This is a genomic window from Isoptericola jiangsuensis (assembly GCF_002563715.1).
GTDB classification, from domain to species: Bacteria; Actinomycetota; Actinomycetes; order Actinomycetales; family Cellulomonadaceae; genus Isoptericola; species Isoptericola jiangsuensis.
In genome coordinates, this window is record NZ_PDJJ01000001.1 from 2,669,117 (window position 1) to 2,726,787 (window position 57,671).

Below are 57,671 nucleotides of genomic sequence, written 5' to 3' on the forward strand. Positions count from 1 at the left end.
GCGCGGGCTGTCTTGACTCGGCGGGCGACGAGATTGCGGGCGATACCGAATGTCCAGCGCCGCTGGTCCTCGGCGCACTGGCCCGTCCAGCGGTCGCGTTGGGTCCACAGGATCTCGACGACGTCGCCCGCAATCTCTCCGGCCGCGCTGGCGAGGTCTCCGAGCTCGTCACGCAGGACCGTCGACGTCCCCGCGGTGCTCAGACGGCGTCGCGCGTATCCCTCGACGTGCGCGCAGAGTTCGAGGATGCGGGTGCCGACGTCGTCCTCACGGATCGCGGTGACGGTGAGGGACGCTTGGACTTCGGCAACGGCAGTCACGGTCGGACCTCCTCGGACTTGGTGGTCCGCGCGCGCAGGTCGCGTAGCCAGCGGCGGCCCGTGGCCTCTGAGCCGGCGAAGCCTGCCTCGACGACCATCCGCCCCGTCGGGCGCACCCCGGCCCGCTGCTGGGCCTCCACCCAAGCGTCGAAGCCGTCGGACGCCTTCGGGTCTGCGTTCGCCTCGCCCTCGGTTAGAGCTTCGATGGCCGCGTAGTCGTCCGTCGAGGCGCCGGAGTCTGTCGTGGTGATCTGAGCCCTCGGGCTTGGCGCGTCGTTGAGCGTGACCGCGGCGAGAGATACCCGTTCAGCTGCACTCGCCCGTTCACGTTCCTCGCCGCGGCGTACCGCGATGAGGACGAGCATGTGGGTGGTCAGCAGCAGCGACAACGACGGGACCGAACTGAACAGTGAGGCGATCGGCCGCGACAACACCATCTGTCCGACGGGGACGGGTTCGGCGTGCAGGAAGTTGCCCGACCACGAGGCAGCAGCGAACACGACGAGCAGCACCCAGGCGTACCAAGTGCCGACAGCCCCACGTGCCCGGAACCGGAACGCCGCCCACGTGCCGAACAGGATGACCGTGTCGATCGTCAGCGGGAACATCCACGCCAGCCGCGGTGTGATCCCCGAGGCGATGCCGACGGCCCGCAGCGCATTGAACGACAGCGTGAACGCCATCACCGCCGCGATCATGCACAACAGCACCCCTGGCCACAACGCCCCTGCCAGGGGGCGGCCGCGGCTCACCGCATTCCCCTCGCCACAGCGCTGACCGACAGCACCTCAGGCTCGGGCACTCCGACGTCGACGGCGATCCGCTTTAGGTCGTCGAGCGCCTGCCCGACAGCTTCGCCGGCGACGGAGCGCACCTGCTCGCGAAAGCAGAGATCGGTGACCCACTCGTCCGCGCCGACGATGTGCTCGACGAAGGTTCGCGCGGCCATGCTCAGAGTCGAGGCCTTGAGCTCGGCGTGCTCGACGAGGATCTCGGCTCGAGTCCGCACATGCTGCGGGGGTCCCGATGCCGGATCGACACCGCGGCAGTCGGGTGGCACCGGCGCCGTCGAGGACCGGCCAACCGGCAGCCGCCCGGCCGCGACCAATGCGCGCTTGTGATCCGAGACGGTCGCCTGACCGATCCCGAGGTGCAGGGCAATCTGCCGCTGCTTGAGCCCGGCGGCGAGCATCGTGCAGACCTGCTCGCGCAGTTCGGTCGAGTCCATCGAGGTCTCCCTGGCGTCGGTGATTGCGTACACCAGGGGAATGCTCAGTAGGTCGACGGGGAGTAACAGGCAGCCGTCGCCTCACGCTCGGACTGCCACGATCAGGCCCTGGCCCGCGACACTTCAGCTGTTCCACGGACAAGCCGATGTCGACGCGTGCCGAGAGTGCGCGGGAGTCAGGAGCGCGCGACGCAGGACTTGCAGGCCTCATTCGCGACGAGCCCGACTCGCGCACCAGAGTCCGCCGCGACCGTCCGTCCGTTGCGCAGGTCCTGCCAGGCCCCAGGACGGGTGACCTCGCCCCACCTGCAGAAGTCCTCGTCGTCACCCTTGTGGAAGCACCCCGCCAGGTGGCCGACATGTGAAGGCGAGACGTAGACGACCGCGGTGTCGGCCAGCGTCGTCGCGCTCGCGTTGCCGGCCCTCGGCGAGCACAGAGCACAGGTCCCCGGCGCCATCTCGTGGATGCACAGGTCTTCGGTCATCTCGTCCCTTGTCTCGACCGGCGCCACAGGGAAGTCGTTCAAGTCCTTCCGGTTCACGTTGGCGACGGCTTGGATCGCCTCGGCGAGGTCGTGCCAGGCGATGGGTTCCCCACCGAGACGGATCACTCTCGAGAGCACCATTGACTTCTGCCCCGTTCCAGCCACCACCCCACCCGAGAGGACGTAGAAGTCCCAGGCGCCGATGTCGAGACCGTCGTAGGGCCGGTCTGCGGTCGTCGTCTGGACGCAGAAGACGTACACGTCGGCGACAAACGCGTCGATCATTTCTCCGGTGGCTGCGCTCCAGGAGCGCTTCACCTTCGATCCTTCGCGGCTACCGGGAAGTCCGCCGAATTTCAGCACGACCGGCCCGCTTCGCTGCCACGTCTGGGCGTGGCCGCTGGTCTTGACCTCGATCGTGGTGCCGTCCGGGGCGAGCACGTCGTAGGCGTCCCATTCGATGCGCGGCCCCGTGGCGCCGACCGCCTTGGCGACCAGGAACTCGGCGAGGTAGCCGCGGGCGGCGTTCTCCTTCAGGTTCGACAGCGCGTAGGCCCAAAAGTCACGTACGGTCGCGTCAATGTCGGTGAAGGTCTCGTTACCGGTGAGACGGACGAAGTCGGTCATGAGCGGAAACCTAGTCCGTGACCACGACATCGACGGGCCACCCTCCCGCTCGAACGACACGCAAGCTCCTCTTCAACGGCGATGCTGACGTCGAAGACCGCCGACACCGAAATTCGTGACGCACCTCTTGCACCCGTGTAGATCGGCGGCCTGACACGCTGACCGATATCGCCAGTCCGGCTGGGCGGACAGGCTCGATGTGCTGGGCATGGAGACGACATCGAGCCTGGGCAGATTGTGCGGCAACCCGACCTGCAGGTCGCCGATCCCCACCGCTCGCCGGCCGAATGCGAAGTACTGCTCGTCGGCCTGCGCGAGCCTGGTATCGACACGAAACTACGCGGCCCGACGGCGCGGGCAGGCCGAGTGGACCCCGACCGTCCCGGCCGAGCACATGTGCAGGCGCCCCGACTGCCGTCACACGGTGAGTGTTGAGCGTGCCCGTCACGGGGGCCGGTACTGCTCCGATCAGTGCGCGCGGGCTGCTCGCCGCGAACGGTCAGCCGTGCACACCAAGCGGTCGCGGGCGCTCACTCGCCAGCGTGCTGCCGCCCGCCGTGACCGCGCGCTCGCCGCCACGCTGGAGATGCTCAGCCAGGACGCGACGATGCGCATCCGCGAGCTTGAGGCAGGCGAGGCCGCGATCGCTCGCCAGCTCGGCGAGCTGGAGGAGATCACGGTCGGGCACGAGCAGAACGCTCAGCAGCTGTCCCGCTGGCTGTGGCATCTGGCCGCCGTCTATGGCGATCGCCTCGTCTTCGACGAGTCCGTCCAGACCCTGTTGCGCTACTACCTGCCCGAGCTCGCAGGCCCAACCAGCGACCACCATCCCACCGAGGACACATCCACCGATGCGGAGCCGCGCACCGAGGGCTGGTGATGACGGTGACGATGAACCTGACGAAGATCACGACCGTCGCGGGTGTCGCCTACCTGCTGAAGTCCGTCGTCAAAGGCGACGGCACCGGACCTGCTACTTCCGGCGCCATCGGGTATTACACGCATCCGGGCACGCCCGCGGGTGTCTGGGTTGGCTCGGCTGTGCCAGATCTCGGGCTGGCTATCGGCGACGGCGCGACCCGTGAACAGGCCGAGCGACAATTCTCCCGGTTCGCCCATCCAGTGGCCGGGACACCGCTGGGCGCCCCACCCCGTCAGCTCCACACCGCCCGCGCGCAGGAGTCGCCCGACCAGGTATCGGGGTTCGACCTGACGTTCAGCATCCCCAAGTCGGTGAGCGTCATCTGGGGCGTCGCCGATCGCGACACACAGGCAGCGATCATGACCGCTCACCGTGACGCGATCACGCGGACGCTCGACTGGTTCGAGACCGAGGTCGCGTCGACCCGGCAAGGCCGGGCAGGGGTCGCCTCCGCGAGCATGCGCGGGGTGATCGCGATCGCCTACGACCACTTCGAGACCCGTGACGGCGACCCCCACCTGCACACGCACGTCGCGCTCGCCAACCGCGTACGCCGCACGTTCGACGGCAAGTGGCTCACGCTTGACGGGCGCACCGTGTACCGGTCGGCGGTCGCGATGAGCGAGCTCCACCAGAACGCGCTGCTCGACCTGCTCCATGAGCGCTTGGGCATGGTGTTCGTCGAGCGTTCCAGGCCTGATGCGCGCTCAACCCGCTCGGTCGTGGCCGACGTCGCCGGGTTTCCGCCCGACCTCGTCGAACGGTTCTCCACTCGCCGATTCGCCCTGCGGCAACGCCGCGAGACACTCGAACGCCAGTGGCTGTCCGATCACACCGACCTCGACGCCCTCCCACCGACCGTGCAGGCAGCCCTCGACGCGCAAGCCTGGCGCGAGACCCGCAAGCCGAAGGACGCCGTCGCCGCGCCTCTCTCCGCGCTCACTCGCCGCTGGCGCGACCAGCTCCGTCACCTCGGCCACGACGCCCGTGGCCTGATCGCCCGCGTGCTCGACCACGAGCCGGCACCGGCCGCCGCCCTGCAGATGCGCGGCGACGTCGTCACGCAGCTTGCCCGCCTGGCGATCGCGCACCATCTCACCGACGGTGCGGGGGTCGACCGCGAGCACCTGGCCAGCATCACCGACGCCGACGTCGAGACATGGCTCGACCATCACGACGACGGCAAGACCCGAGATGTGCTCGCCCGCTCCGTCCACGACACTCTCGCGCGCAGGCGGGCGACGTGGTCGCGGTTCAACGCCCGCGCCGAGGTCGAGCGCCTCACCCGTCTTGTCCGCTTTCGCCCCTACGAACGTCAGGGAGTCATCGATCGGATCACCGACGCCGCGATCGCCCTGTGCGTCCCGATCACGCCGCACCGCTACGAGCTTCCCGCGGGCGCAGCTGCCGACCCGCGTCTGGCCTACGGCGGCCATGCGGTGTTCGACAACCCCAACCTGCGGCTGTTCACCGCGCAGGAGGTCCTCGACGCCGAAGCCTTCTTGGACTCCCTCACCGACCGCGACGGTGCCCGTGTGGCGCCCGAGGATGTCGAGACCGCGCTCGCCGCATGGCAGGGGCAAGCCTTGGCCGTCGATCAGATCGACGCCGTCCGACACCTGGCAGGTAGTCCGCACGCGCTGACGGCGCTGGTCGGCCCGGCAGGTTCGGGCAAAACCACGACGATGCGCGCACTCCACGACGTCTGGACTACCGCCCACGGCCCCGGAACCGTGCTGGGTGTCGCCCCGTCCGCGCGGGCCGCCAACGAACTCGCGGCGTCGGTCGGGATCGATGCCCACACCCTGGCCATGTTGCTCGCCCGCCACTCCCCCGACGCGCGAGCGGGCCGTGCAGCACGCCGCCGCGACTACACGGCCGCGCTCAACTCGACGCACCCGCGCCGTCGTGCGGCGGCGGCTCGCGGTCTTGCCGCCCTGGACGCCGAGGAAGCCTCGTACACGCTGCGGCACGGCACCCTCGTCGTCGTCGACGAAGCATCGATGTGCTCGACCCGCGACCTCGCCGCCCTCGGCCGACTGGCCGTCGCGGCGGGAGCGAAGATCGCCTTGGTCGGCGACCCCGCCCAGCTCGACGCCATCGACGCCGGAGGGATCCTCGGCTGGCTCGACCGCCAAGGCAAGACCGCCCACCTGTCCCGCCTGTTCCGGTTCGACGCCCCCTGGGAGGCCGCCGCCTCGCTGCGCCTGCGCGACGGCGACGCCACCGTCCTCTACCCCGACGACGACGGTCCGCCCACCTACGCCGACGCGGGCCGCATCCACGACGGTGACAGCGACGCCATGCTCGACGCCGCCTACGACGCCGTCCGCACCGCCCAGCGTGTTGGTCGCACCGCCGTCCTGGTCGCCGCCACCAACGACCACGTCGCCGACCTGAACCTGCGCACCACCCTGGACCGTCGCGAGGCCGGGGAAGTCGACACCACCCGCCTCGTCACGCTCCGCGCCGGGCAGGACGCAGGCGTCGGCGACCTGCTCTACGCCCGTCTCAACGACTACCGCAACCTGCGCGACGACTCAGGCGTGGCCATCCACAACGGTGACCTGCTGCGCATCACCGCCATCGACGACCACGGCTCCGCGACCTGCCGACGCGTCGACACCGGCGCGAACATCACGCTCCCGCGAGGCTACCTCGCACAGCATTGCGACCTCGGGTACGCCCTCACCGCACACCGCGCCCAGGGCATCACCGTCGACGAAGCCCACCTGTTCGTCCCCTATGGCGCACGGATGACCCGCGAGCTGCTCTACGTCGCCATGACCCGCGGCCGGATCAACAACACCGCGTGGGTCGGACTGCCCGACGCCGCCGACCTCGCCCACGAGAACCGCTCGGCCTTCGAGACCGACGACGACGGCGCCCGCCATCTCGCGATGCCGACCGGCGCGTCGATCCTCGCCCGCGCACTGGCCGCCGTCGGCGCCGAGCAAACCGCCCACGAACAACGCGACACCGACGTCGCCGCGCACACCAACCTGGGACGGCTCGTCGCCGAGCACGAGACCCTCGCCTCCCACGCCGTCGCACCCCGCCTGGCCGCCCACCTCGCCTGGCTCCACCCCGAGATCGACTTCACCGCCTCCCCCGCTTGGGACGCCCTCGTCTCCACCTTCCGGCACGCCTACGCCGTCAACCCCGACCGCGCCCTGCGCCTGCTCCGCATCTCCCCCGGCCCCTGCGCACGCACGACGTCCCGGGGAGTCCTTGACCTGCGGGACACAGACAGCGAGGACACCCCGGTCCAGACGGGCGGCGACCCCGCCAGCGAACCAGGCCGCGTCGACCCGACGGCGATCACGCAGTGGCGCCTCGCCGGAGCCCTCGTCGACCCTGCACCAGTCGCCGCCGACGACCCCGCCTACATCGCAGGGCTCGTCGTGAGAATCCAGACCGACGACGCGCCGCTCGCGGACCTCGCCCGCCAGTGCGAAGCATTGATCACAGCGCGGGTCGCCGACCTCGCCCGCCAACTCGACGACGACCCACCGCCCTGGCTGTCCGACGCCCCGCCAGCGCCCGACCCCGACGCCGCACCCGAACTGCGTGACAAATGGCGCCAAGCGATCCTCGCCGTCACGATTTACCGCGACACCTGGCAGGTCACCGCTCCCACACCGCTCGGCCCCGTACCCGTGGGCGACCGGCGCCGACTCCGACACTTCGAGCAGACCCACGACCTGCTCGCCCACTGGCACGACGGCAACCCGAAGCCGGGCCCGGACCTGTCCCGACCCGTCGCGACCGACCCACACGCTGACATCGACTGGGAAGCGCTCGACCCCGGCGACCACGACCTCGACGTTCCCCCAGGAGCGCAGTTCATCGACAACGCCTGTGAACCTCTGTCGGACCCTGCGCCCTACGCGCACGACGACTCCTCGCCGACCTCTCGGACGGAATCGTCATGGTGCGATCACACCCCCGAGCCCTACACGCCGGACCCTGGCACGCTCGACCGCATTGCCGCAGTCAACACCGCCGCCTGGGACTACTGGCAGTCCTGCGCAGCCGCTCCGTCATCCTGGGTTCGCGCCTACCTCACCGACAGGGGCCTCCGCGACGTCGTCCCCCACGCACACGCCCCCGCAGGATGGACCACGACGATCGAACACCTCCGTCGCAGTGGCTTCACCGACGACGAGCTCCTCGACGCCGGCCTCGCGACCCGCACACGCACCGGCCGCCTCATCGACCGGTTCCGCGACCGCCTCCCCCTGCCCATCTACGACGACACCGGGAGCATCGCCGGATTCACCGCCCGAGCCAACCCCGCCGAGACAACCGCACGCCCGGACACCCCGAAGTACCTCAACACCCCCACCACCGCGGCCTACGACAAGAGCCGCCTGCTCTACGGGCTCACCCCCGAAGCGCGGCAGCGCCTCGCCGGCGGAGCCGCCCCCGTCCTCGTCGAAGGCCCCATGGACGCCGCGGCCATCGACACCCTCACCCGCAACGACCTCGTCCCGATCGCCGTCTGCGGCACAGCCGTCACCCCAACACACCTCTCGGCGATCGCACGCGACGCGGGGAGTCTCAATGGACTGGTTGTCGCGTTCGACGCCGACGCCGCCGGCCAAGCCGCAGCCGCTCGCCTCTGGTCACTGCTCGGCCCCGGCGATGCGGGCCCCACACGCCAAGCGACCTGGTCAGGAGCGAAGGACCCCGGCGAACTCATCCAATCGGGCAAGACCAAGAGCCTTGACCAAAGTCTTGCCCACCCACGACTCCTCGCCGTTGCCCTGGTGGAACGCCTCGCGGCGACGGCGATCGCCCCCGAGACCATCGAGGGGCAAGTGCTGCTGCTGCGTGCCGTCGCGGCCGAGGTCGCCCCCACGCGCAACACCGAGGCAATCACGGCAGCAACGAACGCCCTCGTCGACAGCTTCGGCCCGGACAGTGCCATCGACCACACGATAGTCACCGAGGAGTTCGCTGACGCGCGGCCGAAGGTCGGCCATACCGAGGAGTTCGGCGGAGGCGAACCTTATCCGGGCGAAGATCTCACGGACCAGACGGCAACGATGACATAGGTCACGGCTGAGCGGCGGCCGTCTGAGGTGAGCACGACGACGGGCTGACCTGCGGTTTGTCTTGTAGGCGGTCTGGCAGAGGCAGGAATCGACCTTCCGGCGGGTTATGTGATGGCTCAACCGCGCTGGCGGCCCACCCGGACCTGCATAGAGTGCGAAGCCTCGCTGCCGCCATCGACCAAGACCTGCTCTACGTCTTTCTCGACCGCGACCGTGTACTCGTGGCCGCAGGCCTCGCACCTCGGCCTCGCCGAGGTGTTCCAGTTCGATCGAGGCTCCTGCGGACGGCAGTCTGGGTCCGTCCCGTCAGTTCGCCGATCTCTCGCAACGACAGGCCTTGCTCGTACTGCGCTGCAACGAACTGGTCCAGCCGCCGGAGTTCTTCGCTCGCGTACCGCGTCTTCTCGTCGTGACGGAACTGAGGCAGCACTGTAAGTACCGGGCGCCCAGGGTAGGGCATCAGGCCTCAGGGTCCTCAGTGCCGACATCGCCGGCCTCGACGGCAGCGCGCGTCGCCCCGTACTGACGCTCGATGTACTCCTCCAACTTGCTTCGCTCGATCCTCCAGACCTTCTTCGGACCGATCTGGATACCGGGCAGCTCTCCAGTCCGCAGGATGGTGTACACCTGAGCGCTCGTCACGGCGAGTTCGTCAGCGACGGCCTTGACGGCCAGGAAGCGGGGTGAAGTGTTCACGGCCCGATCCTGACACGGAGCAGCCGCCGTATGCGCGGACCGCTCGTCCGATGATCAGAGGGAACCGGCTGGCGGGTAGTCCTCCTTAAGGATTCGCTCCATGGCCTCCGCCGTGCGCTGACCGTTGACTACGTGCTGCTCGAACAAGTCGACAATCCGTAACACCGCGAGGACGTTGAAGACACCGCCGGCGACAAGAAGCAGAATTCCGACGACACCAGCGCCCCCGCCTCCACTGCCACCTGCTAGACCGATTGCAAGGCAGATACCGCCGACGAGCCACAGCGCCAATCCGACAGTCAGGTAGATGGAAGTTCGCGACTCCGTTGGTCGAGGTGATCGCACCGTGGCTCCTAACGCAGATGATCAGGCTGCGCGCCAGGCTATGAGGGAGTTCGGGGTAGCGCGCGACCAGCCGAGTTCCGAAGCCGAGCTTCACCCGCTGCATAGCTGGACCCGCGCTCAACCCTTTCCTGGACCCGCGACCACGCGTGCCGCCGCCAGTCGGCAAGTGCGACACCGGCGCCGCCCGTCGGAGAACATGTAGGTATTCGCCTCGGTGTACTCGTGCCCGTGCGGGCAATGTGTCTTGGCGCGCTGGTGCTCGGCTCCGTCACGAGCATCGAGGCTGCCGTGCCGCTGCTGCCGCTTGAAGTGCATCCGGCAATATCCATGGCTCCCGCCGCCGGAGCGGGTGCACCCTGGGGCCCTGCAATCCACGGCAGGCCGCAGGGTGTAGTACTCCACTATCTGGGTCGCGACGTCAGGATCGATGACCCATCGACCACCTTCCGTCTGATGACCCGAACGTCGTAGCCATCCTCGGATCGCAGCAGCGCTCACCGAGAGATGCCGCGCAAGTAAGCTCGGCGATGTTGGTAATCGGTCCATGTGCGGACGCTATCCCGCGACCTCTCCCGCCAACACACCGTCTCGCGTCGTTAGAACCTGTTCCGTCGGGCTATCGCTCTATTGCGCGGCGACGCGCCCGAGCGGCCATCACGCTACCCAGCGGCGTGAACGCCGCCAGGAACGCACCGACGCCAAGAGCCAGGAGCGCGAGTCCCGCGAGGTTGACGACCGTGCCACCGATGGAGCCGCCGATCGTCATGCCAGCCAGGAGGAGCACGCCAGCCAGGCCCGCGGCCAGCACGAGAGTGCGTGGTGCTTGCGCGAAAGGTCGGCCGTCGTCGCGCCACCGCCAGTGCAGGTGAACGGCCCGCGCGACGGCCCAGGGCGCCCCGACGACGAGGAACACCCACGCAGCACCGACGGCCACGATGTCGCCTGACGCCTCGTCCGCACCCATGCCGAGCAGCCAGGCCACTCCGCAAGCCGCGAGCGCGAGGTCGGCGGCTGTGGTCCAGTGTCGTCTCTCGCTCATAGTCCTGGTCCTTCCGTGTTGGCAGGGCCGCCACCCACGGAGGCGGGCACACCTGGCTGGTCGTCCCATCCGGTCCCGATGTCGAACTCAAGGTCCATCGCCGTTCCTTCAAGGTCACGGACCCGGTCACCACCAGTTTGCTCCGCGCCAGCGACGCTGCCGTCGAACGCGAGTTCGCCGTCATCGCGCTCGGGAGTCGCAGCGGCGAGCTTTTCGGCCGAGACCGCGCGGGCGGGTTCGATGAGCCAGGCGACCTCCGCGGGGTCCAGTCCGCACCGGTGGCCGAGTTCGGCGAGGGTGCCGTTCGTCGCGGTGAGGACTCCTGTGAGGCGTGCTCGGGCGTCGTTGAACGCGGTCCCGGCCGCGTCGAGCGTGTCGATGCCCGCGATCATCTCGGCCGAGGCGTGATCGGCGAGCGCGCGGTGGCCGTCGTCAGCCGCATAGAGGACGCGGTTGCGTGCTTGAGCGGTGGCCAGGGAGTCCGTCGCAAGGGCCTGCACGCGGGTGGAGAAAGACTCTCGCTCGGGTGAGCTGGCGATCACGCGTGGAGCCGTCAGCCGTTCGAGCTCGAGCCAGGCGGGACCGTACCGGGGGTTGTTCTCGGGGGTAATGGGCTCGTAGACGGTGACGGCACGCCGCACCATCGAGCCGGCGGGGCGTTCGAGGGACAGGTGTTCGGCGCGCTGGAAGTAGTAGCCGGCCGTCCCGGCTCGGAGCATGCGAGAGATCGTGGCGTCAAGGGCTTGGCTCGCGAGGGTCAGATCACTTAGGTCGGGTTCGGTTGGGCGGCGTGCGTGCTTGAGGATGCGGACGGCGTCGGCGATCTCGACGACGGCGATGGACTCGGTCCCTGCAGTGCCGGCGACTTCGGTCAGGGCGGCGTCGATGTCGACGTAGCGTCGGTATCGCTCGGCGTGGATCTCGGCGACCTCATTCAGACCGAGAGTGAGCGCGTGGTGGCGGGCGAAGCCGGCGATGCGACGTTGAGCGTCGACGAGCCAGCGCATCACCCTGGCCTTGACCGGTTCGGGCTCGCCTGCGAGATGGTCGGCGGCCTGGCTGAGCGCGCCTGCGACGGCCCCCAGGGTTGCCGGATGCGGACCCGGCTGCAGCTCGGGCGTCTGGGATCCCCCGAGTCGATCGATGGAGAAATCCGCCGCAGGATTGCCCTTCGCCCACGTGGTTGCGTCGAGCACCACGGCGTGAAGTGCCCACTTGTCGCCCTTCGGGCCGACGGCCGTGGGGAGGCGGTGCCAGCCGCGAGCAGCGGCGTACCTCTCGTCGAGGGCGACCAGGGCGCGCAGCGCCGCGACGGTGTCCGTCAGTGCCGCGACGCGCTGATCGCGGGTCAGGTGCGTCGGCAGGTCACGTTCGCTGCCCGCCATCGCGGCTGTGGCTGCCTGCCGCCACAGTTCGACGGCGCGGATCGGCTGCGGGGTACCGAGGTCCGCGGCCGTGGCGCGGGCGCCGTCGGAGTCGCGCAACTCCAGGAGTGCAACTCGCAGCCGGTAGGTGGGATCGGCCGCCGCGATCGCGGCGCTCGCGTAGCGGACTTCCACGGCCTGCTCGACGACGTCGGCGAGGTAGGCGATCACCTCGGTGCGGTATCGCATGACCAGTTCGGCGGTGGCGATGCGCTGCTCGGGAGTCGCCCGGTCAGGGATCTCGATGGCCAGGTCGGCGATGGCTTGCTCGATCGGCACATCGGGTCCGCTGTCGCGGGGCGAGAGATGCCGGCCGTCACTCAGCACAGACTGGTGATAGGCAACCGATGAGCGGTCCAGCCCGAGCGCTGCGGCCATCTCCTCCTGGGTGTAGCCGCGCTCAGTGAGAAAGGTGACCATCTCGCGTGTCTCGTCCGCGAGACCGGTCGCGTCGACGTCGAGACCGTGGGAAGCCAGCACCGCGGCCGGGTCGGGCCGCGGGTCGGGCGTCCACCCGGAAGCCTCGAGCCGTCGCTGATAGGTCCGCACCGTGCCGACGTTCAGACCGAGAGTGTCGGCGATCTCCTGCTGCTCGTGGCCCCGTCCCCTCAGGAACCCGATCAGACGTCTGTACGCGGCTGATCGATCCGGCCCGCGGGGAGTCGTTGCCCGGTCGGGCACCTCGAGCTCTGCCTCCGCCAGTGCGCTGGCCGCGGTGACGACGGCCGGTGTCCAGCCGTCGGCTTCCAGCAGTCGGCGGTAGCGAAGCACCGTGTGGACGGTGGTGGCGACCGCGGATGCGATCTGTTGGTGGTCGTAGCCGCGTTCCAGGAGGAGCGCGATGGCGCCGCGCATGGTGCGTTGCCTCTCCTGCTCGCGGCTGGCGAAGGGACGAATGTCGAACCCGCCGTCGAGGAGCGCGTCGGACGCCGTACGCCGAGGGCCTGTTCCCAGCCGTCCGTCGTCGCGGAAGGCCGCGTGGTACTCGCGCAACAGCTCGCGGCCGATCCCGAGGGCCTGCTGGATCTCGTTCCAGGAGTAGCCGTCCGTGAACAACCTGCCGGCCAGCTCGCGGCGTGGATCGCGCCCGTCGAGCGCTGCCCGTACCCGCTGTGTCGCGAGCAGCCTGCCCAGTGCGTCGCGCAATGCTGCGGCGCTCTGCCCGTAGGTCACGGCAGGTCCCCGGCCCCGCCGGTGCGCACGTCGTCGGACCAGACCGCGTCGAGATCGGCGATCACGAGCTCAAGCCCCAGACGATCGCCGTGCTCGGCAAGGCGTTCGACGGCGGAGCGGGCGTGCACATACAGCCTGTCGCGATCGCCGGTCGCGACAGGCTCTGCTGCCGGAATCGGGAGGTCGGTTGCCGCTTCGAGGGTCAGGAGTACCTCGGTGTACGACAGCGTCGAGAAGGCCGGCAGGGAGGCCTGCAGGGCGGTGAGGTTTGAGCGTGCTGCCCGGTACGCCTCCCCCCTTGCCTCCTGGCGCGTGCTGGCGCCGCGGACGGGCCTCACCGTCCTGGCCCAACGACGGCGGGCGCGGCGGGCGGTTCTCCGCCGGGACTGGCGTCGAGGTCGGCGATCCGGTCGGGCCGGAACCCTGCCCAGTGCTCACCGCCGGGAGTCACGACGACCGGCGCGGACATGTAGCCGAGGCCGCGAGCAAGGTCCAGCGCCTCCGCGTCGTCGGCGAGATCGACTTGGACGAAGTCGACGCCCTTCTTCGTCAGAGCCCGCACGGTGGCGTCGCACTGGACGCATCCGGGCTTGGACAACACGGTGACCTTGTCACGCCCCAGCACGCGAGCGATGTCGTCGACGTCCACGCCCGTGGCGTCGGCCAGCTCGCGCAGTGTGCCTTCGGTCGCCGCCAGAGCCCCGACCAGGCGTGCTGCCGCATGACTCAACTTCTCGCCGGCCTCGTCCGCTTCCCTGGTGGCTCCTCGGTAGCCCGCGCCAGTGCCTGCCAGGGAGTCACGGCCGACGATCACGCTGGCCGACGAGTCGTCAGCCAGTGCTCGAAGGTGGCTCTGCTCGACGTGGGGGTAGACGGCAGCGTTCCGTTCGCGCGCGGCGGCGAGTCGCCCTTCGAACGGCGGCGCCTTGCTCGGCGCGGCTGTGGGCACAGCGTCTGCGCCACGTTCGGTGTCGGTCATCGGGGCCTCCCTTCGCCCGGTACATCTCCCGCCCGCAGGCAGGTGAGCGACCGATATCGAGAGCGTCGTTGCCCTTCGTGCGGCGAAGTACTGAACGAACGGAGCCGGGCACAACGGCGTGCGGCTCCCCGGCACCTGGAGGACGCCGTGAACGAGGCAGACACCCGCGCCGCACGGATCATCGCGGATCAGACGCGCACGTTGCGAGACGTCGCACAGCTTCGCCTCCAGCACACCGCGAAAGTCGGTGAGGACCTGTACCACCAGGCCACGGCCAAGGCGGCGGCGCTGGCGATCCGAGCCGAGTTCCCGACCGCGGCCTACCTCGAACTCGAGCCCTCCGACCAGCAGGGCGTGAACTTCGTGCCCGGGGCGATCCTCGACACCGCAGGCGCCCCGATCGCCGGCGATCCTCCCAGCACCGCGACGGACCTCGCCGAACGGTGGGAGGCCGTCGTGGCGCCTCACTACGGTCCGCTGACCGATCTGCCCGCCGACCTCACCTACGACGACGAGACGTGCTCCCTCCTCCCGCTCTACCCCTGGCTGGTCGTCGGCACGAGCCGAGACCACGTCGAGCGCCTGGACCTGCGCGCAGCGGCCGACCTCGACCTGTCCGGCCCGATCACGGCGGCCTTCCCGGAACCTGTCCCGCCTTCCGAGGAGCTCGGCGCGCTGGGGACGGACGGCGTCCTCGTCCCCGCGGCGTTGATCGACACCGGCGCGCGACACCACCCCGCACTGCCCGGGTGGCCCGCGGACCTCGCCGAACCGGAGGCGACAGCGAAGCGTGCTGCCGATGGCGAGACCCGCCTCACCGTCGCCGCCCGCGGGGTCGAGCTCCTCACCGTCGCCGGAGTCTGGACCGGCGAGGCGTACACCGACGACGTCGACTGGCATCGCGACAGTCCTCTGAGCGACCCGCAACGCAGCCAGGTCGAAGGGTGGGCTCGTCAGGTCTGGATCCGGCTGACCGACGCCCTGGACAACGTCGTCGACCACGCCATCACCGCGACGATCGAGCCCGTCATCGCCCGCATCACCACCGACCACCCGAGACCCGCCTCCGGGATCCTCGGCGACCTGTCCCCCACGTCCGTAGCGCCGGCAGCGCTGCAAGCGGGCCGTGCGGACAGTTCGCTCTCCGGCGCCTCGACCTCAGTCGTGCCCCGGTTCACGCATCCGGCGTTCGACGGCGCCACCTTCGAGGCCGTCGCCTACCACCAGGGGTGGAACGGGTGGGCAGCACCCGTCGTCAACCAGGCCACGCTCGACGACCTCCTTGGCCGACTTGACCCTCAGTGGCTGCGCGGCTGGATTGACAGCGACGACGTCGTCCACCTGGAGCACATCGAAAACGGGGCGGTGACCGATCACGACACCGTCAGCCCGAACATCGACGGCACCTACGACCTCGGTCTCCTCGGGTGGACGTTCGAGCTCGCCGACGCGCCCTCGCGCACGCCTGAAGCCGACGCGGCGTCGATGCCCGACGTCGGCCCGGCCGTCAACGCCGTCCCCGTCGTCGAGCTCGGGTGGTGAGACCGGTGGCCCGCAAGGTCCGGACCTCCAAGACACCCGAGCAACGTCGCGCCGAAGCCGAGGCCCTGCACGCGGCCATCTCCACTGAGGTCGAGAACCTACGCAGCTCGACCAACTGGCCGCGCTTCCTCGACTTCTCCCGCCACGTGATCGGGTACTCGATCAACAACCTCCTGCTGATCCTCGCTCAGAACCCCGACGCGACCGCCGTCGCCGGCTATCGCACGTGGCAGGACCGCGGCTACCAGGTCCGCAAGGGCGAGAAGGCCATCCGCATCTTCGGCGGCCGAGACGTCACCGAGACCGTCGAGGACCCCGTCACCGGCGAGGAGGCCGAGCAGCGACGCAAGCTGTTCTTCGCCGTCCCGGTGTTCGACATCGCCCAGTGCGATCCGATCGACACGGAGAACACTCCCGCGCCCGCTGTCGCGACGCGGCTCGATGGCGAAGACCCGGCCGGGATCTACGAGGCCGTCGTCGACCACCTGACCTCCCAGGGCTGGACCGTCACCCGCGAGCCCATCCCCGGGCGGACGAACGGCCTCACCAGCTTGGACGGCTCACGCCGCGTCATCGTCGACGACGGACTGTCGCCGGCGATGTCCGCCAAGGTCGCACTCCACGAGGCCGCCCACGCCTCCCTGCACTCAGATGAAGGGATCGACGAGTACATCGCCCACCGCGGCCTCAAGGAGACGGAAGCCGAGTCCGTGGCCTACGTAACCGCTGGCCTGCTGGGCCTCGACACCGCCGAGTACTCCATCGGGTACGTCGCCGGCTGGGCGGACTACGACACCCAACTCATCAAGGACACGGCCGATCGGGTGCTGCGCTGCGCCCACGCCCTCGCCGATGCCCTGACCATCGGAGCCGAGACCGCGGACGCCACCGCCACTGCTCAGGGGATCGACGTCGGGCCAGCGTCAACGCGCTCGACAGGACCTGTCGCCAGCCCCGACGTCGTCACTGCGATGACCGGCGCTGCGTCCGCGATCGGACCACGCGAAAGCGGAATCGAACCCCTCCTCCCCGCGACGGTCGGTAGCGCCGCCGAGGCAGGGCCGGACCCCGTCGTTGCCGAGCTCGGAATGTGAGTGCCCGGATCACGTGCTCACTGCACACGCCTCACCCGTCGCTGGCGACGACTCCGTGGCTCGTCGCGGCACGCTCAAGGTGCACGACGAACTCGTCGACGACCTCACGCAACAGCCGCGCCTTGTGAAGGCTGTTCGCGAGCGACGCATCATCGTGGGCGTCGAAGTCGAGGACGACGGTGCGCGAGCAGTCGGCGATCGTCAGATGCGCAACAAGCTCGGGCTCCTGATCGAAGAACCGCTCGATACTCACGATGCCGACGACGTGAGCTCCGGCGTGGTGACCGGGAAGGTTCAGGAAGTCGCGCCTGAAGTAGATGTCCAAGGAGTGCTCCTCGTGGAGTCCAGTCCTGCCCCGGACGGGCAAGGTTGGACTCCCAGCGCGGACGTCACCTGGTTCATACCGAGGAGATTACAACGGAGTCACACGACGCACTTCGCTTCGATCGCCTGTCAGAATTACCGCAGTTGAGGGACCCCGATGCGACGGAGCAGTGCGATGGCAGCGATCTTCAAGACGACACCGTGGCAGGTGGACCAGCTGGTTGCTGGAGTCCAGCAGGGCAGCATCAGTCTCCCCGACCTTCAACGGCCGTTTGTCTGGCCGGGCACGAAGGTCCGCGACCTCTTCGACTCCATGTACAAGGGCTACCCCGTCGGTGAGCTCATGTTCTGGGACGTGCCCGCCCAGGGAGCCTCCCGCACGATCTCCGGGAACCGGGGTGTCGCTCCCGCACACCAGATCGTCGATGGCCAGCAGCGACTCACCAGCCTCTACGCCGCGATGAAGGGGATGTCCGTCCAGGACGAGGGGTACAAGCCGAAGTCGATCACGATTTCGTTCAATCCATCGATCGAGCGCTTCGAGGTGCGCTCCGCGGCGATCGCGAAGTCCGCCCAATGGATCGAGGACATCTCGACGGTCTTCGACAGCCCCACCAAGGCCCGGAAGCACTACTTCAAGCGTCTTCGTGAGAGCGGACACGATATTGACGACGACGAAGAAGACCGTCTCGACGAGATCCTGAGTCGGCTCGGCGAGCTCAAGAACTACCTGTTCCAGGTCATCCACATCCAGCAGAGCGTCCCCAAGCGCCTGGTCGCCGACGTCTTCGTCAGGATCAACTCCGAGGGTGTCAACCTCAAGGCGTACGACTACATCCTGACCTGGCTCAGTGTCTTCTGGCCCGAGGGACGCGACCAGATCGAGGCCTTCGCCAGGGACTCGCGTGTAACGCCCGACCGCGCCTCGGAGATCGCTGGCCACCGTATCGGCTGGACACCGAAGAACCCCTTCCTCGCGGTCGAGACCGGACACGTGGTGCGAGCGATGGTCGCCTTCGGGCAGAACCGGGCGAAGCTGGTCGACGCCTACGCCAACCTTCAGGCCAAGGACCGTAGCACCGGCCAAGTGGACTCCACGAAGCAGGAGCGCGAGCTCGATCTCCTTCGCAAGGCCCTGCCCGTCATCGTCGACCGGGTGAACTGGACCGAGTTCGTCCGATCCGTCCAGATCGCGGGATTCCGGTCGCACAAGGGCATCACCTCGAACATCAACCTGGTCTCGAGCTACACCATCTTCCTGGTGGGGCGCACGCGGTACGGCGTCAAGCTCGAGCGGCTTCGCGTCCTCATCGCGCGCTGGGTCTTCATGTCCCAGATGACCGGGCGCTACACCGGATCAGGGGAGTCGCAGCTACAGCGCGACCTCGACATGTTCAGCGGACACGGAGACCTGGACGCCGCAGGATTCGAGGCGATCGTCGAGGAGACGCTGCGGGTGACTCTCACCAAGGATTTCTGGGACTTCTCGGTACCCCAGATGCTGGTGACGTCCTCGACGGCACTCTCGCCCGTTTACCAGTGCTACCTCGCCGCGCTCAACGTCCTGGACGCCGACATGTTTATGCTGCGCTCCAAGGTCCGCGAGTGGATGGACCCGGCACTTCCTGCTGTCAAGGGCACCGAGGGTCACCATCTGTTCCCTCGCGCCTACCAAGAACGTGTCCTCGGTTTCAGCGACACCAAGCGCGTCAACCAGATCGCGAACTTCGCTCCGACCGACTGGGCCACCAACATCGCGATCTCCGACGACGCGCCCGCGGCGTACTGGCCGCGCCTGGTCCACGAGCGCGGCAGCGACGCTGCCTGGATGACCCGACAGCACTACTGGCACGCCCTCCCCGAGTCCTGGGAAACCATGCCCTACGACGAGTTCCTCACCGAGCGCCGACGCTTGATCAGCAAGGTCGTCAGGGACGGGTTCAACGAGATCGGCGGCGGGCACACCCGGCCCTTCAGCGACATCACCACGGTCGAAGACGAACCCGCCCATCTCTCCCTCAGCGCCCTGGTCCAGGAAGGATTCCTCCAGGCCGGCGATCTCCTCGACCCGGTCGACCCTGACTGGGTCGTCGACGCCGTCGTCAGCGACGACGGGACCGTTCTGATCGACGGTACCCACGAGTTCGATTCTCTCGACGACGCAGCCCGCTTTCTCGGCGTCACGAACATCAGCGGATTCGAGTTCTGGGCACTCGAAGTCGACGGAGGCCTCGCAGGCTTGGAGGATGTGGTCCGAGAAGGCCGTTGAGACCTACCTGGCGACAGGAGGATCAGGACGGAACGTCGACCCGCACCCACTCCCTGCTGGGCTGGCTTGCGCAATCCTGCGTCGCCAGGCACCGCACGCGACAACACGCCGCTGACGCTCGTACCGACCTAGTATCGAACAGAGGTTCGATGGAACGAGGAAGCGTGACCGGAGAAGGTCGACGGCACTTGACGCCGCGTGGCATCGAGTCGGTTCCGACTCGCGACGCAGCTCACTCGGCGCCCCAGGAGCAGCGAAGGGGCGGCCGTGTCGTCGAGCCCCTCGACCCAGTCCCGGTCCGGGTGTGGATCGAGGCGCGCCAATCCGGGGACCAGGAGTGCAACGGACATGCCACCGCATGGACCGACCGCCAGGTTCGAGTCAGGTACATCGACGTTCATGGCCGCGAGGGCTCGACGTGGGTCTGGGCAAGCGCCGTGACCCGCCGCTGACGCCGACGGGCAAGTCTCTCGGCGCCTGTGGATGACGTCGTTCGTCCACAGATCCGCATCGGGCAAGAGTTTGGGCAAGACCCCACCGGTTCCATGGCCTGAGAGCCGCTGACGCCGACGCGGCTCAACGCCGCGGAGGTGGACGCCATGCGCCAGACCGAGAAGATCTTCAGACAGCACGACGTCGCTCCCGACGTGACGTCGTCGATGCTCTACCGACAACTCTGCCAGGACTGGGTGTGGACACAGGCCCGCCCGACCGCGACCGCTTCCTTGCAGCGTTGGGTGCGCGCCGAGCCACTGTTCGATGGCCTCTCCCGACCTGCTGATGTCGTGGACGCGATCGACGCCGGAGACTATCCGCGCAAGGACGCCCTCCTTCTCGCGCTGCTCCGACTCGTTCAGGCAAGTGACCCGCTCGCGAGCCAGACCCTGCTCCACGCGATGCTCCCCGGGCTTGCCGGACTCGCTGCCCGCACGGCTCCCAAGCTGCCCGCCGGCGAGCCGGACCGTGCCGAGTCTGCGCGCCAACTCGTCGTCGAGGAGTTCCTGGAAGCCGCCGCGGCATACCCCCTCCTCCGCCGCCGACAGCGCGTCGCATCGAACCTCCTGTTCGAGACCATCAAACGCGTCACGAACTACGTTCGTCAGTCCGTACCGACGCCGTTCGATCCCGACTGGTTCTCCACGGATGTCCCCGCCGAGACCGACCTCGATACCCGCCGGATGGCTCACGCCCCGTCGGACGCCGATGCCCCCAGCCTCGTCGACGGAATCGACCCTGACGCAGACCTGCTGACGGTCCTCACCTGGTCGGTCTCCGAGGGTGTCATCACGACGGCGGACGCGCAGATGCTCGCCGACGTCTACCTCCCGGCGACGACAGCGGGCTGGGGCTTCGACGCCGTCGCCCAAACCCGTGGCCTGAGCCGAGGTGCCGTGAAGATGCGCTGTTCTCGAGCAGCCGCGAAACTCACTTCTGCAATCCGCGCAGAAGATCGATCCGCATAGCTTGAGCCGGTGGTGGATCAACGACACTTCGCCGATCAGGTGGGGATCACGAAGTGAGGCCTTCGGCGGCGAGGAACATGCGGAGGCCGTAACTGTCGCGGTTGCGGAATCTGCAGGCGATGCGGCGGTGGAGCTCGATGATGCCGTTCATGGCCTCGGTGTCGCCGTTCGATGAGCGCCCGGTGGCGAAGTAGGCCAGGAACGCGGTAGGCCAATTGCGCAGGGCCCGGCCGAGGCGACGGGTCTGCTGCTTGATGCGGGGCACGGCGAAGAGCCCTCAATCCCGTCCTGGGACTCCGGATTTCACCCCCGAGGGCCGCTCTGATGGTTCGGAGCAGTCTTCGGCAACCGCTAACCTGGTCCCTGGCCGGGGCATTTGAGTAGGTATCATCCACTTCGCTGGCCATCCGCTACTTCACCACTTCTGGGGAGCCTGCCGAGTGTCGTCAAACGAGATCCACATTCCTTGGTACATGGATCCCGTGAAGCTCATCATCGGTGCTGGCGTGCTTGGTGCGGGACTCCTTTGGTGGCTGGCCTCGGGGCAGCCGGGCGTTTCGCCTAAAGATGGAGACTACGCCTGCCTCATTAGGTCCAGCTTCGACGACCATCAGCGCGCCGAAGAACAAGGCATGCCGTACACGTACAACTTCCTTGAGGATCAGTACGGTGTCACGCTCGAAGATGGGCGCATGACAGAGGCTCGGGTCTACCTCGCGGAGTCCGACGTGAGCACACCCGCTCAGACATCTAGCAACTACTCCTTTGGTTCGAAGTTGACCCCCACGTCCTTCACCGCAACGATCGAAGGAGTATCCGTAGGCTGCTTCCCGTCCTAACTTCGGCCCACATTCGATATCGCAAGCCGGTTAGGCGTCCCTACTGCACGAGGACCTGCGCCTCACCCATCGTGATCTGCGCGGAGTCCACGAACTGCAGCGGGATCGACCCGCTCTGACCGCCACCCGACCACTCGACTGTCCAGGAGGACGTCGCGGTGACGGTGTATCGACCCTGCTCGGTGTAGTGGTGCCCGCAGTCCGGCGACGACGCCCTCCCGTAGGAGTCCGCATAGGGCGTTCCCGCGCCGCACGCGATGGGCGTTGAGCCGTCGCCCATCGACCACATGATCCGGTCGAGCCGCCCGGTTGCTGTCACCGTCGTCCCGCCCGCCGACGCGGACCTCGTAATCGGCCCGGTCGACGACTCCGAGGGTTCCGCCGCCCACATCCAGGTGGGCATACCCACCAGGCCCACGCTGCCGGTCACGGGTTCCGGAACGATCCCGATGGTGATCGCGCGCAGGTTCATCGCGTCGACCGCCCGGTCGGCGAGCTCACGTGGAGACGGTCCGCTGGCTCCGGGCGCAGCAGCGGCCCAGTAGAGGTCGTTGTAGCAGTCGTCGTCTCCGACGCCCGCGACGACGCAGTGCGGCGGGGTGCACGCGATGATCACTCCCTCGGTGCGCCCTCCCCAGATCGGATCGTCGGTCGGCGGCTGCGGATCGGCGACCTTGGAGTAGCACATGCGCGAGGCGTTCCAGACGTAGCCCTCTGCCTGGCACGGAACGTCGAGGTCGCCATATCGGCAGACCGCCGGCCCGTTGCTCACGTTCTCGGTTCCACCATCACCCGAGTCAGATCCACCGTCAGAACCTCCGGCGCCACCACCCGACCCGGGATCGGTGATCGTGATGTAGCAGGTGCCACCGATGGGCGTCTGACCTGGAGGGCACGTCACGGGGTCGGCGGCTGGGGCCGGTCCGCCCTGGCCGAGCAGCACCAGGGTCGCCGCGCAGACCGCGATGATCAGGAGCTGGACGGCCCTCCGCATCGCTCAGCACTCCGCGAACGGCTGTCGTGTCGAAGCTTCCTGGATGGTCCAGCGATCATCGGGCTGGCGTTGCAGGACGACGTCCTGAATTACCGGCGTCGTCGCGGTGTAGCTGGCCTCAGCAGGGTTGCCGTCGGCATCGACGACGGTCACGTCCGTGAAATCGACGCAGGCCTCAATCGTCACCACCTGAGTGCCGTCCCCGAGCGGGTCCCCCTCGTACCCGGTCAGCGTTGTCGACACGAGGATCGACGTTCCCTCCTGGTGGAGACGCTGGTCGGCGAACTGCTGGGGCACGGAGGTCCACCACGTCACCATCTCCTCGGAGCCGATGTACGGGCGGATGGTTTCCAGTGGGTTGCCCTCGCTCGGGTCCGTGAGCACCGCGTCGCTCGCCACGAGGTACTCCTCGTAGCGTTCTTCGGCTGCGGCGATGTTCTCCTGCTTCGCGGCTTCCTCCGGGCTCAGGGTCGGCGTCGGGCTTGCCGCCTCAGGTGACGCCGTCGGCGCCGTCGCGGTGGGCGTCGGGAGTTCCGGCCCGGCGTGGTCGGTGCAGGCGGCGAACAGCACGGTGAGCCCGACGGCGCCCACCGCCAGGGCCAGTCGTCTCGGCCTCATGGCATCCACCTTCCGATCCGCCGTCCTCGCGGCCACCGTAGGGCCGGCCGGGCGTGCGAAAGTAGCGTCCCCGCCGACCTGTGGAGGGGGTGCGTTGCGGACTGGGTGTGGATGCACGTGGTCTCCCGTCATAGTGCCCGTAGCTGGGTCTTGTTCGGCCCACCGGGGCTCTTGAGCTCGGCGAGGAGTTGTTCGGTCTCGGGTTCGAGGTCGGCGTCGAGCGCTTCGGTGATCGCCAGCAGCCGGTCGATGGCCTCGGCCTCGGCGACGGGGTTGCGGGATTCATGAGCGGCGAGGATGCGGAGCCGCCACAGGGCCTCCTGGGCGGGGTCGACCAGAAGCCCAACGACGACAGCGGCCTCCGCGGCACGCCATCGACCCTCCATGAGTCGGTGTTTCGTGAGGGCGTACGAAGCGTCGACGATCTCCGACACGAGGCGTTGACGGATCGGCTCCGACCAGGCGTAGCGCCTGCGGTGGGTGCCCTCGAACGGGAATCCGCGCACGAGCTGGAGCGCGGCGTCGAGATGCTCGGTCGAGGCGTTCAGCGGGTCTCCGGCGATCAGCGCATCCCAGTCACCGACATCGCTCGTGACGTCCTCGGCGAACCCGTACCCGCTGCCGCCTGTGTGGCGCGGGAGGTAGTCAAGACCGGCCTCGTCCTGCCCGACCCACCGGCGCAGCTTCGATGTCGCGGTGTTGCGGGTGTTGAGGTTGTCCTCGCTGCGACGGTCGGGCCACAGGGCGTCGTCGATCGCGGGGGCGGTCGCGTTCGGGTGCAGGGCGAGGTAGGCGGCCAGTTCGAGCAGCCGCGCCTTGCGGGAGTCTTCGACGGTCCCCGCGGCGCCGATGAGGTCGACGGGGCCGAGAACGACGAGCCGGGGAGCGGACAGCGTGGCCGGCGCCGTGCCGTCTCGGTCGGGCGCGCCGTCGTCGTCCCCGTCGGGGTCAGACGCCGGCATGTGAGCCAGGGCCTCGACCTGCGCGACGGACGGTTCCAGGTCGCCATCGCCGTGCAGGTCGCTCGGGTCGGCGAGGGCGACGAGTCCCAGAAGGTCGTCGTACTGCTCGAGCGCCAGTCGCTGCGGCGTGAGGGGCATGTCGATGGGGTCGAGGGTCGCGCGTGTCGTGCCGGGTGACGTTCGGACCGTCCACTGCCCGACACTCACGCCGCTGGTGATGGCCGCGATCGCGACCCTCGGCCCCTGAGCGGTCAGCGTCGCGAGCGCCGACTTCTGCGTCTCGGTCATGAAGTCGGCGACGACGACGATCTCGGGCGTCCAGGCGTCCGGCACGAGGCCGGCGGCTCGGGCGGCACTCAGGTCACGGACGCCTGCGTCGGCGATCGCCTGACGGTCGACGTCGGCACGCTCGCCGAGCTGGTCGAGCAGTCGATCGATGGTGGGGACCCACCGGATCCGGCCGCTGCGCAGAACGCCCTCGACGTCGGAGAACCAGCCCACGACGGTGACCTGGAGGTCGTCCGCCCACACCGACGTGGCCAGTTCGAGGGTCAGGGCAGCGATGATCGCCCGCGCGTCCGCCTCGGTGCCGGTGACGCCGAGCGACCCGATGCGTTCGAGGTTCAAGAAGATGTGGCCGGCGTCGTCGTCGTGACCGATGGTGACGAGCGCCGGGTACGGGGCCGGGATCACCCCATCGGAGTCCATCGGCGTGAGTGCCGTTCCTGCGTCGAGCGCCCAGATCGCGCCGTCGCCGAGGTCCCGCCAGGGCGCCGGGAGGCGTTCGGGCTCCTCGAGGTAGAGCTCGAACCTGTCGACGGTGAGTCGCACGGCCCGCACGCCCGGCAGCGGTTCACCGGCGTCGGAGCACTGACGCGCCAGGCCTCGCAGCGCGTCGTCGACGGTTTGGACGGCGAGCTCGTCGGCCGCCATCCGCAGTTCCTGTTCCAGGTCCGCAGCACTGCCCTCGGGCATGGGGATGGACTGGCCGGGCCTGCGGCGGCGTTGCTGGGTGCCTCGTCGGCGGGCAACGACGGCGATCGCTGCGGCAGCCAGGATCGACCCGATGCCTGAGCCCGTCGCGACCCTCCAGGTGTCGTCCGATTCTGGCTCATCGACGTCGTCGATCGCCGAGGCCTGGCCGGCTTCGACGGCTTCGGGGTCCTGCGCGTCCCCCGTGACGACCGGCAGCGCGGGCTCAGGGGTGGGCTGCGCGGCGACAGGTGCCTCAGGCTGCGGCTTCTCCGGTGCCTGCGCCGAGACTGGTTCGCCGCCATCCTTAGTCTCGGTGGGGATGACGAGCGTCCAGCCGGGATGGATGAGGTCCGGGTCGTTCAGACGGGTGCCGTCGGGTTGGACGACGCTTGTCGACGCGTCGAAGATCTCGCGGTATCTCTGGGAGTCGCCGAGCTCCGCGGCGGCGATCGAGGACAGGGAGTCACCGGGCTGGACAGTCACCGTGCGCGGTGATGTCGCGGCGGGAGACTCGGGTGCTGCGGGGAGCGTGAGGACCCAGCCGGGTTCAAGGAAGTCGGCCTTGCCGCCGAGGAGGTCGGCGTTGAGGTCGACGAGCTCGGTGTACCGGTGACCGTCCCCGAGATGCTTCTCCGCGATCGCCCACAGGGAGTCGTTCGGTTGCACCCTGTACGCGACGGTTGCCGTCTCCGCCCGTTCCTTCGCATCACTCTGCGAACGGGCCGAACCTGTCGCAGCAGAGCGATCGATGTCGGCGCCGACCACGGCAGGCTCGACCGTGGCGAGGGGGACCGCGGTTGCCGAGGAGGCGACCGGACCCGCCGCAGCGAACAGCGCGACAGCAGCACCGACCAGGCCCTGCGCCCAGCCCTGCGGCACCGCGAGTCCCGGCAGGCGTGGGGCACGGATACCGCGCAGTTGAGCGAAGACCTCGACGAGCAGCGCCACCGTGAGGATCACCCAGGCGATCCACGCGATCATCTTGATGACGGCCAAGGCGAGAGAGCCGTCGTCGGGCCGGTTCAGATCGGTCCAGGAGACGCCCTCGGCGAACGGGTTGGCTCCGACGGCGAGCAGAACGATCGGCAGACCGACGACGATCGCGAGGATCGCGGCCAGTGCGGCCAGGCCGAGCAAGCGACGACGCAGCGCGTTCACTGTTCGACCCCTTCGACGGCGCGAGCGATCCGAGCGCTGGCGTGCCCGCTCGCTGGCAGGCTACCGATCCCGACCAGCGACAGGACCTTGGTGCGGTACGTGGCGTTGGTGTCGACGAGGATCCGTCCGTCGATGATCCGCACCGACCCGGTCAGCCCCGCACCCTCGATGTAGGCCATGGCGGCTTCCTGCGCGGCCGCGGGGGACGCGACGGCGCCCTGCCCTCGCATCGCTGCCGGCGCGTCGAGCTGCTGCCCACCGATGCGGGCGGCCTCGGCGGCGACAGCACGGGTGTTCTGCACCGCCTGGAGCTGGCCACCGAAGTCGACTCCGAGCCCCACGAACAGCAGCATCGCGAACGTCGTGACGGCCGCCCACGCGGACATCGACCCCCGCTCGGCATCCTCGCGAGGGACCCGTGCGGGGCCGGTGAGCAGACGGGTAGGGAGCATCGGTTCACCGCTCCCGGTAGGTGTCGATCGCGCTCGACATGGTCTTGGTGATGGTGGTCGGGCCGACGGGGGTGGCCAGGCCATCGAGGTCGACGGTGCAGGTGACGGTTGCCGTGACACTGGCCGGGGTGCCGACCGGTACGGCGAATCCGCTGGTGTCCACCGCGACAGACGTGCCGGTGCAGTGCAGGCCGGCGTTGGCGAGGGTCGCGTCGGCGACGGCGTGCGCACGGTCGGCCGCAGAGGTCGCGGTGCGTTCGAGGGAGGCAGCACGCGCTGCCTGAGAAGCGGCGCCCTCGACCGCCTGGTGCGCGACGGCGACCCGTCCCGCGACGACGATGAGCGCGAGCAGCACGAGCAGCGCGGGTGCGAGCACGGCCAGTTCAAGGCTCGTCGAGCCCCGCTCGGCGTCGCCGGTCGGCCGGAGGTGTCGCGTGCGCCGATGCCGCGGCGCCGTCCTCATCCGGTCACCTCTTCCACGGGCATCGCGACCGAGGCCGTGACCTGCGGCTGCCAGCCCGGCACCAGGGAAGCGACCCGGACGGAGACGGTCATGTGCGCCTCCGTGGCCGTCTTTACGCCGGTGACCGACATCGATTCCAGGACCATCGTGGAGGCGTCGGCGAGCCCTTGGGCCGCGGCGATCCCACCGGCGATGGTCCCGGACTCCCCCGCGGCGACCTGGGCGCCCTCCTGGGCGGCGGCCAATGCCGCCGTCCGCCCCATGTACAGCAGCGCGGCCTGGAGCCCGAGGAAGAACAGCGTGAGCACGACGGGCATGACGATGGCGACCTCGAGCGCGACGGAGCCCCGCTCACCCGCCCGGTGGCGGCGTCGAGCGTGGCGAGCCCCGTGGCGGGGGTGCCCTCTGGCCACGGTCAGCTGATCTCCTGGGCGCGGTCACCGATCGCGTTGCTGATGATCGCGACCAGTGCGATCGCCGCGAGAAGCAGTGCTGCGGTGATGACGACCTGCTCGATGCTCACCGAGCCGCGTTCGCGTTCGTCAGGAGCGAGGCGGCGTCGGACGCCGTCCACGACGTCGAGGCCGAGCAGGTGGATGGTGGCGATGAGCTTGCTCATGGTTCTTCCCCCTGGGGTGGGACGTTGATTCGTTGCTGGCCGGGCGCGAGGTGCCGCGACACCGGTGCTACGCGCCTCCTGTCAGTTGCAGGAGCGCGGGGACGACGAGGATCACGAGGAACACGACGGACAGCAGCGCCATCGGCAGGGTCATGCGTTCACCTGCAGCGTTGGCCTTGGCGAGTTCGTTCGCGAGCATCGCGGCGCGCACGGCCTCGGATCGTGCTCGGAGCTGGTCGTACACCTGGGAGCCTTCGCTGGTCAGGCGCATGACGTCGCCGAGGTCGGCCAGGTCGGGCAGGCCGAGCTCGTCGGCGAGGGTGTGAAGGGCGTCCCACGGGGCGATGCCGGACCATCGCGAGCGGGCGAGCTCTTCGCCGATGCGGCGGAAGACCCAGTTGTCGCCAACCTTCGCGGCCAGTTCCATGGCTTCGCGGCTGCCTGATCCGCCGAGGCGTTCGAGCGCGACGAGGTCGATGTAGGCGCCCAGGGCCCGGTTGAACTCGGAGCGGGCCTTGCGGGCGTCGTCGCGGGCGTTGAAGTCGGGCAACCAGAAGAGCACCGCCGCGGCCACGAGCGATCCGGCCACCGGCACCGCGATCGGCAGGGCGATCCCGACGGCGGCCAGGACGTAGGCGCCGATAGGTGCGATGAGGAGCCCGACGAGGGCGTAGAGGATCTTGCTGCCGTAGTGGCGGTGCAGCGGGATCTGCAGGAGTGCGAGCTCCCGCGTCGGGGTTCGACCCCACCAGCCGTCCGGGACGGTGCGCAACGCCCACACCCCGAGGCGTTCGGTCGCGCTCGTGGTGCTCAGGGCGGCGCGGGTGGTGGCTTCGCGGTCGCGGACGCCCTGCGGGGAGTACCTCTTCACGACGTCGGCGGCGTCGGGCCGCATGGGCACCAGGCGCCACAGGAGCAGGGCGACGCCGAGGCCCACCAGTGCGCCACCGGCCAGCGCGATCTGCAGTCCCGTCGTCATCGCGCGCCCGCCCCGGTGATCGTTCGAGACTCGGTGACGAGGGAGCCGCTGGACAGGCCCAGGAAGCGGGGCAGCTTCTCCCCCTTGGCCATCTGGCGCATCCACCACAGCAGCAGGACGTAGATGCCGAGCAGGAGGGTGAGCAGCAACTGGCCGAGCGCGGTGCCGTACGGGGCGACGTACTCGCCGGTGAAGATCAGCAGGTAGGCGAGGACCGCGATCGTGATGATCGTGACCCAGCGGGCGGTGGTGCGCGGCTTGGCGCGATCGGCCTCGATGGCGCGCCGTGCACGGACGTCCGCCGCGACGGACTCGGCGAGTGAGGTGAGCACGTCGGCCAGGCCCTGGCCGCGTTTGCGAGCGCCGAGGATGAGGAAGGCGGCGACCATGTCGCCCGTGGTGTCGTCCAGGTCGTCGGCGAAGGCGCGCAGCGCGGCCTCGGTGCCCATCCGGGCTCGCAGCCGGGCGACCAGCGAGGTCACCTCGGGCCGGATCGCCTCAGGGGCCGAGCGCAGGGTCGCTCGGATAGCTTCTTCGAGTCCGACGCCGACGGTCAGGACGCTCGCGAGCCCCCGGGTCCACTCTTCGAGGGCTTCGAGCTTGGCGATCTGCGCGTCGGCGCCCGGAGAGGACAGCAGTGCAGGGAGCCCTGCGACAGCGAGGGGGCCGATGATGATCGCGATGGCCCACCCGGTCACCGCCCAGGCGACGACGCCCGCGGCGAACCCGACGCCGAGCAACACCTTCGTCCGCCGGGTCAAGCCCCGCCAGCGGGCTGCCAGCGGCGAGGGCCGTGAGGTCCGCGGGGCGGGTTCAGCAGGGGGTCGCGGGACCAGCCCGACGACGACGCCGATGAGTCCGGCGACGACGAGGGCGCCGCCGAGTGCAGGGATGATCTGCGGCATCAGGCGACCTCCCCTGCGCGGGGGGAGCCGGGGGCGGAGGCGATGTACCCAGTCAGGTCGAACCCGTGCCGTTCCAGGCGGCGCAGCTCGTCGGGCAGGGTTCCCGGCAAGGCCGGTCCGCTGTCGGGGTTGGGGGCGTAGACCCGAGTGGTCGCGTAGCCCTTGGCTTCCTCGCCCGGCGTGACGTGGAGGATCTCGGACACCCAGCGGGTGCGGTGCCACTGGTCCGGCCCGCTCTGGGTCGTCTCGAGGTGGACCTGAACGATGAGGTCGATCGCGTCGGCGAGCTTGGCCGTGACGACGTCCTTCGCCTGCCCGGCCTCCATCCCGCACGTGACGAGCTTGCGGATCGCGGCCTCGCCGTCGGCGGCGTGCGTCGTGGAGATCGACCCGGCGCCGGACTCCATCGCCTTGAGCATCGCCCAGACCTCCGCACCGCGGACCTCGCCGACGATCTGGCGGGACAGCGCCATGCGGAACGAGTCGTAGAGCGCCTCGTCGAGGGTGTACTCCCCCGCACGCCTGCCGTCCGGGCCGACCTCCCCGGAGCCTGGGCGAGCCTCGAACGGGACGACGATCGGGTGGACGTCCTTGAGCTCGTGCAGGTGCAGTTCGTACTCGGTCTCGAAGGTGCCGAGCTTCTCGTGCGGCGGGATCTCGGCGCACAGGGCACGGACCATCGTCGTCTTGCCCGCGCCCTGCGGTCCGGCGACGACGATCGACAGTCCCGCCTTGACCGCCGCCGACAGCAGGGACGCCTGCACCGGGGTGAGCATGTCGCGTTCGACGAGGTCGGTGAGCGTGACCCGCACGAGGCGGTGGCGACGGATGACCACGACGGGAAAGGCGGTGATCCAGGCGGCCGCGGCCAGGCGGGGACCGCCGTCGAGGCGCATGTGCATCGTCGGGGACGCCGTGGAGAACGACCTGGCGGTGGACTCCTGGCGGGCCGCGACGAACTGCAGGAACTCGAGCAGTTCGGAGTCGGAGTCGGCGACCGGCTCGACGCGCACGAGTTCACCGTCGGTCTTCTCCAGGAACACCGTGTCGGCGCCGGTGATGATGATGTTCTCCACCGAGTCGTCGTCCACGTAGGGCTGCAACCGTCCGAGGCCAAACAGGGCGTGGTAGACCGCCTCGGCCAGCCGGGACTGGACCTCCATGGTCCACGCGGGCTCGCCGTCGTGGATCCGGTCAGCCGCGGTGGTCGCGAGCAGTTCGTGGATGATCGCCCGACCGCGCTCCCGCTCAGCCACGACGTCCTGACCGCGCTCGTCCCCCAGCGACGCCATCAGAAGGTCCGACGCCTGAGTGCGCAGCTCGGCGACGAGCTGCCAGTCGAGAGTCCCCGACCTCGACGCGCCGCTGCCTGCGCGTGGCTCGGCTGCCTCATCCGACGTCGGGACGTCGTCGAGCGCCGCCGACTGCGGCGCGCGGAGGCGCCCGGCGAGTGCATGCGCCGACGGCGCGGTCGACACGTCGATGGTGTCGCTCGACGGGGCGCCGAAGATCGGCAGGTTCGTCGGGTCTCCCGCGTCGGACGCCGCACGATCGAGGAACTCGTTCATGACCAGCTCCCCTCGACGGCCAGACCGAGGTCGGTCCGGACCGCTGTGAGTGCGGAACCGATCCCTTGCACGGCGGCGCGCAGCGACTTGGCCAGCGCGCCAGTCTGGAACTTGCGACCAGGGGTGGCGCCGTCGGAGTAGACGGACGCCGCCTCGGCGTCCCACGCCAACGACGCGGTCACCGGGACACCGAGCACCTTGGCGGCCTCACGTTCGCCGTACGGGCGACCCGGTCCGACGACGAGTGCCCCGAGGCTGGCGCCCGCACCGGATCGCTCGAACCAGTCGCGCACCGTCGGTGCCCACGACGACGCTCCGACGAGCGCCGGCAGGGTCGACCTGGTGACCAGCAGCGCGAGGTCGGAGCCGGTGAGCAGCGGGGTGGGGGCGCCGTCCAGTCCGAGACGACCGGCGTCGACGATGACGTCCTGCCCGTTGCCTTCCAGCGCCTTGAGGGCGGCAGCCAGCGGCTCCCACAAGGGGCCGAGTACCTGGGATTGCAGGTGGTTCAGCGGGCCAGCCAACACCTGGACACGAGACTCGGGCAGGGTGAAGACCGACTTCGGTAGGTCGTCGACCAGGGTGCCGGCCCTCAGGGAGACGGCGAGGTCCGACGACGGTGCGCGTCGTGGGCAGCTCACCGCCGCGCAGGTAGCCGGCAGGGATGGCGCGCGACCCGGTCGGGTCGGCGTCGACGAGGACGACCGGTCGTGGCCAGGCGAGGGCGAGACCGAGCGCCGACGTCGTGACGCCCGGTGAGCCGTTGGCCGACGTGAGCGCGATCATCGCCATGGCTCACTCCTCGGTGTCCGGCTCGTCGAGGACGACGGCGACCAGACCCGCGGTGGCCCGGTCGGCGACGAGCGGGGCGTCGTCGTGAGCGACCTGGACGTTGAGGATCGTGTTGCCTGACGCGTCGTCGGTCGCGGCGCCGACCACCTCGGCATCGACGGTCTGCGGCGGTGAGCTCGGCGACGTCCCGGCACCGGGCACCTGTCCTGAGGTCAGTACGACTCTGATCCGGTCACCCACGCGGACCTGATCAGCAGGCAGCGCGGAGGCGGTGAGGTTCAGGCCGACGACCGTCATCCCGACGGATGGCAGGGCGACCTCGGTGATCTGTTCGGCGGTGACGACGCCGCCGGCGACGAGGTCGAGCGCGGCACGCTTGCCGGCCACCGCGTCGAGCTCCGATGCGGGCAGCGGGTGCAGGGCGGGGTCGACCGTCATGGGAACGCTCATGAGGTCGGCCGCTTCGATGACGTCCCCGCGTTCGACCGTCGCTCGCACGGCAAGGACGTCGCGCGCGTCCGAGGCCCCCTGGTACGCCCACACGGAAACCAGCGCACCCAGCGCGACGGCAGCCACCGAAGCGACGACGAGAAGCGGTCGCCGCTGGAACCTTGGTGGCGGAGCGATCCGGTCAGACCCAGGCGCGTTGGCAGCGTCCGTCTGCGACTCGGCAGAGCGAGGACGTGTCGTGGCCGTCATGCCTGGGCTCCTCTGTGATCGAGGCAACGGTCGACCATGCGTGAGGTGGACCCTAACCCGATGTGATCTGCAGCACATGTGGAGCGATCTGGGCGCTCGCTCGATGGAGTCCCCGCGACGCGCTGCCGCAAGGCGACTCGGACGGCGGGCGATGCGTTCGCCACGACGCGGCGGATTCGGCCCGCTGCGTGTTCGTCGAGGGGCGCGGCCGCGAACGGGCTGAGCTCCCCGCGCAGGTCGCACTCGGCGTGAGAGATCGACTCGAGCTGATCGGCCAGGCTGACGGTCATGCTGGACTCCCCCGTTCGGGACGCGGCCCTCGCGCTCCCCTGCTGGCGCGGTTCTGGACGGCCTGCTGGTGATCGGGGGCAGCGATCTCGGCGCCCGACTCGTCCACCTCCGGCCAGGACCACCGCTGCCAGGTGAACCCGCCGGGCGGGTCCTCGAGCGGGATCTCGCCACCCGGCCAGTAGTCGGCCAGGTAGTAGCCGCGCCGCTCCGAGACCCGGCTCGCGGCTTCGGCGATGGGTTCGGTGTGCTGGTACTCGCAGCCCCGCGCCCGCCATTCGGCGCCGAGCCGGGTGCGGGTCGCGGCAAGTTGGTTGAGCCAGCGCACCGGTTCAGCGAGGTTCGCTCCCGCGTCGTGCGCGAGGCGGTGGTACCGCTCCAGGGCCCAGAGTTCCTGGACGACCGGAGGGTGGAGGATCCAGCACGGGGTGATGACCTCACCCAGCGCGAAGGTGGCGCACAGCCACTCCACGAACCTGTCGAGGCGCTGCATCGCCGCCGCGATCGTGGACGGGTCCGCGTCCATCCACGAGAACACGCCAGGGTCGACGGTGATCGGGTACGACGCATCGACGCGCTTCCAGGCGTCGCACTTGGCCTTCGCGAACGCCCCCAGGCCGCCGGACTTGCTGGCCGGGTCGTTGGCAGGAGGCCCGCCGTCTCCGTGCGACACCTGCGGCGGCCGGCTCCGCCCGGGACCTCTCATGCCGAGGTCGGGTCCCCACGCCTGCTCGCTGCCGTCGTAGCCCATCAGTCACCTTCCCCGGGACCGCGGGAAGTGGAGTCCCGGCAGGTCAGATGCCCGGGGTGGCGTCGCCATGCCCCGATGCTCGGCGTACCAGGCCTGGCAGTGCGCGACGTGATCCGCATGGGGTCCGCGCCAGTACGGGATGAGGTCGACGAGCATCGGACGCATCGAGGATTCGATGACGAGGGCGTGGCCCTTCGGCAGGCGGCGCATCTCACCCGGCTCGACCGTCGCCTGCTGGGACGACTGTGTCTGCCACGACCGGGAAAACGGCTCACGAAGGCTGTACGAAGCGGACGTCGTGTGGCGATCCTCAGCCCCCAAGGTCTGGGCCAACGCCGAGAGCAGTTCCGGCGCCTTGACGTTGGGAAGCAGCACGTTCAGGCAGTTGTTCCAGATCGTCTCCTCGACGTCCTCGCCGTAGGCCTCTTTACCCTGCGATCGCGACTGGAAGACCGCGACGAGCTGGATGCCCTCGCCGGACCCGGACGAGCTCATCCGTGCGGCGCCCGGCCAGGGGTGAATGTTCGCCAGCTCGTCGAGAACGAGGGTCAGGGGCGGGTCGAGGCGCCCACCGGGTGAGCGCTGGGCGCTCTCGTGGGCGACGTCGGTGACGTGGTCGAGGAACAGCGAGTAGAAGGTGCCGATGGTGCCCGCCGTTTCCGAGGTGGTCGAGGTGCCGGCCGAGATCAGGTAGCAGGTGCCGCCTTCCCGCAGGAATGCCTCGGTGTCAAACGTTCCCGGCACGCGGCGGCCGGCGTCGTCGGTGAGGCGAACGGCCAGCCGTTCGCGCACGTGCGGGTCCATGAGCGGCACGAACGCGTTCTCGACGCCAAACCACTTGTTCGCCTTCATTCGCACCTCCTCGCCCATCACGTAGCGGATCGTCGTGTGCCAGTCGACCTGCTCGCCCGAGCCCGAGCAGTACTCAGGCAGGTGGGCGGCACGCTCAAGGACCTGCATGGCCTCCTTGCAGGCGTCCGGGCTCTTGGACCACCGGTAGACGTCACCGATCGTCCGTCCCGAGATCGCCGCCGCATACAGCAGCGCCATCACGATGCCGCCCGCGCTCGTCGCCCACACGGCGTTGTCCCCACCCAGCCCGGACGCCCCCACCAGAAGCTTGGCCCGCTTCATCGCGATGCGCGGGACCTCGCACCCTTCCAGCGGACTCCAGCAGATCGTGTGCGGTCGCCCGCCCGACGCCTCGAGGTTGAACACCTCGACCGGGCCGCGCTCCGCCCGGCACGCCGCCGTTGCTTCGAGGTTATCGGTGCGTGTCGACGTCGACAGGCACGCACCCGGTGCGCCAAGAATGGCCGGGACGACCACACCGACACCCTTGCCCGACCGCGCCGGCCCGAGCACGTAGACCGGCCGTTCCAGGCTGACCCAGACTTCCTCGCCGTAGGTGTGCCCCAGGAGGAACGCGACGCTCTCGGGGTTGACGGTGCGGCTCGCAGCATGCGCCTCGGTGGTGAACGTCGGGCGGACGGTCTCAGCCGTCGCGACGAGGACTGCCGCACCCACCTGTTCGGCGACCTCTCGGCCGCGCGCGAGGCCCTCGCGGGCGAGCATCTGATGGCGCAGCCGGGCGCCCGAGCGTCGGTAGCCGAACCACCAGACCAACACGACGAGCGTGACCGCGAGCCCGACGATGCCGAGTGGGACGATGATGGCGACGGTCCAGGGGCCGACGACGAACGACGCAATCACCCCGACACAGGTGTAGACGAGCCAGGCGATGCTGAACGTCTGGGCGACCTCCCCATCATTGAGCGCAGCCAGGCCACGGTAGGCACCGCCGTACCGCCGCAGCCACCACGCGAACCTCGTCGACCGGAGCCACTGCTCGACGCGCTCGAACCAGGCCGGGCGCTGCTCCGACTCCTCGGCGTTCGCTCCCGTGGAAACACCGTCTTCGGCTCTGCCAGACAGCACGGCCGCGGCGCTGCCAAGCTTGTTGGCGCGGGCGTGACGCCGCAGAGCCTGTCGCTGGCTGGTCACGGTAAACCTCTCGACGGCGGAACGAGCCCGCCGACGCGGACTTCACCCCTCACATCGCCACCGTGCGCACAACCCACTGACCGATATCGCTGCGGAGTCGACTGCTCGTGGCAACGAGGTCGTCGAGGAACAGCCCCGCGAATGCCCTTCGCGATGTGAGGAAGCCAAGACTTGCGCGGGGCCCCTCATTGAGCTGTTGGACCCGCCCAAAGCCCGTGCCGGACCAGCTCTCGCGAGACCATCGACGCCGACCGTCCGATCGCCCGCGCGATCTGCCGCATGTCCCGGCGCGCCTTCACACCCGTGACGAGCTCCACCCTGTCCGAGAACGACAGCACCAGCGATCCGGCCTCCAGCGCCCCAAGTCAGACCCCTGCCGACCAGAAGCGTTGCCTGGACCGCAGGACAACATCTCGCCCTAGCTCGGGCTTTCATCACGGGTGCACAACCCCGGCCCGTGGAACCCGGCGCACGCAACGACCTGCGACGCCTTGTCACACCATGTCAAGGTCACCCTCGCCCGACGGCGAAACCGCCACCCGATCGCGATCACCAGACCGACGAAAAAATGAGGCTAAAACGGAGACTCTTGGGATTCAAGCTGCTCGTCGCCGCGGTCGACGGTTAGAGACACAACGTCGATCCCCGAAATTTCGTCGTCCTGCCATTCAGTTCGCACCGCGACTATCAATTCCCTGTCCTTGGATCTGAGCAGTTTTTTGAAGGCCCTAGACCGCGCTCCCGCGGTTCCGACAAATCCGCGTGAGATGAGCTGAGTGAACACGGTTCGGCTGACGTACTTGGCATTATCGAACGTGAGGCGAAAACCTCCGCGCGGGCCCGCTCTGAAGGTGCTCTCTTCGATGGCGATGCGAAGCCAGTCTGCGGGAACATACATGCCTTTGAGCGTCTTGCCATCGAGCTTGCTGCCAGCGTCGCCTCGCACAAACTTGAACCAGAACGGCGTGCCGAACGCCCTCCAATCAGCTGCGCGCTTCACATCGTGGAGTCCGATTGGCATTAGCGCCAACTGCTTCTTGATCTCACCTTTGCGGACATACGCCCACTCGTTTTTTCCATGTGGACCAGCGGACTCGACCTTCTCGAGGCGCTTGTACTGGACGAACGTGAACGCATCATGCACTTGATCCCAGTAGAGAAGGTCCACACCGAGTTCGAGCTCGATCGGCTTCTTATTGACCGACATGACCATTAGACGATCTTCACCATTCTTGCCGGTGAATACCGCAACGCTAGCCGCCCGCTGATTGCCGACCAACTTCCCGTCGAAACGCTGAAGGTCCAGAGGCAGCAATTCCTCTTCGAGATCCTGCTCGTAGCCCGAGTTGAGAATGGTCTGTAGAAGAGTCTCGTCTTCCAATTCCGAAGGCGGGGACAAGAAGGCATCGGCCGGGAGTTCAATATTTGCCATCTGAGCAGCGAGCTCGACCGCATCCTTCGCTTCAACTCGAGATTGCTGAACCACTGCGGGGAACTCCCGCGCCCCCCCAAGTATTGAGGTGATCCACTCAATGAGCCCTGGCTCGAGGGCCCCCAGGTACCTGACCAGGGCTTGCGCCGTCGCGGGCGGGAGGTGTCGTGCATGAAAGTCGGCCGGAACCTCACCGAGCTCGACAAGGGTCCCCTGTAGGTCGGCGACTGGTACAGGACCGGAGAGTTGAAAGATCGGCGTGAGTGTCGCTCTGACAAGCCCGCTCGCTATCCCTGCAATTCCTCGCACGAGACCGAGCGCCACCACTAGGTCCCCATCGCTAGCATCGTCATAGTCGTCGGAACCGCCTTGGACCGCGACGCAAATTGCACCCACTGTTGGCGCCGCATTTTTGTCGAAGCCTTCCGTGATACGCGTCGCGCCCTGGTACCTAATCCGGTTCGCCCCCTTCGCCCTAAAAAGATGGAAGGGCGCGGTCGGGACGCGAGTCGAAGAAACAGCACCTGGCATGAGCACAGTTAAGCAGAGCGTCGTGATCCCGTCAGGGTTGTACCGAAGCACCCGGCCATCGCGCGCGCATTAGGTGAGCCACCCTCGACGTGCCCGCTCGAACCGGCTCTTCGCCGATCCGGTGGGGATCACGGGGTGCGTCCTCCGCCGGGGAGGAGCATGCGGAGCCAGTAACTGTCGCGGTTGAGGTAGCCGCGTGCGAGGCGGCAGTGGAGCTCGATGATGCCGTTTGATGGTCTCGGTATCGCCGTTGTCCGCTCAGCCGGTGGTGAAGTGGGCCAGGAACGCCTGCCGCCAACGGCGCAGGGGCGAGAGGTGCGGTTTTCGGCCAGCGCTCTGCCCTCGGCCATGTCGCCCGGCCCGGGAGGCGGCGCGCAGGTCCTGGGCGCACTGGCGGGCGACGAACACCTCCTGGTCGCGGTCGTCGGCGTTGAGCGCGCGACCAGACGCTCTCGCTGCTTGGCGGTGAGGTTCTCGGCGCCCCCGCGCAAGATGGTCCGGATCCCCGAACAGCGGGTCGCTCTTGCGGCCGCGGCGCCCGGTGGTGTCCTGCTGGACCGCGGCGCACCTTCCACGACCTGGGAGCGGAGCTCGACGACGCGGAACGCGTCCAAGACCGTGGTTGCGTCGTCGAGCTGGTCGTCAATGGCGGACGTGCAGCCGCCGTACGGATCCAATGCCGTGACCCGCACGCCTCTGCGGAACTTCAGACCACGGGCGGTCAGCCGGTCGGTGTAGGCCTTCTTCGAACGGCCCGGTACCAGGTCCAACAGTCGGGCATGCACGCGCCGGCTCTCGTCGCGGCTCATGTCCACCGTCGCGGTCAGTTCCTTGGGACCCTTGCTTGGTGTTGCGACGCGGCACGCCATTCGCCTACGGAGATGGCGAGCGTGTTCGATCAGGACGACGCCAAGCGTGAAACCGCCAGACCGCCGGACCTCGCGCCCTGGCTTGGTTGGAAGGGCTTCTGGCGGGCCGAACGCCCGGCCCAGGACCTTGACCAGAGCGGGCAACGAAAGAACATGGCTCGCCTGTCAGCGGCTACTGCTTGGATCGCCACGTGACCAAGAAGCGCAAGACCCGGCACCACACCGTGCCAAGACTGCACCTACGTGGCTTCGCGTCGTCCGACAAGATGCTCGTACAACTAGACCTGAGCACCGGGATCAGGCGTGACGTAGGCGTCGGTGATGCCGCTGTGATCCGCGACTTCTACACCGTCCGGCTCCCAGACGGTACTCGGACGGACGCTTGGGAGCAGTGGCTCAGCGAGGTGGAGGACAAGGTCGCGCCAGCGCTCCGGCGGGCGATCGAGGCGCCACGGTTCCGGCTGGACGACTACGACCGAGAGCTCCTCGCCCGGTGGATCGCCCTGCAGGCTCTCCGTGGCCCCGACAACCGTCGCCATCAGGCCGAGCTCGCCTCGTTTACGGTGCGTGCGCAGGTCGCCATGGGTGGCCTGGCCTACCTACAGCACGCCATGAGCCACGGACTCGGACGCCCCGTCCTCGTCGATGAAGCGGCGCAGGTCTGGGACGACATCACCTCGCCGGAAGGACCGGTGATTGAAGTCTCGGGGGACGAGCATCTCGTAATCCTGACAAGCCTCTACGAACGTGCCGCCGAAGCCGTCTACGCGCGGTCCTGGGGGCGCGTCCGGTTCGGCAGGCACCGCCTGGCCCTCTCAGACGCACCTGTTAGCCTCATCCCCGACTACGCGGGCGGCTACCCGAGCAGCGGGCTCCTGGGTGCTCGAGCGATCACGGTCGCGCTGGACCGCCAAAACCTGCTGTGGCTCGACCTCGCCGGCGAGAACGGGCCTACTCCCGACCGCGAACTTGAGCCGAGCACTCACCTGGCCCGCTTGCACAACCTGGCTGCCGTGGCGGGTGCGGAGCGGTTCGTGTACTTCAACCCGGAGGATGCTCCGATCCCATCGGAGACCGTCCTCCCACGACCACAGCCGAAACGCATCCAAGTCAGCGACGGTCCTGACTTCGTCAACCGTGACCGGCCACTGGCAGATGTCCTCAACCAGATCGCAGTCCATCGTGCAGACCCGTCTGCGGACTCGTTGATCGCAGATTACACGTGGCCGATCGAGGGATACCGACAGCGACTGGAGTAGATCGCCAGGGCAGGCCCACCGCGCCCGGCATGCGACAGTGAGAGCTCGGGCTGCACGTCGGCGCTTGCCGACGATCGTTCGGCGGCGCCGACCCAGGTGGCAGGGCTTGTGACGCTGACCGACGCCGGCTACCAAGGCGCCGAAGCATGGATCTGGCACCCGCTGCGCCTCACTGCGAACCCGCGAATCGACGACGTCACCTAGGTCAGGCTGCTGACAGGGACCGCAGTCCGTGGCCGAACGCGGCAACTTCCTTTAGCCCACTCGCCCGGCACTTGTGTTGATGAGCGCGAAGGCGGACTGGCCGATGACCGGCGCCACTAACACTGGGATCGCCTCACCGATGTGCCACACGCCCACCCCCTGGGGCAGCGACGCGAGCAGGTCGGTCTCGGCCGCGGTCGGGCGCACGATCTCGTCGAGCAGCGCCATCGAGGCGGCTGACTGCTTGTAGAGGATCTTGATCGCGGACTTGGTGATGATGCCCTTGACCTGGTTGCGGTGTGCGGAGCCGGCTTCGCCGAACTGGGTGATGTCGGCGAGCTCGTGGAAGATCAGCCAGTTGGAGCAGCGCCACTGGCTGGTCATGCGCAGTCGCTCGTCCATGGCCTGAGCCTGGGCGCGGTTGCGTAGCTCGTCCCAGCCTTCTTCGGAAACCACGCATCGCCAGCGGCCGTCCTCGGAGCGCAGGGTCGCGTCGATCCACGCGGAGGTCGCGGCCTGCGCGATCGCCCGGAGCTCGGGGGCGGCGCCAGCGATGGCAGAGGTGTCGATGACGGTGAACGGCGCGACCGGATCGAGCGTCACCGTTGAGTTGGTATCGAACATGCCTGCGAGCGGTCCCCGGACGAGGCGGCCGAGCACCAGGCGCAGCGCGGTCGGTGCTTCCGCGCCGGCGTCGCCGAGGTCTTCGCGCAGGGCCGTGGCCGGGTTCGTGAGCCAGTCGACGACCCCCGTGACGGTCGCCTCGACGTCACCGGCGTCGATGGCTTCGACGGCACGGTCCAGGACGGTGCGTTCGAACTCGTCGAGCACCCGGCCGGGCCGCAGGGTCGTGCAGATCGATTCCAGGGCGAGTGATCGCCTGGTGGCGACGAGGCCGCGCCATGTGGCGGGGTCGACGTCGAGCGGGCGCGTGCCTTCGTCGAGGGGGTTGATGACGTTACAGCTGCCGGGTCCGACGGCGACGATCTGACCGTCGAGCGCCTGGGCCAGTGGCACCCACTCCCCCTTGGGGTCGGAGGAGACGATGACCTGTCGGCCCCAGCCGATCTCGCGCAGCATGGCGGTTTTGACGCAGAAGGACTTGCCGGTGCCCTGCAGGCCGAAGGCGACGACGCCCGGCGACGCAGCGTGCTTGCTCTGCACCGCACCCCACGGGTCGAAGGTGAACGGCTGGCCGCTGGTCGCCTCGATCCCGATGATCGGTCCGGGGATCGACATCGTGGACGGCGCGACGAACGGGGTGAGCACGCCGATCCGCGCCGCCGATGTGACGTGCTTGGGTAACCCGACGCCGGCTGGACCCCACATGCCGCCACGGGTCAGGCGTCCCCATGCTCGGCGGCGGGACAGCTTGGGCAGCGAAGCGGTACTCGACGTCGGCTGGTCGGCGTGGGCGCGCTGCGCGCGGGAGTCCTTGATCGCGCGCCGCGCTTCCTTGCGGCTCGCGCGGTCGCCCGGTCCAGCGAAGGCCGTGACCTCGTACGATCGCTCGCCCGGTTCCGACGACGTCGCACCCGGCCGCACACCAGCGTGCGTGCTCCCGGGCTCCGCCCCGCCCGAGGAGGACTCTGCCGTCGCGTGCACACCACCCCGCCGACGGACAGGTTCTGTGTCTCGCGGGTCCGCGACCGTCGCGCGGACTTGATCTGCGGACTCGGAGACCTGGTGGCGTTCCACCGCCGTGGTCATGCGCGTGCTCCGATCCCGAGCGGCAGGACGGCGGTGTTGAACGCGGCCCACTGGTCGCCGCGCAGGAGCTTGACCTTCATCCCTGGCGTCGCGGCGGCGACCCACAGGTCGGAGCGGTCCAACTCGTCGAGGGACGGTGCGTGGACGGTGATCCAGGCGGAGTAGCGCACGTCCCCGTAGCCGAGCTCGAGTTCGGTGCGACGCTTGGCGAGTTCCTTGCCCTCGGCGGTGTGCGCGGTCGTGGTGGGTCGGCCGAGGAACTCGTTGACCTGCTCCGCGGTCGCGCGCGAGGCCTCGGCGTTGTTCAGGCGCTTCTCTGCCCGGTGCACGTCCACGGCTTCCCACACCTGGGTGACGGTGTGCGCTATGCGCCCGCCGCTGATGAGCGGGGCCAGGAACCCGGCCCGGGCGGGCTGGGCAGGCATCCGTTCGACCCACCAGCACCGGTGCACCGCCGAGTCGGTGACCAGGTGGTCGAGGCGTTCGGTGACGACCTGGGCGAGCAGCGCGTCGGGCGGGAGCTGCCAGTCCTGTGCGGCGAGCCACGGTGCGGCGTCAGGGTCGTAGGCCAGGCGGATCGCCCCGCGCAGTTGGGCTTCGTTCATCCAGGTCGCGTCCTCGACGCGCACGCCGCACGTGGGCAATCCGGCCGCGACCTGCTGGACCCGGTCGGCCACCACGTGGGAGACGCCGGCGATCCCGCCGCCGGCCGCGTCCACGTCCCTGGCGACTGCCCTTGCCGCGACGGTGATCGTGACGACGACGTCGCGGTGCAGCACCTGCCCGATGGCGGGGGTGGCGAGGAGTTCGGCGTGGTCTTCGGCGAGAAGCGCCCCGGTCGCCGTCGACGCGGAGATGCGGGGGGCGGGGAGGCGGTCGCCCGAACCTGGGTAGGAGCGGGCGTGCACGGCGACGCGTTGCACGCCGTCGGCCGTGGTCAATCGCGAGCACAGGTCGCTGACGGCGGCTGCGCGCGAGGCCTTGGCCTGGTCGTCTGCGAGGTCCCACGCGTCGGTGGTGAATCGCAGTGCCGCGGTCGCGGTCTGCGCGACGGCGTCCCACACGAACGCTGCGCCCTGGCCGTACTCGACGCCGAACAGGGCGAACGAGTGCAGCCGCTCCCCCGCCGCGCCCGGCACGGTGATGCGGCCTTCGACGTGGGCGGCGTTGACCTTCACGACGGTGGAGGTCTGGCGAACGGCCCTGCGGAGCATGAACAGCCCCACCGTGGTGAGCCGTTCGAGGAACGACCGTCCACCCCAGGACCCCACGGCGACCACCGCGATCGGCGTCGTCCACCACGCCACCGCCCACAATGCGCCCGGCAGGTCCTTACCCACCGTGAGCAGCCACATCGGCCGCGCCAAGGCGACGGCGACGAGTCCCAGTTGCGGGCCGGACAGCCCGAGCATCACTCCCGAGCGGGACAACGGCGCGAACGACGCCGACGGCACCAGGTCCTCACCGGCGTGTCCACTTATCCGGGTCATCGTGCGCCTCCGAACGGGTTGGGGCCGGACTCGGTCTCCGGCTCAGCATGCGGTGTGAGAACGGCTGGCTGGGGGTTGCTCGACGTTGGTTGAGCCTGACGCTGTGGCTCGTTCGGCTGCGCGACGACCGGGCCGTTCGGCCGCGCGCCGGCTCGTGCCGGTGATCCCGCGGGTGTCGGACCGCGGCCGGTTTCGGACTCCGCCGTGCCCGAACCCGGTGTCGTCGCCCGTGGCGTTCCGGAGTCATCGGCGCCTGAACGTCGAGGTGCCACGCTTCGGGTAGGTTCCCCGGTCGTCGTCGTGGCGTCGTGTCGGCCGCCCGACGGTGACGTGCCCGAATCACTGGGCGACGGCGAAGGTCCGCCCGTGGCCGACGTGGTCCCCCTCACACCGGACCTCGCTGCTCCCGCTGCCTCAGTTGAGTCGAGCGGCTGGACGTCGGACCCGTTACTGCCGTCGTGCCCTACTGGGGGCCAGGCAGCTTCGTCGACCGGTCCCCCGAGGCCAGTCACCTCGTCGCCGTGCTCCAGGCCGCCGTCGACCGGGAGCGTAGGAACGGCGTCGCCCTGCCAGCCATCCTCAGACGGCGAAACGTCACCACGATCCGCCTTCGCCTCGTCGTGACCCGCAGGGTCGGCGACGCCCGAGGCGGCGGCGGTGCCCCTTCCCCTGCTGGACGGGCTCCCATGCAGGCCTGCAGCGTTGCCGCTGTGCGCCACCGAGTCGCTCGAGCCACGGGCCTTGCCGTTGATGGTCTTGCCCGAGCCGTTCATCCCGGTGCGCCGGTCGCCCTTGCCTGCGGCCATGACAGGCGCCGTCGAGTGAGGATCGCCCGTCGAGGGTCGCGATGGTTCTGCGCCGGCCGTTGTCGACCCAAAGCCGCTGAACCCCGCAATCGATCCGGCGCCGGCTCCGGCGATCGCGGCAGCGTCCTTGGCTGAACCGCCAAGTCGCTCACGCAGTGCGGCGATCCCTTGGTTGGCGCCGGCATGGGTCAGCGAGTTCGACAGCCCCTTGATCTTGTCAGCGTGCGCTGTGATCGCTCCGCCGAGCTGCGCTCCGGCGAATCCGACGAAGGAGAACGCCAGAGCCGGCGAGGCGACGGCCACGGTGATCGCGATGATCCCGAGGATGAGGCCGTCCGCGCCTCCTCGCGATCCCAGTGCGCAGCCGAGCGCGACGGTGCCCGCAGCAATGGGCTTGGTCAGCAGCAGCGCGACCGCCATCTGTAGCCACTTGCTCGACATCGGGCGCGTGCCGCGGAACCCGATGAGCATCAACGCGACGGGCGCAAACCCCGCCAGCGCGATCTGCCCGAACGTTACGGCGCCCAGCACGATGACCAGGCCGATCACGGGCAGCATGGCCAGCCCGACGAAGATGAGCGCGAGCCACCACGTCGACACCGCCGACACCCCGAGCAGCATCGACACCATGGCCGTCGTCGCAGCCGACGTCGCCCCGGTCACGACCGCGGAGCCTGCCACGACCTCGGGCGCGGTGATCGAGTTGAGGATCGAGGTGGTCAGCCAGTCCGACGCGTTCACCAGCCGGGAGTACAGCAGCAGGCTCGCGGCAGTCAGCGGCCAGGCGAGGATCGCCCACACCCAGCCCCGCAGGATCCGACTGTGGTCGGACGAGATCATCCCGGCGATGATCTCCACCGCGCAGACCGCCACCGCGACGACGGCAAACACCCCACCCCACTTGGCCGCCTGACCGAACGCAGCCTGCCACTCCGAGGCCGAGATGACCGTCAGCGGGTTGTTGAACGCGAGGTTGAGAAGCCAGACCAGCGCCTCGCCCATACCCTCGACGATCCCGTCGACGAAGCCCTCCCAGTCGAGCGGGTTCCACCACGAGCCGCTCGCCAGCGTCGCCGCGACGACGACGGCGGGGACCAGCACGAGCGGGTGACGTCGCCTGGCAGGTCGGCGTAGCGGCCACCGACGACGGCGCGGCGGACGCCCTCGGGTCCTCGGACTGCGCGAGTCGCGGGCGGGCACGGTCAGAACCCGAGGTCGAAGCCCGCGAAGTACCCGGTGATCCCGAACGCGGCACCGGTCAGGGCCGCGCCGATCGCGCACACGATGAGCGCACCCACCGAGACCCGCTGCATCTGCTGGCTCGCCGACGCCTTACCCGCGATCCACGCGACGATCGCGACGACGAACAAGATGCCCAGCACGATGAGGCACACCGCTTGGATGCCGCCCGCCCACTCCTGGAGCTGGGTCATGAAGGGGAACGCGTCGAACTCGAGGTCGACGCCGAGGTCGACGTTGTCATCCTCGCCGGCAGCGAGAACGGGCGCACGCGTGTCGGCAGCGACGACGTCGCGGGTCGTGGCGAGGACCATCCGGACTCCCGAGGTGGTGGCCCGCGCGGATCGCGAGCTTCACTCTCACTTCGCCGACCCCGCGACGAACCATCGGTCCGATATCGATCACAGGGCGCACGCGCGACGCCTTCCGGCCGGCCCTTGGGCCTGGCGACCGCCTACCGCGTGACGCTCTCGAGCTTTCGCCTGAGGAAGTCCGGGTTGGGCGGGTAGGCCGACGGCATCCGCAGTTGCTGGCCGTCGTAGGGCTCGAGGAGTCGCGCGAGCTCTGGATCGTCGTCGATCAGGTCGGTAGCCACGGTGACCGTGTAGTCGGGGTTGATCTGCAGGTAGCCGTTCTCGAAGGCGACGTCGACGAGACTCGACAAGCAGATCCCGTTGCTCGGGTCGATCCGGATGGACGCGTCCTCTGCCCACGGGACGATGTGCGCGGCAACGAGAAAGCTGCGGGTCGAGATACCTGTGATCGCGCACCTGTAGCCGTAGGCGCTCTTCACCCTGCCTGCGAAGACTGCCTGGTAGCTCCCACGTACCTTCGTGGTTGCTGAACCATCAGGGGCACTCGTGTCGCCGAGAGCGAACCGCTCCTCGGCCTGACTCTCCACGGCGGAGTCACGGTCGAGCGACTCGGCCAGCGCATCGTCCGTTACGGCCACTGCGCGTGTCCGGCGGGAACTCGTCGTTCCATCGCGCCACGCGAGCAAGGCTTCACGCTCGTCGGTTGACCAGGCGGCATCCGGGTCGGACTCGACGACGGCCCAGATGAGGCCTTGGGCATCCACGGCATCTCGAAGTCCGGCAATCCTGTGTTGCTCAGCCCGCACGCGGACCTCGCCACACAGGTCCAGCAGTGCCTCGTAGCGCTTGACGAGTGTCGACTCGTCGACGGGCACTCCGGCAAGGAGGGAGGCCTTCTTCACTGGCCGTGCGTTGTACGGCGGCCACGTCGTGACGTCCCGTGCCATGAGCAGCGTCGACCCGAGGGCGAGGCGGTTGCCGGGCGTGAAGCTGCCGAGCCCATTCATCTCGACGTCGAATGTCGCCAGCCTGGCGACGGGGTCCGGGGAGTCGTCCCAGAGTGCGCTGACGGCACGCGCGAACGAGTCCTCGTCAGCAGTCGCGGACTCCTTCAGGTCAGCAGCGAACCTCCAGTTCAGCCAGTTCGCTGGGGCGCTCCGGTCGCGAAGTACCGACCACAGTGCCTCGACCCAGCCAGCATCGCCCGCAAGAAAGGCACTGCGTACGTCAGCGAGCCTCGCGGCGACCTGAACCTTGTACTCACGTTCTTGCGCGTCGAGGTCCAATGACTCTGCGATCCGGGCCGCCCACGACATGAACGCCGCCCAGGAGCCAGTCGTCTCGCGCTTCGAAGACAAACCGGGGCTGACGTCGAAGCCGAGTCGCCGCAGCACAGGGGCAGTCACGCCTTCACCGCCGCTGAACTCTGAAGCGGCGAGGCCGGCCGCTGCACCAAGGACGGCCTTGGAGGCGTACTGCCGTCCTTCGTAGACGAGCTGGTAGGTCCGGGCACGACCGAACCCGTACTTGGCGTGGAAGGCGACTTCTCCGAGCTGATCGTGCTCCTCGATGGCCCGCAGGACATCGCCCCTCGTCACATCATCGAACCTGGCCACGCAGGTGACCCTACAACTGCCACTTCAGATCCGAGGAGCGCCGGAGCTCCTTGCGGTTCGCGGCGTGAGCGGCTCGCTAACGAGTCCAGGTCATCGCGACGGCGGCGCCCACGAGCATGAAGGGACCGAAGGGAAGCATCGACTGGCGGGTCGCTCGACGGGAGATCAGCAGGCCGGCTGCGACGATCCCGCCGAGGAGGAACGGCAGCACCCCAGCCCAGAGTGCTGCCTGCCATCCCTGCCAGCCGGCGAGCATCCCCAAGAGCACGGCGAGCTTGACGTCACCCAGGCCGAGCCCCCATGGACCGACGAGACTCAGCCCGAGGAACGCGACGCCGAACGCGGCCGCGCACAGGCCCGCGCGAGCGAGGTCTCCCCACGCTCCGGTGACCGCAGCGCCAGCCACCAGCAGTACCGCACTGGCGCACAGCGTCGGGTAGACGATCGCGTCCGGTAGACGGTGGTCTCGCCCGTCGATCACGCCCAAGGCCGCGCCGGCCACCGCGGCGACGACGAACACTGGCGTCGACCATCCGGGCCCCGTCAGCCACGTCGCCCAGACGACGGCGACGACACCCCAGACGGCGATCGAGCGCCAGTTCGGCCGCACATCGCTGACGATCCGCTCGACGAGCGCCGGCGTTCGCGCAGGGCTGGTCACGAACTCAGCCACCGAACTCGATCGGCAGGACCGTCGTCATCCACAGGCCGACCGTATCCGCACCCCAGCCGGTCGCGCCCACCAGGGAGCCCAGAAGGACCATCCCGAGCAGCGCGGCACCGGCGCCGCCGGCGAAGAACGAGGAGTTCTTGCTTCCCACCGTCCCGCCCGAGGCACGGGCGGCGACCCACAGGACGACCCCGGCGAGGAAGACGATCGCACACAGGATCAGCCCGACCGCGAGGACACCGCCGGCGATCTCTCGCAGTGTCGTCCCGGCTGCACCGGTGTCGGCGCCGTCGAGCCAGCCGAAGTCGAGTGCCGGGATCGTCACCGTGTCATCGCTGCTCGCGACTCCGGACCGATTGGTGTTCATGGCAGGAGCTCCGGGTCGGAGGCGACGTAGCCGGCGTCGATGAACACGGCCATCACCACACCGCGGGTGACCTGGAAGTCGACGACCAGTCGCAGTCCAGCGCGCGTCCATCCGTCCCCTGTGCCGAACACGACGTTGGCGCGGAGTGTGACCTCGCCCGGGCCGGTCCACTCGGGTTCGGTCTCGTCGACGAACTCGACGACGCGCGGCAGCGCGGCATGGACCGTCGCGTCGGAAGCGATCGCCTCCAGCGCTGTCGACGGCACGACGGTCACCTGCACGTCCGGGTGTGCCCACTGGGTGTTTGCCCGTTCGACTGCGCGGCCCCAGGGTCCGAGCGCTGCCTCATCCTCACGCCAGGCCAGTGCTGTTGTGAGCCAGCCTCGCGCAGCCGCGAGATCCGCGTCAGTCACCTCGGCAGCGCCGACAACGGGATCCCCGGTGGTGTCATCGCCCGCACGACCAGCATCACCCGCCTCAACGGCCAGCTCGGCGTCGCGGTCCTCGCGCTGCTCGACGGACTCGCGCCCAGCCGTCGCCGTCGACGTCGGGACTGACTCTGGGGTCGACCCACGGGCCGGCGTCGAGGCTCCCGGCACCATCTCCGCGGACTGTGGGACGCCGTCGGACGCGCCACCGAGCGCGAACCACACCGACGCTCCGACGACGAGCACGACCGTGACCAGCGCGGCAAGGCCTACGACCCACCGCGACACCCGTCGTCGTCGACTCTGCTGCTGGTGCATGGCGTCCTCCCAGGTCAGTACCAGTGCGGGGTGTGGCTGTTCCAGACCGCCCACGCTTCGCACGGGGTGCCGTAGCGGTGCGCGATGTAGTCCATGCCCCAGGTGATCTGGGTGGCTGGGTTGGTGCGCCAGTCGGCGCCGGCGGCCGCCATCTTCTCGCCGGGCAGGGACTGCGGGATGCCGTAGGCGCTCGACGTCGGGTTGTCGGCGCGGTGGTTCCAGCCTGACTCGGCGGTCCACAACTTCTCCAGGCAGGCCCACTGCGAGCTAGCCCACCCGCGGGTCGACGCCATCGAGCGGCCCAGCGCGCGGTTGCCGTCGGGTGTGGCGTCAGTCGTGCCCGCCGTCGCCTGCCGCTGTGCCTGCTGCGCCGAGGGCTCGAACTGCCAGTGCCACGGCTCGGCCTTGGCGAAATCTGGCGAGTCGGGCTCAGCCCAGGTGGGGTGGAAGAACCCGTACCGGTGCCCGTTGGACTTCAGCCACGCGTATGCGGCGCTGCCGTAGTCGTTCATCCCGCTGCCGAGATCGAACGCCAGCCCCCAGCCGTGGTTCGAGTAGCCCGGGGTCGCCGCCAAGAACCCCTTCGACGCTTTGAGCTGCACCTGCTCGACGAACGAGCGGTAGGCGTCCGTCACCGTGATGTCATGCCCGAACCGCTGCTTGAACGCTGCTGTGAGATCGCCGAAGGCCGCAGCGGCGTCGCAGCGGGCCTGATGCCAGCGCGCCGTCGGCACCGGGCACAGTTCCGCCGCAGGGATCTGGCCGTTGGCGTAGCCGCCCCAGGCGTTCGCCGTCGGGTCGTTGTCGACGAACGTCGACCCGTCCACCGCGTACGAGACCGTCCCGCCCTCGGCAACGCTCATCGAGTCCGTGTCGGCGACACCAGTCACGGCAGACACGACCACCGCGACCAACAGGACGACGACAGCCACCGGCGCGACGACGGCAGCCACCACGGCCACGACGATCGCGATCACGACGTGCCGGCCCCGACGGCTACCCGCCGCGCGGAGGGTCACGCCCCGTGCCGCCCCGACCGCCAACGCTCCCGCCACGCCCCCTCCTCGGCTGTCGGACGGACCACGCCCGGATGCACGGCCCCTCGGCAGGTACATCGCCTCGGTTGGGGCAGTTGGGTGGGCGATATCGGTCGGTCGACGTTCGTCGAAGGGGCTCCAGAGGACACGGGCGGGTCGATCCCTGTCGGGCGCTGAAGGGTCGCGTCCTGGGTGCGGACCCCGACCGTCCGTTCCGGTTCCCGCCGTCCTCGTACGCCAGCGTGCGAGGCCATAGACCAGCAGTTAATCCAGCAGACCGAATTCCCGCGGCTCCGGGAGAAGCGAGAGGCCCCCTGACTAGCGTTTCCGCTGGTCGAGGGCCTCTCTGTACTGGTGGGCGATACTGGGTTCGACCCAGTGACCTCTTCGGTGTGAAGCAAGAACAACCTGTGGAAACGCACGCTGTTAGCGAGTTTCCGCCCGTGGCGGTTCGCTGGTGTCCACCCACGGTCGGGCGTTTCGTGAAGCAGTTGATGAAGCACCCCGCTCGCCGGGTAGGGCGGCATTGGTGTCGCCGGAAGCCCAAGGACCCGTTTGTGCGCAAGCCGCATTCGAACGAGTCACGAGCGCTGCGCTTGGTGCAGGAATACGCGCATACCGTCCTTCTCGTCACGCACCTGGGAGACGATCCCCGCCTGCCGGAGGCGCTCAACGACTCGCCGGTGAGCTGGGTCCCCCCGGAGCACTGGTCGCTTCGTTCCCACATCCGCGATCTCCGTATACCCGTCTCCAAGGGACCTGAGGATGCTGCGGAGCCTCTCGATGTCGACCCTCTGCTCCGCGACGTCTACGAGGGCGATCACGAGGTGTGGGGCAAGGCCTTTGGACACGAGGTGTTCAATCACCTCAGGCGCTACAGCTGTCCGCGTCTCGATCAGCCACGCTGCGATCGGCCGCAGGCCCGTGGCATCGAGTGCGCCTGTGTACTCGGGAAGCTGCGCGACGACGGTGTCCTTCACTTCCGCGGCCACCCTGCTGCTTCTCAGGAGTGCTCCGACCTCGGCAGGCGGGAGGAGGTCGGGGCTGATGAAGGTCACGTAGTTGGCGGACGCGGCGATCGCTGCTTCTCTGGTCGGCCAGTCGACCATCAGGGCGGGCGAGAACGCCGTGGGTGCGTCCTGGATGAGTTCCCGGTCAATCAAGAGACCGACAAACGGGCCGGCTTCCCCTTCAATCTTCGACGGTTCGATGAACTCCTCCAGATCGAGGGTCGTGACAAGCTTGACCCGTCGCTCGGGGTCCGGGATCTGCGCCTTCGCGCCGAGTATCGCGAGAGCAACGTCAAGCCGTGCCGACTGGGATGCTTCGGCCGTGTCATGGATCGCGTCAGCATCCGCGAGGACGGTCGAGAGCCCTGTGTCGACCTTGCCTGCTTCGGCAAGGTACGCCGAGACGTTGGAGAACGTGGCGGGATAACGGTTCTGGACTCCGAGGGCAGCCCACGACTTGCGAGGTGCTGTCGTGATGTCGCCTATCGAACACCATGGGTCTGCTGCCTTGACAACGGTGGAGGCTGCCCAGCCATCGTCGTCGGGGTTCGCTTTATCGACTTCCTGCAATATCGCGGAGAAGGCTTGCTGCTCTGAGACGGAGAACTGACCCTCATGTTCCTGGATGGCGCCGGCGTAGGCGCGGACACTGTGGATGACGTGTCGGTAGATGCGCGCGTCACCGGAGCGGAGTTGGTCCAGCGAGACGTTCTGCGCATTGGTGAGCGCCCGTAGGTTCTCGACGGTGACCGGATAGATCTCGTGCTCGACTGCTGCGTCTCGTGCCGCCAGTGAGAGCGGCCCAACGCTCGCGAGCCGTGCTCCGAGTGTCGCGATCATGTCGATGGCGGCAGCGGCTTCGGCCTCCGACGCCCCTGGCTTCAGCGGCTCGAACCCGGGATACCCGTTCTCGATGTAGATGCGCACGGTGTCACTCGTCGAGTACTCCGTGTCGTGGCTCCAACTGGTCAGCGCGACCCCGAAGCAACCTGCCTTGACGGAGTCGTTCAACGGTGGGTCTCCGGCGAGGTACTCAAACACGACCGGCAGTCGCGCGGCAAGGAGCCTGACGAAGCCATGAACATCCTTGCCATGGGTCAGGTAGGCATCGGCGAAGCCGCGTTCTCGCTCACCCCATCGCCGCAGTTGGTCGGCGACCTCGTTCGCCCCTTCCGACCGCTTCGCGAGCAGGTGGTCCAAGACCGCGACGTTGTACATCGAGGCGTCACGAAGGACGACCCGACCCTTCTCTCGCAGGATGGCCTCGACGTCGTCTCCATCGAGCGGGTACATCGCGTCCGGTTCGCCGCGATCAACGTGGTGGACGATGTAGTTCATCGCATCGGGCCGCACGTGCTCGCCGTAGAAGGTCGAGACGTACAGCGCGAAGTAGTCGTTGATGTACCCGGCTTCAACGAGGTCGCCCGCGAGTCGCGACGTGAGGGCGTGCTCCACGAGCTGCGAGAAGTTCCGGGACTTCTGCCCGTCATTCGGGGCGTCACCCTGCGCGTCGCCCGCTTCGGAATCGGCAGCGAGAACGAACTCGGGGGTCCGCGCAATCTCCGACCACTGGTGATGGCGAAGGAACTCGATCTTCGAGCGAGTCTCTGCCAGAGCGAGTTCGGACGCGGCGCGGTCGGATCGTGCCCACTCGTCTGGGTCGAAGTCCTCGTCAATGAGCTCGGCCAGGCGATCTCGAGTCAAGGTCAAGTTCATCATTCCAGCCCCCTGCTTCGAGAGGCTTGCGGTCACCTGGGCGGTGCCTGCAATGAGTCCTTTCCAGAGGTCTGGTTCTCGGAGGGCCTGATCTGCGGGAGGCGCGCCGTTGACTGTCACCTTGCCAGGAGCGTTCAGGTACGACGGGTGTGCCGGGAACGCATCAGCGATGCTCTGGAGCCTGGCAGCCAGTCGCGTGGTGAGCGCAGCGATCCTGCGCTCAACTGACTCCGGTGTCGCAACGGCCCGCACGAGGCGGCGCTCGTCGGCGCTGAGCCGCCTGAGGTTGGCATCGACGAGCTCGCGCCATTGTCGGTGGAGTTCGTCAAGCCGACTCTGCCCCAGCCGGATCGCCTCGAAGTCCGCCATGTGCACGTTCTTGTAGAGGATGAGCGCGAAGAGGCGGTCGTCCGTCAGGTCGGGCACGGGGTTCGGCACCTGGATGAGCTTCTTGCGGTAGATCTCGAACTCGTTGCGGATGTTGTGCAGCAGGCGCATGTCCGCGACGTGTGAGGCGGACAGGTCGATGAGGTCCTTCGAGACCTCGTAGTCGCACTTTGCAAGCTCGCGGGTCAGGAGATCGCGCGCGTTCCGGTGGGTGATGAAGGGGACGACGGGGACGACGAGGTCGAAGAACTTCGTTCGGTTAGCGCGCTCGAGTTCGGTCTGGGCGGCGTCTGGTGTCCCTGCGTCCCCGTGCGCCTCGATGCGTTCGAAGACGCTGTCCCTGAGCGCGTAGATGAACCGGATCGGACGTTGCTTGAGCTGGTCCGCGTTGTTCAGGACTGCGTTGAGAGCGCGGAGGGTCTCGAAGATCGCGGTGTCCTCGAACCGGTCGATGTCTTCGAAGACGATGACGTCCCTGCCGCTTACCTCGAGCGTGTACACGATCAGGTCGAGGTGTTCATCGAAGAAGCTCTCAGCCCTCGGAGACAGGGAGATCGTTGCTGGACCAGCGGCGATCTGACTTGGGACGAACCGTCCATGGGTGAAGCGGAGCACCCCAAACCCGATCGCGCCGATTCCCGCGAAGACGGTCACGGTCGCGAGGGCCTGCTGCCACAATGCGCTGCCAACGTTTACCAGCAGCGGGGTGAGGAGGCCGAAGAGGGCTAGGACGCCAAGTAGGACGAAACCGACGACGGCAGCGATGACCGCGTCCGCCCAGCGTGGACTGCGCACGATGCGACGCAGGTGCGACTCACGAGTCCTCCGTGGGGCCTCGCGGTAGAGCAGCTGCTTGACGATCTCCTTCTGGATCTGGTTCGTCGTTTTCGCGGCTGTCCCGTCGCTGCTTGCGCCCGCTTCTTCGTCCTCTGCGCTCCCGAGCGACGACAGAGAGACCATCGTAATGCGGTTCGGATGCTTGCGAGCGAGCTCGACAAGGACACTGCTCTTGCCGGTCCCGTACGCCCCCGTGAGAGCAACGTTCTTGCTCTCACTGCCCTTCTTGATGGCGTCTTCGAGCGCTGCCAGGTAGATCCCGTGATCGGCCTCGTTGAACTTCGGGGAGAGGCTCACCAGGTTGGGGTGGACCACCGCGCCTTTGTCGGGTACGTCCGCTGTCGACTGCACCAACGTCGCTCACTCTCCGTCGGCGTACTGGATCTTGTGCATTAGGTAGGCGGCTTCGGCGATGGCGGCGATGATGGCGGGGTTGCCGATGGCTTCGCCGGTCATCTTCTCCATGAGGCCGGGCACGTCGAGGACGGCGTCGATGACCTTGTTCGGGACTGTGGGGCTCTTGCGGAACTGGTCGATCTCATTTGCCTCGATCTCCTCGACTACCTGCGGGTCGCGAGATACCTCAGCCGCCGCAGAGCGCACGAAACCTTCGACGGTCCCAGGCTCGAAGTCACCGGCGAAAAGGGTGTTGATGCGCGCGATGATCTCGTTGAGCGCAACCATGTTCGGGTCCCGCTTGGCCCCAGACCCGGCCTCAGATGCGGGTGAGAGCACGGCGTCGCCGGACAGTCCGAGGTCGATCTGACCGCGGTCGATCTGTTTGACGCGCTTGAGGACGACGTCGGAGAGGTCGACCGTGGCGTTGAGCCGGTCGACCGCGATGACGCGCACGAGCTGGCGTAGGAACACCGACAGCTTCTCCAGCGATGTCGACCCGTAGTCGACGACCTGGCTCATGAAGTCGTACAGCCGCACGAAGGTACCGGCGTCCTTGCGGAACAGCTCGAGCCGCTCGACCTCGGCCGCGTCCGAACGAGCCTTCGCCGAGGAGTAGAGGATGGCGAATGTGTCCTTGGGCGGCTTGATCGCGGCGGACAACGCCCCGTGTCCTGCCCTGGTGAACCACGCGTGCGCGAAGGCCTCGACGTCGTCGTCGGTGTAGATGTCGGCCTCGGCGAGCTTGGCAGCGATCTCGTGGACGATGTTCGGGTCGGTGGTTGTCTCGATCCGAGCCTCGGCGTAGTACGGCTCGAACGAGGCTTGGATGTCGTGGGGTTCGTTGACGAAGTCGAGGACGAACGTCTTCTCCTTCACCTCGCCTGACGGCGCCCGGTAGGTGCGGTTCAGCCTGGACAGTGTTTGCACGGCGGTGATCCCGTCGAGCCGCTTGTCGACGTACATCGCGCACAGCAGAGGCTGGTCGAACCCGGTCTGGAACTTGTCGGCCACGATCATGACTCGGTACTGCGCGGCCTTGAACTCCTCGGCCAGGTCCGACGACGCCAGCCCCGGGTTCATGGTCGCCTCGGTGGCGTTCTCGATGTTGTATTCCTCGTCGTCGAGCGATCCGGAGAATGCGACCAGCGCCTGCATGTCGGTGAAGCCCATAGTGCGCAGGTAGGCGTCGATCTCGACCTTGTACCGCACCGCGGCCTTGCGCGAGGCGGTCACGACCATGGCCTTGGCGTGCCCGTCGAGCAGGTGGGCCACGTTGGCTCGGAAGTGGTCAACGACGATGCGGACCTTCTGCCCGATGTTCGTCGGGTGCAGCTTGACGAACGTCATGATCGCCCGCGACGCCGCCTTCTCGTCCACCAGCTCGCCAGGGCCGCCCGAGCCTGCGGCGACACTGTTCTCGACGGCGGTGCGCTCGATCTCGAACGCCGTGGAGTAGGACTGGTAGCCCCGCAGCACGTCGAGGATGAACCCTTCCTCGATCGCTTGGCGCATTGAGTACAGGTGGAACGCCTTCGGGATCTCCTCCGGGTCGTCTGCCTCCGGCCGGCCGAAAAGCTCGAGCGTCTTGGCCTTCGGGGTCGCGGTGAACGCGAAGTACGACACGTTCGCCGACCGCGCCCGCTGCGCCTGCAGCGCCGCAATGAGCTCTTCCACGGCAGCGTTAACGAGGTCCTCCTCGTCCACGCCCGCCTCACCGTCCGGTACTTCGACGCCGCCGCCGGCCAGGACCTCCTTGACCTTCGACGCCGTCGCACCGGTCTGCGATGTGTGCGCTTCGTCGACGATCACCGCGAACTGGTTGCCGCGCAGAGCCGCGTTCTCGGCGAGCTCCTTCATGACGAACGGGAACGTCTGGATCGTCACCACGACGATGAGCCGCTTGTCCGTCAGCGCCTGGGCGAGGGCCTTGGACTTCGACCCGCCGGCCTTGCGCACCTCGGTGTCGTCGATCGTGACGACGAGTTCGCGCTTGTCGTCGATCTGCCGGACGGCGGCCTGGAGCTGGTCGTCGAGCACAGTGCGGTCGGTGATGACCAGCACCGTGTCGAACACCTTGGCGTTCGCGTTGTCGTGCAGGCGAGCGAGGCGGTGCGCGGTCCACGCGATCGAGTTTGTCTTGCCCGACCCCGCACTGTGTTGGATCAGGTACCGCTGTCCCGGCCCCTCGTACCGTGCGGCTGAGACCAGGGAGGTGACGGCCTCCCACTGGTGGAACCGCGGGAACATGATCGTCGAGGACTTCGAGCGCTTGCCCGAGATCGGGTCGACGTGTTCCTCGTGCTTGACGAACATGAGCGCGCCGAGGATGTTCAACCACGCGTCGCGCTGCAGCACCCGCTCCCACAGGTACGACGACGCCGGTCCGTGCGGGTTCGGCGGATTCCCCGCCCCGCCGTCGGCGGTGCCGCGGTTGAACGGAAGGAAGTACGTCTTGGTCCCGGCGAGCTTGGTGGTCATCCAAACCTCGTCGTCATCGACGGCGAAGTGCACCAGCGCACGGTTGCCGTGCCCGAGGAGCGGCTGCCCCTTGGGGTCGCGGTTATTCCGGTACTGGTCCTTGGCTGCCCCGATGTCCTGCTTGAAGCTGGTCTTGAGCTCCGCGGTGGCCACCGGGATGCCGTTGACGAAGAACACCAAGTCGATCGACCGTGAGTCACCCTTGACCGGGGAGAAATGCACCTGCCGCATCACCCGCAGCCGCACCGCCTCGTACCGGGCGCTGGTCGTTGGGTTCAGCGACGTCGCCGGCTTGAACTGGCACATCTCCAGGTGCGCGTTCACGTGCGCGAACGGCCGGCGCAGCACGTTCAACGTGCCGCCGCCGTGCGACGTCGGGGCATCCAGCCGCTTGGCCAACGCAGCGAGAAGCTGCTGACGCTGCTTGGCCCCCGACGTCGACCCGGCCTTGACGACCTTGGTCAGTTCGTCGGGCTGCGTAGCCTCCAACCAGCCAAA

Annotated in this window: 49 protein-coding genes and 1 pseudogene (2 of these 50 running past the window's edge); 9 read left to right on the forward strand and 41 right to left on the reverse strand. The window is 68.5% G+C overall.

Annotated features, from left to right (window positions below):
• The 4 genes from ATJ88_RS12235 to ATJ88_RS12250 form a co-directional block, all read right to left on the reverse strand.
• Positions 1-320: the 5' end (the start) of a hypothetical protein gene (locus tag ATJ88_RS12235; protein WP_098464061.1), read on the reverse strand. 625 nt of this gene lie to the left of the window's left edge; only the first 320 of its 945 coding nucleotides appear in the window; its start codon is at positions 318-320; its stop codon lies beyond the left edge, outside the window.
• Positions 317-1,072, reverse strand: coding sequence for a DUF2637 domain-containing protein (locus tag ATJ88_RS12240; RefSeq protein WP_342744850.1), 756 nt, complete (start codon positions 1,070-1,072; stop codon positions 317-319). The genes ATJ88_RS12235 and ATJ88_RS12240 overlap by 4 nt, the downstream gene beginning before the upstream one ends.
• Entirely contained in the window at positions 1,069-1,581 is a 513-nt protein-coding gene (locus tag ATJ88_RS12245) for a helix-turn-helix domain-containing protein (protein ID WP_098464063.1), read from the reverse strand. The genes ATJ88_RS12240 and ATJ88_RS12245 overlap by 4 nt, the downstream gene beginning before the upstream one ends.
• Positions 1,582-1,724: 143 nt before the next feature.
• Positions 1,725-2,660, reverse strand: a complete 936-nt coding sequence (locus ATJ88_RS12250) for a hypothetical protein (protein WP_141538670.1) — start codon at positions 2,658-2,660, stop codon at positions 1,725-1,727.
• A gap of 505 nt (positions 2,661-3,165) precedes the next feature.
• On the opposite strand from ATJ88_RS12250, the gene ATJ88_RS12255 reads away from it, so the two are divergent.
• Together ATJ88_RS12255 and mobF are read left to right on the forward strand one after the other, a co-directional pair.
• The gene (locus ATJ88_RS12255; RefSeq protein ID WP_098464065.1) at positions 3,166-3,540 is read left to right on the forward strand and encodes a hypothetical protein; all 375 of its coding nucleotides are present in this window, start codon (positions 3,166-3,168) and stop codon (positions 3,538-3,540) included.
• A complete protein-coding gene (gene mobF, locus ATJ88_RS12260; RefSeq protein WP_245852654.1) occupies positions 3,540-8,642 on the forward strand; it encodes a MobF family relaxase in 5,103 nt (1,700 codons plus the stop codon). The genes ATJ88_RS12255 and mobF overlap by 1 nt, the downstream gene beginning before the upstream one ends.
• Before the next feature lie 190 nt (positions 8,643-8,832).
• On the opposite strand, the gene ATJ88_RS19135 is transcribed toward mobF, so the two are convergent.
• The 7 genes from ATJ88_RS19135 to ATJ88_RS19125 all read right to left on the reverse strand — a co-directional run bounded on the left by ATJ88_RS19135 (position 8,833) and on the right by ATJ88_RS19125 (position 14,133).
• Positions 8,833-9,102 carry a helix-turn-helix domain-containing protein gene (locus ATJ88_RS19135; RefSeq protein ID WP_098464067.1) on the reverse strand — a complete coding sequence of 90 codons (270 nt, stop codon included), beginning with the start codon at positions 9,100-9,102 and terminating at the stop codon, positions 8,833-8,835.
• Complete coding sequence (locus ATJ88_RS12270; protein ID WP_098464068.1) at positions 9,102-9,338, reverse strand: helix-turn-helix domain-containing protein; 237 nt, start codon at positions 9,336-9,338, stop codon at positions 9,102-9,104. The genes ATJ88_RS19135 and ATJ88_RS12270 overlap by 1 nt, the downstream gene beginning before the upstream one ends.
• Positions 9,339-9,392: 54 nt before the next feature.
• Complete coding sequence (locus tag ATJ88_RS18110) at positions 9,393-9,629, reverse strand: hypothetical protein (RefSeq protein WP_141538671.1); 237 nt, start codon at positions 9,627-9,629, stop codon at positions 9,393-9,395.
• 670 nt (positions 9,630-10,299) lie between these two features.
• Positions 10,300-10,722 carry a hypothetical protein gene (locus tag ATJ88_RS12275; protein ID WP_098464069.1) on the reverse strand — a complete coding sequence of 141 codons (423 nt, stop codon included), beginning with the start codon at positions 10,720-10,722 and terminating at the stop codon, positions 10,300-10,302.
• Positions 10,719-13,319 carry a helix-turn-helix domain-containing protein gene (locus ATJ88_RS12280; RefSeq protein ID WP_098464070.1) on the reverse strand — a complete coding sequence of 867 codons (2,601 nt, stop codon included), beginning with the start codon at positions 13,317-13,319 and terminating at the stop codon, positions 10,719-10,721. Before ATJ88_RS12280 ends, ATJ88_RS12275 begins: the two co-directional genes overlap by 4 nt.
• Complete coding sequence (locus ATJ88_RS12285) at positions 13,316-13,657, reverse strand: hypothetical protein (RefSeq protein WP_098464071.1); 342 nt, start codon at positions 13,655-13,657, stop codon at positions 13,316-13,318. The genes ATJ88_RS12280 and ATJ88_RS12285 overlap by 4 nt, the downstream gene beginning before the upstream one ends.
• Positions 13,654-14,133 carry a glutaredoxin domain-containing protein gene (locus ATJ88_RS19125; protein WP_342744851.1) on the reverse strand — a complete coding sequence of 160 codons (480 nt, stop codon included), beginning with the start codon at positions 14,131-14,133 and terminating at the stop codon, positions 13,654-13,656. Before ATJ88_RS19125 ends, ATJ88_RS12285 begins: the two co-directional genes overlap by 4 nt.
• Before the next feature lie 33 nt (positions 14,134-14,166).
• On the opposite strand from ATJ88_RS19125, the gene ATJ88_RS12295 reads away from it, so the two are divergent.
• Positions 14,167-15,840, forward strand: a complete 1,674-nt coding sequence (locus ATJ88_RS12295; RefSeq protein ID WP_245852397.1) for a hypothetical protein — start codon at positions 14,167-14,169, stop codon at positions 15,838-15,840.
• A 5-nt stretch (positions 15,841-15,845) separates the two neighbouring features.
• Positions 15,846-16,934: an ArdC family protein gene (locus ATJ88_RS12300; RefSeq protein WP_211287512.1), complete on the forward strand. Its 1,089-nt coding sequence runs from the start codon at positions 15,846-15,848 to the stop codon at positions 16,932-16,934.
• 31 nt (positions 16,935-16,965) lie between these two features.
• Here ATJ88_RS12300 and ATJ88_RS12305 read toward each other — a convergent pair whose 3' ends face one another.
• Positions 16,966-17,259, reverse strand: coding sequence for a hypothetical protein (locus tag ATJ88_RS12305; protein ID WP_098465322.1), 294 nt, complete (start codon positions 17,257-17,259; stop codon positions 16,966-16,968).
• Between the two features lie 174 nt (positions 17,260-17,433).
• Between ATJ88_RS12305 and ATJ88_RS12310 the strand changes: the two genes are divergently transcribed.
• Together ATJ88_RS12310 and ATJ88_RS12315 are read left to right on the forward strand one after the other, a co-directional pair.
• Positions 17,434-19,527, forward strand: a complete 2,094-nt coding sequence (locus ATJ88_RS12310) for a GmrSD restriction endonuclease domain-containing protein (RefSeq protein WP_098464074.1) — start codon at positions 17,434-17,436, stop codon at positions 19,525-19,527.
• Between the two features lie 599 nt (positions 19,528-20,126).
• Entirely contained in the window at positions 20,127-20,990 is an 864-nt protein-coding gene (locus ATJ88_RS12315; RefSeq protein ID WP_098464075.1) for a hypothetical protein, read from the forward strand.
• Between the two features lie 46 nt (positions 20,991-21,036).
• On the opposite strand, the pseudogene ATJ88_RS12320 reads toward ATJ88_RS12315, so the two are convergent.
• A pseudogene (locus ATJ88_RS12320) lies at positions 21,037-21,237 on the reverse strand (transposase); the annotation flags it as partial.
• Between the two features lie 235 nt (positions 21,238-21,472).
• Between ATJ88_RS12320 and ATJ88_RS12325 the strand changes: the two are divergent.
• On the forward strand, positions 21,473-21,829 hold the full coding sequence (locus tag ATJ88_RS12325; RefSeq protein ID WP_141538672.1) for a hypothetical protein: 357 nt from the start codon (positions 21,473-21,475) through the stop codon (positions 21,827-21,829).
• A 40-nt stretch (positions 21,830-21,869) separates the two neighbouring features.
• On the opposite strand, the gene ATJ88_RS12330 is transcribed toward ATJ88_RS12325, so the two are convergent.
• The 17 genes from ATJ88_RS12330 to ATJ88_RS12410 form a co-directional block, all read right to left on the reverse strand.
• Positions 21,870-22,823: a hypothetical protein gene (locus ATJ88_RS12330; RefSeq protein ID WP_098464077.1), complete on the reverse strand. Its 954-nt coding sequence runs from the start codon at positions 22,821-22,823 to the stop codon at positions 21,870-21,872.
• Between the two features lie 3 nt (positions 22,824-22,826).
• A complete protein-coding gene (locus tag ATJ88_RS12335) occupies positions 22,827-23,441 on the reverse strand; it encodes a hypothetical protein (RefSeq protein ID WP_141538674.1) in 615 nt (204 codons plus the stop codon).
• A 128-nt stretch (positions 23,442-23,569) separates the two neighbouring features.
• The gene (locus ATJ88_RS12340; protein WP_098464079.1) at positions 23,570-26,536 is read right to left on the reverse strand and encodes a LysM peptidoglycan-binding domain-containing protein; all 2,967 of its coding nucleotides are present in this window, start codon (positions 26,534-26,536) and stop codon (positions 23,570-23,572) included.
• Complete coding sequence (locus ATJ88_RS12345; RefSeq protein WP_098464080.1) at positions 26,533-26,988, reverse strand: hypothetical protein; 456 nt, start codon at positions 26,986-26,988, stop codon at positions 26,533-26,535. The genes ATJ88_RS12340 and ATJ88_RS12345 overlap by 4 nt, the downstream gene beginning before the upstream one ends.
• Positions 26,989-26,992: 4 nt before the next feature.
• Positions 26,993-27,451, reverse strand: a complete 459-nt coding sequence (locus ATJ88_RS12350; RefSeq protein WP_098464081.1) for a TadE/TadG family type IV pilus assembly protein — start codon at positions 27,449-27,451, stop codon at positions 26,993-26,995.
• Complete coding sequence (locus ATJ88_RS12355; RefSeq protein WP_281255251.1) at positions 27,448-27,864, reverse strand: TadE/TadG family type IV pilus assembly protein; 417 nt, start codon at positions 27,862-27,864, stop codon at positions 27,448-27,450. Before ATJ88_RS12355 ends, ATJ88_RS12350 begins: the two co-directional genes overlap by 4 nt.
• Positions 27,865-27,866: 2 nt before the next feature.
• Positions 27,867-28,070 carry a hypothetical protein gene (locus tag ATJ88_RS12360; RefSeq protein WP_098464082.1) on the reverse strand — a complete coding sequence of 68 codons (204 nt, stop codon included), beginning with the start codon at positions 28,068-28,070 and terminating at the stop codon, positions 27,867-27,869.
• 67 nt (positions 28,071-28,137) lie between these two features.
• Complete coding sequence (locus tag ATJ88_RS12365) at positions 28,138-29,049, reverse strand: hypothetical protein (RefSeq protein WP_098464083.1); 912 nt, start codon at positions 29,047-29,049, stop codon at positions 28,138-28,140.
• The gene (locus tag ATJ88_RS12370) at positions 29,046-29,954 is read right to left on the reverse strand and encodes a type II secretion system F family protein (RefSeq protein WP_098464084.1); all 909 of its coding nucleotides are present in this window, start codon (positions 29,952-29,954) and stop codon (positions 29,046-29,048) included. Before ATJ88_RS12370 ends, ATJ88_RS12365 begins: the two co-directional genes overlap by 4 nt.
• Entirely contained in the window at positions 29,954-31,522 is a 1,569-nt protein-coding gene (locus ATJ88_RS12375; RefSeq protein WP_098464085.1) for a TadA family conjugal transfer-associated ATPase, read from the reverse strand. The genes ATJ88_RS12370 and ATJ88_RS12375 overlap by 1 nt, the downstream gene beginning before the upstream one ends.
• Positions 31,519-32,046 carry a hypothetical protein gene (locus tag ATJ88_RS12380; RefSeq protein ID WP_141538675.1) on the reverse strand — a complete coding sequence of 176 codons (528 nt, stop codon included), beginning with the start codon at positions 32,044-32,046 and terminating at the stop codon, positions 31,519-31,521. Before ATJ88_RS12380 ends, ATJ88_RS12375 begins: the two co-directional genes overlap by 4 nt.
• Before the next feature lie 271 nt (positions 32,047-32,317).
• Positions 32,318-33,091: an SAF domain-containing protein gene (locus tag ATJ88_RS19030; protein WP_342744852.1), complete on the reverse strand. Its 774-nt coding sequence runs from the start codon at positions 33,089-33,091 to the stop codon at positions 32,318-32,320.
• Between the two features lie 208 nt (positions 33,092-33,299).
• A complete protein-coding gene (locus ATJ88_RS12390) occupies positions 33,300-34,052 on the reverse strand; it encodes a hypothetical protein (protein WP_098464088.1) in 753 nt (250 codons plus the stop codon).
• A 3-nt stretch (positions 34,053-34,055) separates the two neighbouring features.
• Positions 34,056-36,056, reverse strand: a complete 2,001-nt coding sequence (locus tag ATJ88_RS12395; protein WP_098464089.1) for a type IV secretory system conjugative DNA transfer family protein — start codon at positions 36,054-36,056, stop codon at positions 34,056-34,058.
• A 185-nt stretch (positions 36,057-36,241) separates the two neighbouring features.
• A complete protein-coding gene (locus ATJ88_RS19140) occupies positions 36,242-36,394 on the reverse strand; it encodes a helix-turn-helix domain-containing protein (RefSeq protein ID WP_170023615.1) in 153 nt (50 codons plus the stop codon).
• Positions 36,395-36,630: 236 nt separating this feature from the next.
• Positions 36,631-38,070 carry a hypothetical protein gene (locus ATJ88_RS12405; protein WP_141538677.1) on the reverse strand — a complete coding sequence of 480 codons (1,440 nt, stop codon included), beginning with the start codon at positions 38,068-38,070 and terminating at the stop codon, positions 36,631-36,633.
• A 77-nt stretch (positions 38,071-38,147) separates the two neighbouring features.
• Positions 38,148-38,888, reverse strand: a complete 741-nt coding sequence (locus ATJ88_RS12410) for a transposase (RefSeq protein ID WP_098464092.1) — start codon at positions 38,886-38,888, stop codon at positions 38,148-38,150.
• A 12-nt stretch (positions 38,889-38,900) separates the two neighbouring features.
• Between ATJ88_RS12410 and ATJ88_RS18370 the strand changes: the two genes are divergently transcribed.
• Together ATJ88_RS18370 and ATJ88_RS12415 are read left to right on the forward strand one after the other, a co-directional pair.
• The gene (locus tag ATJ88_RS18370) at positions 38,901-39,083 is read left to right on the forward strand and encodes a hypothetical protein (RefSeq protein WP_170023617.1); all 183 of its coding nucleotides are present in this window, start codon (positions 38,901-38,903) and stop codon (positions 39,081-39,083) included.
• Positions 39,080-40,147 (forward strand): DUF4238 domain-containing protein, encoded by a 1,068-nt coding sequence (locus tag ATJ88_RS12415; protein ID WP_170023618.1) that lies wholly within the window; start codon positions 39,080-39,082, stop codon positions 40,145-40,147. Before ATJ88_RS18370 ends, ATJ88_RS12415 begins: the two co-directional genes overlap by 4 nt.
• Before the next feature lie 255 nt (positions 40,148-40,402).
• Here ATJ88_RS12415 and ATJ88_RS12420 read toward each other — a convergent pair whose 3' ends face one another.
• From ATJ88_RS12420 to ATJ88_RS12470, 11 genes are all read right to left on the reverse strand, one after another.
• Positions 40,403-42,061, reverse strand: a complete 1,659-nt coding sequence (locus tag ATJ88_RS12420; protein ID WP_141538679.1) for a hypothetical protein — start codon at positions 42,059-42,061, stop codon at positions 40,403-40,405.
• Complete coding sequence (locus ATJ88_RS12425; RefSeq protein ID WP_141538680.1) at positions 42,058-43,551, reverse strand: SCO6880 family protein; 1,494 nt, start codon at positions 43,549-43,551, stop codon at positions 42,058-42,060. The genes ATJ88_RS12420 and ATJ88_RS12425 overlap by 4 nt, the downstream gene beginning before the upstream one ends.
• Positions 43,548-45,458: a hypothetical protein gene (locus ATJ88_RS12430; RefSeq protein ID WP_098464096.1), complete on the reverse strand. Its 1,911-nt coding sequence runs from the start codon at positions 45,456-45,458 to the stop codon at positions 43,548-43,550. The genes ATJ88_RS12425 and ATJ88_RS12430 overlap by 4 nt, the downstream gene beginning before the upstream one ends.
• Positions 45,459-45,559: 101 nt before the next feature.
• On the reverse strand, positions 45,560-45,910 hold the full coding sequence (locus ATJ88_RS12435; RefSeq protein ID WP_098464097.1) for a hypothetical protein: 351 nt from the start codon (positions 45,908-45,910) through the stop codon (positions 45,560-45,562).
• Positions 45,911-46,050: 140 nt separating this feature from the next.
• Positions 46,051-47,526: an HNH endonuclease gene (locus tag ATJ88_RS12440; RefSeq protein WP_170023619.1), complete on the reverse strand. Its 1,476-nt coding sequence runs from the start codon at positions 47,524-47,526 to the stop codon at positions 46,051-46,053.
• A gap of 76 nt (positions 47,527-47,602) precedes the next feature.
• Entirely contained in the window at positions 47,603-48,199 is a 597-nt protein-coding gene (locus tag ATJ88_RS12445; protein WP_245852402.1) for a prepilin peptidase, read from the reverse strand.
• Positions 48,192-48,521 (reverse strand): hypothetical protein, encoded by a 330-nt coding sequence (locus tag ATJ88_RS12450; protein ID WP_098464098.1) that lies wholly within the window; start codon positions 48,519-48,521, stop codon positions 48,192-48,194. Before ATJ88_RS12450 ends, ATJ88_RS12445 begins: the two co-directional genes overlap by 8 nt.
• Positions 48,522-48,559: 38 nt before the next feature.
• Positions 48,560-49,309: a hypothetical protein gene (locus ATJ88_RS12455; RefSeq protein WP_141538681.1), complete on the reverse strand. Its 750-nt coding sequence runs from the start codon at positions 49,307-49,309 to the stop codon at positions 48,560-48,562.
• A gap of 14 nt (positions 49,310-49,323) precedes the next feature.
• The gene (locus ATJ88_RS12460) at positions 49,324-50,364 is read right to left on the reverse strand and encodes a M15 family metallopeptidase (RefSeq protein WP_170023620.1); all 1,041 of its coding nucleotides are present in this window, start codon (positions 50,362-50,364) and stop codon (positions 49,324-49,326) included.
• A gap of 563 nt (positions 50,365-50,927) precedes the next feature.
• Positions 50,928-54,611 (reverse strand): YobI family P-loop NTPase, encoded by a 3,684-nt coding sequence (locus tag ATJ88_RS12465; RefSeq protein ID WP_098464101.1) that lies wholly within the window; start codon positions 54,609-54,611, stop codon positions 50,928-50,930.
• A 45-nt stretch (positions 54,612-54,656) separates the two neighbouring features.
• Positions 54,657-57,671, reverse strand: the 3' portion of a protein-coding gene (locus ATJ88_RS12470) for a type I restriction endonuclease subunit R (RefSeq protein WP_098464102.1). The gene runs 129 nt beyond the window's last position; the window shows 3,015 of its 3,144 coding nt (coding positions 130-3,144); its start codon lies beyond the right edge, outside the window; it ends in the stop codon at positions 54,657-54,659.

Excerpts from the sequence above, each read along its gene's own strand:
- ATJ88_RS12365 (WP_098464083.1), bottom strand. The coding sequence starts at position 29,049 with ATGACGACGGGACTGCAGATCGCGCTGGCCGGTGGCGCACTGGTGGGC.
- ATJ88_RS18370 (WP_170023617.1), top strand. The coding sequence starts at position 38,901 with ATGGCGAGCGTGTTCGATCAGGACGACGCCAAGCGTGAAACCGCCAGA.
- ATJ88_RS12435 (WP_098464097.1), bottom strand. The coding sequence starts at position 45,910 with ATGGTCCTCGCCACGACCCGCGACGTCGTCGCTGCCGACACGCGTGCG.
- ATJ88_RS12310 (WP_098464074.1), top strand. The coding sequence starts at position 17,434 with ATGGCAGCGATCTTCAAGACGACACCGTGGCAGGTGGACCAGCTGGTT.
- ATJ88_RS12390 (WP_098464088.1), bottom strand. The coding sequence starts at position 34,052 with ATGGGCTACGACGGCAGCGAGCAGGCGTGGGGACCCGACCTCGGCATG.
- ATJ88_RS12250 (WP_141538670.1), bottom strand. The coding sequence starts at position 2,660 with ATGACCGACTTCGTCCGTCTCACCGGTAACGAGACCTTCACCGACATT.
- ATJ88_RS12410 (WP_098464092.1), bottom strand. The coding sequence starts at position 38,888 with ATGGCGTGCCGCGTCGCAACACCAAGCAAGGGTCCCAAGGAACTGACC.
- ATJ88_RS12455 (WP_141538681.1), bottom strand. The coding sequence starts at position 49,309 with ATGCACCAGCAGCAGAGTCGACGACGACGGGTGTCGCGGTGGGTCGTA.
- ATJ88_RS12315 (WP_098464075.1), top strand. The coding sequence starts at position 20,127 with ATGCGCCAGACCGAGAAGATCTTCAGACAGCACGACGTCGCTCCCGAC.
- ATJ88_RS12370 (WP_098464084.1), bottom strand. The coding sequence starts at position 29,954 with ATGCCGCAGATCATCCCTGCACTCGGCGGCGCCCTCGTCGTCGCCGGA.
- ATJ88_RS12345 (WP_098464080.1), bottom strand. The coding sequence starts at position 26,988 with ATGCTCCCTACCCGTCTGCTCACCGGCCCCGCACGGGTCCCTCGCGAG.
- ATJ88_RS12375 (WP_098464085.1), bottom strand. The coding sequence starts at position 31,522 with ATGAACGAGTTCCTCGATCGTGCGGCGTCCGACGCGGGAGACCCGACG.
- ATJ88_RS12350 (WP_098464081.1), bottom strand. The coding sequence starts at position 27,451 with ATGAGGACGGCGCCGCGGCATCGGCGCACGCGACACCTCCGGCCGACC.
- ATJ88_RS12425 (WP_141538680.1), bottom strand. The coding sequence starts at position 43,551 with ATGACCCGGATAAGTGGACACGCCGGTGAGGACCTGGTGCCGTCGGCG.
- ATJ88_RS19030 (WP_342744852.1), bottom strand. The coding sequence starts at position 33,091 with ATGTGCTGCAGATCACATCGGGTTAGGGTCCACCTCACGCATGGTCGA.
- ATJ88_RS12420 (WP_141538679.1), bottom strand. The coding sequence starts at position 42,061 with ATGACCACGGCGGTGGAACGCCACCAGGTCTCCGAGTCCGCAGATCAA.
- ATJ88_RS12335 (WP_141538674.1), bottom strand. The coding sequence starts at position 23,441 with ATGAGGCCGAGACGACTGGCCCTGGCGGTGGGCGCCGTCGGGCTCACC.
- ATJ88_RS12275 (WP_098464069.1), bottom strand. The coding sequence starts at position 10,722 with ATGAGCGAGAGACGACACTGGACCACAGCCGCCGACCTCGCGCTCGCG.
- ATJ88_RS19135 (WP_098464067.1), bottom strand. The coding sequence starts at position 9,102 with ATGCCCTACCCTGGGCGCCCGGTACTTACAGTGCTGCCTCAGTTCCGT.
- ATJ88_RS12330 (WP_098464077.1), bottom strand. The coding sequence starts at position 22,823 with ATGCGGAGGGCCGTCCAGCTCCTGATCATCGCGGTCTGCGCGGCGACC.
- ATJ88_RS12360 (WP_098464082.1), bottom strand. The coding sequence starts at position 28,070 with ATGAGCAAGCTCATCGCCACCATCCACCTGCTCGGCCTCGACGTCGTG.
- mobF (WP_245852654.1), top strand. The coding sequence starts at position 3,540 with ATGACGGTGACGATGAACCTGACGAAGATCACGACCGTCGCGGGTGTC.